The organism is Helicobacter bilis (assembly GCF_900198365.1).
GTDB lineage: Bacteria > Campylobacterota > Campylobacteria > Campylobacterales > Helicobacteraceae > Helicobacter_A > Helicobacter_A bilis_B.
Map to the genome: position 1 here is coordinate 1 of NZ_FZMS01000059.1, position 52,728 is coordinate 52,728.

The following is a 52,728-nucleotide window of genomic DNA, read 5'->3' on the forward strand; positions in this document are numbered from 1 at the left end:
AAAAGGTAGTGGAGAGAGGTTTGTGTGGTGTAGAAAAATTAAAAAAAAATTATAAAATAAATTAAAAAAAAAAAAAAAAAAAATAAAAAAAATAAAAAAAAAAAGAGAATATTGTGGGATTGGTTATTTTTTTTTTTTTAATTAAAAAATGTTAAATAGAAAAGTAAGGAAAAGAGGGGGGGGGGGGGGGGGATAAATATGATAGAGTGTTTATCCACGAGTCTAGCCCATTTAGAAACAATGATTACAAGCGATTAATATGGGGACAAAATCCGTATGTAGATGGTTTTACAGATGCACCACCTACACCACGCAAAGATATTACAGATACTTTTTCTCTTTCATGCAATCTACTAGATAATCTAATGTTGTCCTATGGTCTTGATGATGGCAGACGATTACATGAACCAGAGATCTATTATACTCCAAAATTTAGAGAGGAATACAATAAGGTCATTTTTGATCCAAATTGGATTTCAAATAGTGGGGATACATTTGATTTAGCTGATGTTGTTACCTACTTTCATCATAACAATATTCATATTGATGCTGTAATGGCGGATTTAGGTGGCAAAAGATGCTTTGATAATCGCGTAGATTCAGAGATTATTCGCACAGAAACTATTTGGGATTTTTGCGATCTCATTTATTCAGCTAAAGCAATGTATTGCTTTGCTACTGGGACCGCAACCTTAGCGGCAGCACTCAATAAGCCTATAAATGTTTTTGTAAGTAGTGATGTAAGCTATATATTCATGCACTCTGTGTTGCATTCATATATCCCTTTGCGTGCAAACAAATATATACGCAAGGAATGGAAACGCAAGGTTTTTAATATACCGCTAAGAGTGTCTTTACGCAGAAAAGATATTGATAGAATGGCACGATTTATACCAATAAAATCTATGAAAAAAGGTTTTAAAAATGCATTCATAAGTAAAAACCTACATCATTTAAAACCCTATATACCACATACTTCCACAGAAGAAGTAGATAATATTGTAAATATCGCAAAAGCCATACCTATACATGAAGATTCTGTTAAAAACACAGCTAACAAAAATATGGGGGGGGGGGGGGTAACCCATGTGTTTGAGTTTGGATCGCGATATGGCGAAGACAGCGTGGCGTTTGCAAAAACACTTGCTAAAAATAATTTAAATGCTTGTATATGGAGTTTTGAATGCAATGAAAATACATTGCCTGCTTGTCGCCGCAATGTTTCACTCTATTCAAACATAACATTAACAGAAGCCGCAGTATCACAAAGTGATGATTATATTAGTTTTTATCCCATTAATGCACAGCATACAAATACAACTCACTCTGATGGCAATCAAGGTGCAAGCTCTACACTCAAGGCTTCTGGTAAGTATCCTATAGAAGATTATGTGCAAGATGAAGTGCGTGTAAAATCTGTGCGACTGGATACTTTTATGCAGCAAAATAATATCCCATGTATTGATATTTTATGGATGGATATACAAGGTGGGGAGCTTGAAGCACTAAAGGGGCTAGGTGAAAGAATTCATAATGTAAAACTCATTTACACAGAAGTTGAATTTATGGAGTTATATGAAAATCAACCCTTATTTGATGATATAAAGTGCTATCTTGAAGCAAGAGATTTTATTTTCTTGGGACTTGTTGGTGCAAGCGAATATTTTGCTAATGCCCTTTTCATACAAACGAAATACTATAATGATAATGTAAAAGCAGTATTAGAAAATTACAAAACACAACAATGGCTTGTGTAAAAATGTAAGTAAATTCTGTATCAAGTTTAAATGAGTGGCAAGATGATGGATTTCGTTTTAAATCTATGTATATGGTTTCATCGAATCTTACACCCATTTTATTCCTATTTTATTTGTATAATTCTATATATTCACAGGTGCAAATAGGCTGTAATCACAACATATAGCGTCATGTCCATTCACTCAATCATATCAACAAAAAAATCAATATGCTAATTCAATCCCAGCACAAGCAAATAAAGACAACAACAACTTTACATTTTTATCATACAATGCAATGCTAGAGATAATGGCAACAAAATAGGTAGACAATGACAACAAAACATGGCACAAAACGCAAGGTATATGACTATACACATAGAGTTCAAACGCTAGATTCTATAAATTATCTTAAGCTACATGCGACTTTTTGCCTTATTTTACTACTTGATGTAGCCTTGCTTTGCTTTATGACTAGCCAAACAAGCATATATATTAGAGAAGCATATAACTTTTTTAGTAAAGATTCCCTGCCAAGCTATCTTGCAAATATCGGCGTGTCTTTTATACAATACATTTTTCATAACCCATTATTTAATGACTATGGCATGCGTCTGCCCTTTATATGTTTGCATATACTTAATTGCATACTGATGTATAGTATTTCACTACATATCTTGCATAAAAGTAGCGATTCGATTGCATGTGTGCTACTTTTTATGGCGATACCGGGCGTATCAGCCCAAGCTTTAGTTCTCTCTTACATGGGGATTTTAACACTTTTATGCTTACTTATTGTGTATTTTCAAGTGCGTTACAAACGCATTGCCTATGAGTTATTTATCATTGCTGTATTTTTAGATTCTGGTGCAGCAATCTTGTGTTTAGCTCTCTTTTTTTACGCACTCTTAAAGCGAAAAACCTATACAATGGTTTTTAGTATGATATGTTTTGGTGTTAATATGTATCAATTTGCACCTATACATGGCATCCCAAATTCATATTTTTTCGATACTTTGGGGCTTATGTCGCTGGTTTTTACGCCTGTATTGTTTGTATATTATGTCGCTGCTACTTATAGCTACACTTTTAAAAAGTCCCCATTATTATTGCATCTCATACCATTTGTTGGATTTTTATTTATCATGCTGTTTTCAACACGGCAAAAGATTGAGATTGAGAGTTTTTTGCCGCCATTATGCGTTGGGATTCCATTTTTTATGCAAAAGATTCTCTTTGACTTGCGTTCTCATTTGCCACAATTTAGAATGCGATATAAGATTCGCATTTATGGGCTTATTTTATTTTTACTATTTGGAAATATAGCTCTTTTTGGCAATAAAATTACCTATTATATAAGTAATGTGCAACATAACTTTGCTTATTCGTTTTATGAAGCAAAAGATATAGCAAAGGAATTGTATAAGCGAAATATAACACATGTCAATGTGCCAAATAGTGATTTAGCCCTGCGACTTAACTTTTATGGTATCAATACAGACATAAAAAACAATCCGCCAAAATACACACTCACAGCAAACAATAAAGGCTCTATCATAATAACTTATGGCAACACTAAAGTTGCACAATACGCCCTTATCCCTTATAAAACCACGCATAAAAAGTAGGGATAGATTCTTATGTGATTTTACCTTGTAGTTGCATAGAATCTTTAGAGGTTATGCAAGTGTTATTGTTATGTATCGCAAAGTATCACTAGATCAAGTAATAAAAGATTACAATAAACCTTATAAAAAAGGTAGCTATCAAGTTTTTATATTACTCTACTCAGCAGTATTTCCCAAAAATATCACAACCAAGTCATTTATGAAAGTATTTTTTCATTTTTAATTAAAATTTGCTAGAATCTGTGCTTCATGTTTTAAAGCTTTTTGCTATCCATAGCAAAGCAAATAACGAAGTGTTAGAATCTGGAGGCATTATGGTTGATTATGGCATTAAATTTTGGTCAAATGATGATTTCATTATCGATGATGGTGTGGTAAAGGTGAATTATAAAGTAAAACCCGCTCTCATTGATATTGTAAAAGAAGCAAGAGAAAAAGGCTATAAAGGACCACTGCTTTTAAGATTCCCGCATTTAATAGAAAATCAGATCACAAAGGTTTATGATGCTTTTCATACCGCCATTAAAGAGTATCAGTATCAAGGCTGTTTCAAAGCTGTATTCCCCCTAAAAGTTAATCAAATGCCAAATTTTGTCCTGCCTTTAGTCGAGCTTAGCAAAGGCAAATGCTATGGCTTAGAAGCAGGAAGTAAATCAGAGCTTATTGTAGCTATGGCTTATACAAACAAGGGTAGCCCGATAACTGTGAATGGCTTTAAAGATAAAGAGATGATTTCACTAGGTTTTATCGCAGCAAATATGGGGCATGATATTACGCTCACAATAGAGGGGCTAAATGAGCTAAAAACTATTATTGAGATTGCAAGTGAGATGGCAGAGCCTTATCCTAATATTGGCTTAAGGATACGACTACATAGCGTTGGCACGGGCATTTGGGCAAAAAGCGGGGGTATTACCTCTAAGTTTGGACTAACTTCAACAGAGCTTTTAGAAGCTATGAAAATGCTAGAGCATTCAAAACTTCTGCATAAATTTACCATGATACATTTTCATATCGGCAGTCAAATAAGCGATATTTCACCGCTAAAAAAGGCGATTAGAGAAGTAGGCAATATTTATGCAGAGCTTAGGAAAATGGGAGCAAAGAATCTTACCGCAGTAAATATTGGCGGTGGTTTAGCAGTGGAATACGCACAGCATGAAAGTATGAATTGCAAAAACTACACTTTGACAGAATTTAGCGGCGATGTCGTCTTTAGCTTAAAAGAGATAGCAAAGAATAAAAATGAGTTAGAGCCAGATATTTTTATAGAATCTGGTCGCTTTATATCTGCTTCACATGCGGTTTTGGTAGCCCCTGTGCTAGAGCTTTTCTCACAAGAGTATGAAGAGAGTGCGTTGAAATTAAAAGAAGATTCTAATCCTCCGCTTGTAGAAGAGCTAAATGACTTATATAACTCTATCACAGAGAAAAATGCGATTGAATATTTACATGATAGCCTTGATCACATGGAATCTTTACTTACACTTTTTGACTTAGGCTATATTGACCTAAAGGATAGAAGTAATACCGAAGTGCTAGTGCATTTGATTATCAAAAAAGTGATTAAGCTTTTAAAATATAAAAATCATAATGAGATTCTAAAGATACAAAAAAGCGTGCAAGAGAGATATTTGCTTAATTGTAGCTTTTTTCAAAGTTTGCCAGACTACTGGGGATTGGAGCAGAACTTCCCCGTTATGCCGCTTGATAGGCTAAATCGGCGTCCAACGCGTGCAGCAAGCCTTTGGGATATTACTTGCGATAGCGATGGCGAGATTTCATTCAATCCGCAAATGCCCCTTTTCTTACATGATGTCGATGTGTCAAAGGAAGAGTATTTTCTAGGCTTTTTTCTTGTTGGAGCGTATCAAGAAGTGCTAGGTATGAGACATAATCTCTTTACGCACCCAACAGAATTTAGCGTTATCTTTGATGATGAGTTAAATAAAGGCTATGAAATCGCAAATCTATTAGAAGCCCAAACAATAGTCGATGTGCTAGATGACCTAGATTATGATACAAAAGAGATTGAGAGAATCTTAAAGCAGCATATAGAAGATAGTGATTTAGACATAGAGACAAAAAAGGCGGTGCTAGGCAAACTCTATGTTATGCTAAGTGAGAATGGCTATCTAAGGACAATCAGCACAGACACATTATAGGTTTTTTGGAGGGGATTTCATGCGTTTTGCATATAGATATATATTAGCTTTTATGGTGTGTGCTGGTCTTATGATAGCGGATTCTAAAGTAGATTCTAAAAAGGATTCTATAAACAAAACAGCCACTTATAAAAATACAGAATCTAGCCCAAAAGAACACTGGCTAGAAGCAACCATAAAACGCATAAAACTACTATTCAATCAAAACAACTTTGTAGAAGATGCAAAATGCGATGAGACTTGGCAGAAAAGAGTGTGTGATGGCAGCATTATGTGTTACGCTACAAAGTGCTTTTATCCACAAGCAGATATTGAAATGATGCATAGAATCTTTTTAGAAAATCTAGTCATTTACTTAAAACACCATCACGCAGCAAGGGAGAAAGACCGCATAGCACACCTATCAAATATCTCAAAACTAGGCTTACCACAGGATAATAAAGAACACGACTATACTTTCATAAACTCATACAATGTAAAATGCACCTATACGCTTTGGAAAAAAGATGATAAGACACTTTTTTTTGATCTAAGCGGTTGTTTAAAAAAGAAAAATCAAAGAATGACACGCACACTCATACAAGATGACTTAGGTGTAATAGAACTATACGAGCATATTGCGTATTAGATTCTGGGCTGTAAATGGCGACCGCGAAACTTACGAAGAGGGTGCTGATAGATTAGTTTCTTATTATTTTGAACTTTTAAAAAAAATAAAATATCCCTTGGAAATGCCAATACTTACACACAATAAGAAAAACGCTGGAATCTGTGCTTATAGAATCTAAATCGCTACTTCTAAAAGCTGCCACATGGGTGCTACTATGCTATATGCAAGTCCTGCGATTAGGATTCCCATAGTAATTGTTGCAAAAGGTTGCGAGAGTATTTGCAAAGTTTGCAGGGATTGTGTGAATCTATCTTTATAGAATCTTGCATTCAATTCTAGGGCTTTATCTAGCATTCCGCTTTGTTCTCCACTTTGTAGTAATGCGATATTTGCGATTTTTATATCAATGCTATTTAGGGCTTGACTTAGCGGTATGCCTTTGTCTAACATAAAGCTTAAGTGGGAAATTTTTTGTTGCAATACGCTATTGTGTATCAATTTTTCACACTGCACAATACTATCCATAAATGGCACTTTACTTTTTAAAAAATAATGCAACCCCAAAAAATATATATAAAGCCAATAATCAGTTACTACATGATTAATGAAAGGAATATGCAATAAGATTCTATCTCTAACTAACTTTTTATTCAAAAATATAAAACAAAAAATAATAAAAATTAGAATACAAGCAAGTGTCTCAAATATATAACTTTGTAAAAAGCTAGATATTTTAAGAGTAAGTTCTGTCAAAAAAGGTAAATTCGCACCCAATTCATTATAAAGACTAGCAAACTCTGGAATCACAAAAAAAGCAAGCACAAAAAATACACATAAAAAGCTAAAAATAAGCAGTATTGGATAAATCATAGCATTACGCAAAGCTTGTATATATGAGTTTTTCTGTGATATTTCTTTCGCACATAACTCACAAGTCTCTTGCAAAAATCCACTCTTTTCACCAATGCTAAATAACGCTACCACAAGACTCCCGCAAGTATTTATATGCTTTTGCAAGGCACTAGAAAGCGTATCGCCTTTTTCTAGTGCATGAATCATAGATTGCAATAACGCCGCATTTTCCTTAAAATATAGTTCTTTTTTTATGGATTGTAAAATAGAGATTAAATGCAAACCCGAAGTGTAGCTAAACCCAAGCTGCCAAAAAATCCTTTCAAGTTCTTGTGTTTTATTACCATATCGCATAAAAAGGCTAACTTCGTTTATATTTGTAACAAGGAAATTTTTTTGCAACATTTTTTGCTTTGCTTCCTCTGTGTTTTTAGCAAAGATGTATCGCACACCTTGCGTGTTTATGCTTTGATAATTGCATTTAAAAAGTGGCATAGCTATCCTAGATATAAAGTTATGTATAACTATAACAAAATTACAGCTTTTTATAAAATGTATGTTTCACTCTAATGTAAAATTTTTGTAAAATATTAGTGAAATGATATAATGATAACTTTTTTTATACTAAAATAAAAGCTTTATTTTTTGAGATTTATTACTTTTTCTATGGATAAATTCAATATTTTAGAGTAGCAGATTAAGGCACAACATAAAGGGAGAATGAGTGCAGACAACGCAGGGTTTTCTACGAAAATATATGTATGTGATTGGCTTTTTTTGTGTGTATCACATATCACTTTTTGCACAAACTTTTGAGTTGCAAGATTTTGTAAAAGCCATTGATAAAAATGCAATTTCATTAATCGATAATAAAGCACAATTTGAAAGTATGCTAGCTGAAAGGAAATCAAGTATTGCATGGGAATATCCTACAATAGAGGCAAGTGGAAACACAGCGAAAGACACCAATAAATCTGGGGTAGAATGGGATATGGCAATCGTTGCTAAACCAAAACTCTGGTGGGTAAATGCCCTTTTAAAACAAAGCTTGCAAGCAAAAGGGGAGCAATATCAAAAGACACATAATCTGCTTAGAAATCTTAACTTTATCAATGCAAAACGCATTTATCTTACCTATGTGGCTACAAAAGAGAAATATCGCTATTATCTTAAAAGGGAAGAAAACTTTTTAAAGCTACTTCATATCGCAAAAAAAAGGCTAGAGGGCGGGAGTATCAGTAGAAAAGATTATGTAAGCTTTGAGGTGGCTTATCTAGATTCTACTCTAGCGAGTGTAGCGGTGAGAAATGAGCTTTTAGAGTTACAAAAAAATCTTTTTATGTTTATGGGTTTAGATAAGCAGCATTACGCACATATTTCAACGAATAAAGATAATACAAATATGCTATATGCGATTGAAAAGGAATTACATAGCATAGAAAATATAGAAAATGATGATAGCGATACAAAGCATAATGAGATTATTATAAAAGGTTTAGAGTTTCAATTTATCGACATGCAGCAGAGCTTGCTAGACCAAAAGATTCAGTCTTCACTCTATACTGAAATACTAGATTCTCAAACAAAAGAATATAAATCTCTAGCACAATATGAGGGACAGAATCTATGGGGAAATTTAGAGGTAGGCATAGGGGTGAATCACTCACTCTCAAGCTATAATCCATCTTTGCAGACTACGATTCCCCTGCCTGTTACAAGGAAACAATCGCATTTAAAAGCAAAATATATGGCTTTAGAATCTGGCACACTTGCAAAGACAAATATTACAAAAAAGCAAATTGCCATTAAAGCAAAAGCATATCTGCAAGAATTAGCCCTGCAAAGAAAATACATTGACATTGCAAAGCAAAACACACAAGCAAAGCAGCATTTAGCAGAGCTTAATCGCTTGGGCTATGAGGCACAGCAGGTTACTCTTTTTGAGTATATCACACAAGAAAACGCATTTGTAGATTCACAAATTGCCCTTGTCAATTCACAGATAAAATACATTGATATAGTCGCACTCTTAGAAGAGACTTTAGGCGAGAGTTTCACAAAAATAGATTAAAAAGATGAAAGGAAAAGCCATGATACAAGCAAACTTTTATAAAACTTTACAGAATCTTTTTGTGCTATTTAGCATATTTTTTATACCGCTTTATGCGGATACAGCAAAATATGAGAAAATAGAATTAAAAGATTCTGAAATGAAGGCAATGGGCGTTGGAATCTTTACTATTAAAAACACTTCAAATGAAAGGGGTGTGCCTTTCTCTGCAGTAGTAGATTTTGATGATAAAGATGGTTATACGCAAAATTCAAGCCTTGAAGTTGTCGTGGTGAATCTCTATAAAAGGGCTGGTGAGAGTGTGAAAAAGGGAGAGCCTATTGTAGAGATTAGCTCAAATGCTTTGAGTGAGCTTTACTTCTCACTGCAAAATACTCGCAGTAGATTCCAAATCGCACAAGAAGTAGAAAGGAAAGATAAAGACTTATTACGGCAAGGGGTTATCTCACAAAGAGCGTATCAAACAAGCTATCTTACTATGAATGAGCTTCGCTTGAAAATGAATGAAATCCGATCATCTTTTAATATCTTTGGTATTAATCCAGATAATCCACGCGGGCAATATGGCTTTCTTGTTCGTGCTAGTGGTAGCGGGACACTAAGCGTTGTGCCAACGCAGATTGGACAAAAGATCCCCGCTTTTACGCCTTATATAAGGATTGCAAAGCCTGATAATGACAATGTGCTTTTACGCATAAGAGTGCCGCAAAATAGGCTTAAAAGTGTGCAGCAAGGATTCTCTGTATTTAATGATAAGGGTGATAAAATAGGTATTATTGAAAGCATTTCAAGTGTTATTGATAAGCAAACAAATACCATTAGTGCGGTAGCAAGAGTGGAGGCAAAGGGCTTTAAAGTCGGTGAGATAGTAGAGATTTATGTGGCAGGGTCAGTAGGTGGTAGTGCGGTTGTGATACCTGATGATTGCTGGATTAAATATGATAATGACTATCTTGCATTTATTCAAGTAGAAAATGGATTTAAACCCACTACAATAAACATTTTGGAAGAGAGAGATGGTGCGGCTGTGGTAGAGGGAGATGGATTAAAAGTTGGCACAAAAGTGGCAAAAGGCTCACTTGTTTTGCTAAAAGGTGTTATGGCTGGACTAGGTGAAGATGGGAGTGAAGGTAATGGTCATTAATTGCATAGCAGGATTTGCCAAGATTTTTTTGCTTAATACTTCAGTGTATATATAAGGGAGTGGCTAGATATGCTTACAAAAATCATTGAATTTTCTTTGCGACAAAAGATTATCGTTACAATCCTTGCATGTCTTTTACTTGCCTATGGTGTGTTTAGCTTTGTGAGAATCCCAATCGATGCTTTCCCTGATGTAAGCTCTACGCAAGTAAAAATCATTATGAAAATGCCCGGGGCTTCCCCTGAAGAAGTAGAAAATCGTGTTGTGCGACCTTTAGAGCTTGAGCTATTAGGATTACAAGGGCAGACTTCACTAAGAAGCACAAGTAAATATGCCATTGCAGATATTACTATTAACTTTGAAGATTCTGTAAATATGAATATCGCAAGGCAAATGGTGAGTGAGAGATTAAGCACTGCTATGTCTGAATTACCAGCAGGTGTGAGTGGTGGTTTAGCCCCGATTGTAACGCCTTTGAGTGATATGTATATGTTTACCATTGAAGGCAATATTACAGAAACTGAAAAAAGGCAGCTGCTTGACTTTACTATCCGCCCAGCCTTAAGAAGTATTAAGGGTGTAGCCGATGTGAGTAGCTATGGCGGCTTTGCAAAGGCTTATGTTGTGATTCCAGATTTTCATGATATGGCAAAGCTTGGCATTTCTATATCAGAGTTAGAATCTGTGCTGCGTGAGAATCTAAAAAATGATGGCGCGGGGATAATCAATCGCCCCGGTGAAATGTATCTTGTAAAAATTGAAAGTGCAGCAAAAAACATTAAAGACATTGAAAATATCTCAATGCCTACACAAAATGGCTATGTGCAGATAAAAGACTTCGCTCAAGTGGTAGAAAATCATCGCACAAGACTAGGCTTTGTAACAATAGATGGCGAGAGAGAAACGACTGAAGGAATCGTGCTAGGATTAAGGGGGGCAAACTCTAAAAATACCATTGAAATGGTAGAAAAAAAGCTTGATGAAATTCGGGCTAATCTCCCACCAGATGTGCAAATAAATACTTTCTACAATCGATCTGATTTAACGCAAAAGGCAGTAGATGCCGTGATTAAAGTCCTTGCAGAAGCCATTGTGCTTATTGTTATCGTTTTATTTTTATTCTTAGGGGATTTGCGTGCGGCTGTTGCTGTGAGTGTTATTTTACCCCTTGCTTTATCCGTTGCCTTTGCGTTAATGGAGAAAAATGGCTTAAGTGCGAATTTAATGAGTTTAGGTGGGCTTATAATCGCTGTTGGAATCTTAGTAGATTCTGCAGTTGTTGTGGTGGAGAATGCCTTTGAGAGATTAAGCCATGAGCAAAATCTAACAAAGATTCACACAATCTATCGCGCTTCAAAAGAGATAGCCCCATCTGTTGTAAGTGGGATTATTATTATTATCGTATTTTTTGTGCCTATTCTCACTTTAGAGGGCTTAGAGGGGAAAATGTTTGTGCCTTTGGGAGAGACTATTGTGTATGCTCTTATTGGCTCACTTATACTCTCTATCACGGTTATCCCTGTTATGTGTTCGTTTGTCTTAAAGTCAAAACCACATAAAGAAACGATTTTATTGCGTGGGATTGAGTATTTATATCACCCTATGCTTAAGTTTTGCTTAAATAATGGTCGCATTGTAATGATTGGCTCACTTGTATTCCTTGTGTTTGCTTTCTCGCTTTTTCCCTATATTGGCAAGGCTTTCATGCCGACACTTGATGAGGGCGATATTGTATTATCCATTGAGACAACACCATCAACTTCTATTGATGAATCGCGTGATATTTTACTTAGAATCACAAAAGAAATTAAAGATTCTGTCCCTGAAATTAAAACCATTATTACGCGTGCTGGTGCTGATGAATTAGGACTTGACTTAGCTGGATTCTATCAATCAGATTCATTTATCATCTTAAAGCCAAAAGATGAGTGGGAAGCAAAAAGCAAAAAAGAAGTGATTGATAAGATACATAATGCTGTAAAAGATTTTAAAGGTGTTACATTTATTGTAACCCAACCTATTGACATGCGTATTAGCGAAATGGTAACAGGTGTGCGTGGTGATGTAGCCATTAAGATTTTTGGATCTGATATTGATGAGTTAAATAGCTTAAGCACACAAATCGCTGATATACTAAAGGATATAAGGGGCAGTAAAGAAGTCTATACCGCATTGAATAAAGGTGTAAATTACTTTTATGTAACACCACAGCGAGAGAAAATGGCACGAACAAATATTAGTGTCGAAGAGTTTTCAAAATTTATGAAAAGCTCATTAGAGGGCTTATTTATCGACTATATACCGCAAGGCTTTGCAAGGACACCTGTGCTTATCCGTCAATCAAGCGATATTGCTTATGATGTATCAAAGTTTCAAGGCTTAGAGTTAAGCTCTGAAGATGACTTGGTTGTGCCTATTAACTCTGTGGCAGAGATTAGGGCAGTTGATGGTCCAATCAGCATTATGAGAGAGCAAAGCAGTCGTGTGGGCGTTGTAAGAAGTAATGTTGAAGATAGGGATTTAGGTGGCTTTGTCGAAGAGGCTATGGCAAGGATTAGTGCGGAAGTAAAACTGCCCGATGGTTATAGCCTTACTTATGGTGGGCAGTTTGAAAACCAGCAAAGGGCAAATGCGCGTTTTAGCACCGTTATCCCCCTAAGTATTTTAGTGATATTTTTTATTTTATTCTTTACATTCCGCTCTATTACGCTTTCACTCATGATTCTATTAAACATTCCATTTGCGGTAACAGGCGGCTTAATATCTTTATATCTATCAGGTGAATACATGTCAGTACCAGCGAGTGTAGGCTTTATCGCATTATTTGGTATTGCCGTGCTAAATGGGCTTGTTATGGTAGGCTATTTTGTCCAGCTTATTAAAAAGGGACACAGCATTGATGAGGCAGTAGAAATGGGTGCAAAAAGAAGACTTAGACCGGTTTTAATGACAGCAAGTATTGCAGCACTTGGACTTGTGCCTATGCTTATTGGCGGTGGTGTTGGCAGTGAAGTCCAAAAGCCCTTAGCAGTCGTTGTGCTTGGCGGACTTGCTACCTCAACAGCACTCACACTACTTATCTTACCACCAACATTTAAAATGATTGCAAAACGCTTTAAGATTATTGATGGAGAGCAGTAAGACTAGATTTTGTATAATTAGCCCTTTTGACTTAAAATATCTTAAGCATTATCTTGTAATTTATATGCTATGATTTGACTTTTTGAATATAGCATTAGGTTATGTTTAGTCGCAATATGCTAACAATTAGGAATATAGGAATGACAAAAGATTCTAAAATCTATATAGCTGGACACACAGGACTTATAGGTTCAGCCGTGCTTAAAAAACTACAAAACATGGGATTTAATAATCTAGTTGTAAGAACTCATAAAGAATTAGACTTATTAAATCAAGCTTTAGTTGGTGATTTTTTCGAGCAAGAAAAACCAGAATATGTATTTTTCTGTGCGGCTAAAGTTGGTGGCATGGTGGCACAATTGCAGAATAGAGCGAGTTTTTTATATGAGAATCTTACTATGCAAAATAATGTAATCCATTATGCCGCTAAAAATAATACAAAGAAGCTATTATATCTTGGCAGTATTTGTATCTATCCGGAATTTGTGCCATTACCCATAAAAGAAGAATATATTTTTCAGGGTGATTTGCAATATAATAATGAGCCTTATGCGATAGCAAAGATTAGTGGTTTAAAATTATGTGAATTTTATAGTATTCAATATGGGGTGCAATTTATACCGGTTATGCCTGTAAGTGTGTATGGCTCAAATGATAATTTTGACTTAGAAACTTCTCATGTTCAAGCAGCCATTTTTAGAAAAATATATTTAGCAAAATTGCTTCATGAAAATAGATATGATGAATTATTGAAAGATTTAAATCTAAAAACTATTGAAGAAGCTAGAATCTATCTTTCTAAATTTGGCATTGATGATAAGCAGGTAATGCTTCTTGGAACTGGAAATACGAGTAGAGAATTTTTACATTGTGATGATTTAGCTAGAGCCTGCATTTATCTCATGCAACATAAAGATTTTAAAGACATTGCACAAAATATTGATGGGAAAATAAGAAATTCACATGTTAATATCGGCACTGGCGAAGAGATTAGCATTAAGAATCTAGCGTTCATGTTGCAAGAAATGCTAGATTATAAAGGGCAAGTTTTATTTGAAAGCACAAGTAAAAATGATGGTACATTGGCAAAAAGTATAGATTTAAGCAAGATACACGCATTAGGTTGGCGACATAAAATTACATTAAAAGAGGGTTTAAACATGATGTATAAAGATTATGTAAATGGGATTTACAAGTAAATCACCTATATTTTAAGAAAGGAAAAGCATGACAAAATATCCATTAAAAGGTTATCCATTAGCATCATCTACTTGGGATAGGCAAGAGTTACAGGCAATTCAAGAAGTTATTGATAATGATATATTTACTATGGGCAAAAAGGTAAGCGAATGTGAAAAAGATTTTGCAAAGTTTGTAGGATCTAAATATGCTGTGATGACAAGTTCTGGTTCAACTGCTAATTTAATAGCAACTGCAGCTTTGTTCTACACAAAGCACAATAAATTAAAAAGAGGTGATGAAGTCATTGTCCCTGCTGTATCTTGGAGTACAACATATTATCCTCTTTACCAATATGGTTTAAAATTAAGGTTTGTAGATATTGATTTAGAAACGCTTAATTATGATTTACAATCCTTGCAAGATGCAATCACAGATTCTACAAGAATGATTATGTGCGTTAATCTACTAGGTAATCCAAATGACTTTGATAGAATACGGGCTATTATAGCCGGTAGAGATATTATCTTATTGGAAGATAATTGTGAATCAATGGGTGCAGAATATAAAGGCAAGCAGGCTGGTACTTTTGGTGTTATGGGGACATTTTCTACATTTTTTTCACACCATATAGCGACTATGGAGGGTGGCTTTGTAGTTACTGATAACGAAGAGTTGTACCACATTCTGCTTTGTTTGAGAGCACATGGTTGGACTAGGAATCTACCAAAAGATAATTTAGTGGCACCAAAAAGCGATAGTTGGTTTCATGAATCTTTTCGCTTTGTTTTGCCCGGATATAATGTGCGACCAGTTGAGATGAGTGGGGCTATCGGCATTATGCAGTTAAAAAAGCTTCCCACTTTTTTAGAATATAGAAGAAAAAATGCAGAACTTTTTTGCAAATACTTTCAAAATCACCCCGATTTTATCATTCAAAAGCAAATTGGACTTAGCTCTTGGTTTGGCTTCTCTTTGATTATTCGCCCAGATTCTATGATAAAACGAGAGAATATATTGAAACAATTAGATAAAAACAATATCGAGTATCGACCCATTGTAGCGGGTGATTTTACACAAAATGAAGTGTTAAGCCATTTTGACTATGAGATACATGGTTCTTTAAAAAATGCAAAACACTTGCATAATAATGGCTTTTTTGTGGGGAATCATCAAGTAGATATTACAGATTCCTTGCATTTGTTAAAAGCAGTGATAGACGGGGGGGGGGGGGTAACTAACCCTTTAAATTCCTATATCAAACATTCTTTTGCTAATGATTCTATAAACAATAGGCATTTTAATCCAGCACTTCGCTTTGCAAGGAGTGCATAAAATGGCAATAGAATTTGACATAGCAGAATCTAAACTTTTGCAAGGCGTATATATTATTACACCAAATAAATTTAGAGATTTACGCGGTGAGATTTGGAGTATTTTTACAGAAGAACATATAGGCAAATTAATACCAAATAATATAAGATTCAAACATGATAAGATCATTACTTCATGCCATAATGTTTTGCGTGGCATACATGGGGATGTGAAAACATATAAGCTAGTTACCTGCGTGTATGGCGAAGTGCATCAAGTTGTGGTAGATTGCAGGAAAGATTCACAAACCTATCTTAAGTGGGAAAAGTTTATCATTAATGAAAACAATCAACAAATTATTTTAATACCGCCAAATATGGGAAATTCATATTATGTAAGTTCAAATCATGCAGTTTATTATTATAAACTTGCCTATGATGGGGAATACCTAGATGCACAAGATCAATTTACATACGCATGGAATGATGAGAAAATAGACATTAATTGGCCCACAACAAAACCGATTTTATCAGAGAGAGACATTATTGCAGATAGTCGCAATAGATAGAATAACCCATTCTTTTGTCATAAGTGTATCACTAAGATTCCATATTATTATTATGTATGCAAGAATTCTAAGCAAGTCTGCATTGTGTAAAAAATGTCATGTTATTTTGAAGCCCAAAACAATACTTCTATTTTTCAACCAAATTACACAATTATTGCTTTATTTAATTCTTACATAAAAGCTGCAAAATATTGTATCGTATGTAAATATTCTTGCTATAATGCCAATATTTTTGCAAGAGAAGTTTTTGATTGAGTATTTTTTAGTGTATGGAGTGTGAAGTTTGGATATATTAGCTTTAAATATAGAATCTTTTGCAAAGCAATATGCTACTTTCACTCTCATTGATACAAGAGCGACTACTACTTATAATGTCGCACATTTAAAAGATTCTATAAACTTAGCGACAAAAGATTCTATCTCTATCTTTATTCAAGAAAATTTTAATCTACAAGATTCTAATACAACTAACAATTTTAACTTATCCCCCCCCCCCATTAGTAAGCCGCTTTTATTTCTCTGCTTTTCAGCCAAGAAGGCAAAGGAATTTGCAAAGCTTTCTCTAGCGTTATTAGAGAATACACACTATCCCTTTAAAGAAGTGTATTACTTAGAATCTGGGGTTATGGAGCTATATGACTTTGGGTTTAGCTTTGTTGAGAATACAGCGAATAAACATACAAAAGAAACGCCGCTAAATGATATTATCACACAAACAAAAGATGAGTTAAAAAGGCAGTTTTAAGCACGACTCGTGCGTGGATTATCGCTTTTAGTGGTGGGAAAGATTCCACTTGTATTTTGCAGTTATTTTATGAAATGCTTGTAAGTTTGCCAAAGTATTTACAAAGGCAAAGCTATGCTATCGCCTCAAATACGCTTGTAGAAGCCCCACATATTGATACATTCTTACATAATGTGCTAGATTCTATAAACACTCACGCAAAAAATAATGATATTCCATTTAGCATTTTGCAAGTCTCGCCAAGTTTGCAAGATGACTTTTGGGTAAATCTTATCGGCAAAGGCTATCCAAGTCCCACAAGGACATTTCGCTGGTGCACGGATAGATTAAAAATCACGCCAAGCAGAATAGAAGTAGCGAATATAACAAAACAGGCTGGTTCTGCCCTGCTTGTTTTAGGCACAAGAGAGCAAGAATCTACAAATAGAAAAAAGTCTATGCAAAAGCGGATTCTAAACAATCAAGGCTTCTCAAAACACGATGATTTTCCAAATACAATGACTTATGCACCCCTTAGCAAATGAAATTTATTGTCGTTGATTGCTTCATAATGTTATATTGTAATAATAAATTTTATAGTAGAATATGGGAATTTTTATTAAAGGACACAGATGACCCTGCATTATGTCAATGGTGGCGTGATGAGAAAAAATCTCAATAATCATTTTGATGAGTATTTCACAAAGCCAGAAGTTGCCAAAATGCTTTTTGAAAAGAGCAAAAAAATCATAGCAAAGTATGAAAATTTAGATAAATACACTTGGCTGGAACCAAGCGTTGGTGATGGGTGTTTTTACTCACTTTTGCCTGAAAATAGAATCGGCATTGATATAAATGCAAGTAAATTTGATATTTTACAAGGCGATTATTTGCAATTTGAATTGCCTAAAAAGCCCCTTATTGTGATAGGAAATCCACCTTTTGGACATCGTGGAGTGTTAGCCTTAGAGTTTATTAAGCATTCTAAAAATGCAGATTTTGTGTGTTTTATATTGCCGATGTTTTTTCAAAGTTTGGGTAAAGGCTCAGTGCGTTACCGCATAAAAGATTTTCATTTACTTCACGAAGAAGCTTTGCCACATAATTCTTTTTATCTTGAAAGTGGTAGGGAAAAAGATGTAAAATGTTGCTTTCAAATTTGGAGTAAAGATTATAAAAGTGAGAGGCAGGAATTTAGCTGGTATGCTCAAAAAGAAAAGCAAGAACCTTTTAGTGATATTCTAAAGGTAGTAACCGTGTCTTTAGCAAAAAATAGAGAGTGTGGCAAAGAATGGATTTTTAATAAAAAGGCAGATTTTTATCTCTCAAGCACATTTTTTAAAGAAAATGCAGTGGTAAAAGATTTTTCACAAGTCAAGTATAAAAGTGGAGTGGCGATTATTTATAACGACAATGCACCAAAAGAAAAGCTTAATGAGTTGTTTTTGAACGCAGATTGGATAAGGTATAGCTCACTTGCTACAAATGGTTGTAGGCATATTGGTAAATCACATATTTTTCAACTTTTAGCTGAATCGGGGTTTTAATGGACTTAGAAAAACTTTTATTACAACTTATAGAGCAAAAATATAACGAAGTGCAAAAGAAGCAAAAAAGCGGAATTTTTGAGAAAATTTTGCATTTTGAGGGCAATGCCATAGGGCAGATTGGTGAAAAATTTGTTAAAGAGGTGTTTAAGGCTATGAATCTACCACTTGATGAACTACCACAAGAAATTATCCACGATGAGTTTGACCTGCTTTCTCGTGGTAAAAAAGTGGAGATTAAAACCGCAAGAAAAGGCTTAAATAACAATACTTTTCAATTTAATGGAATCAATCCAAAATACAATTATAACTATATTATTTTACTAGGCATTACAACAGAGAGTGCGCATTATTACATTGTGGATAAGAAACAAGATTATTATTACAATCATACTTTAAGAAAAGAATATATTAAAGTTAATGGCAAAGATAAACAGCTTGTAATGATGAATCCGGGCAATCAGGTCAATCTTAAGCTGACATTGAATATAAAAGAGTTAAAGCCTATTGCTAGTTTTGCTGATGAATTAGAATATATTTTCAGCTAAATTAATAGAATACTCAATACGACTTAGAAGTTACAGAAAAATACATTCATACCTTATCCACTAAGATACAAGAACTACAAGAGAATATAGAACAAGCCCAAACTACACTGCACACACTTATCGCAAATACAGATAGTGAAAGAAAACTTCATATTAGCAATAAAGATAATGCTGAAAATAATCTTGCTAAAACAAAAAATAATCTCAAAGAGAGTTTAAAATATGTTGTAAGCACAGCTAATAGTGAGCTTACACAATCACTTCAGCAATATATGCAAACCTTGCAAGAATCTGTGCGTAATGATGATATAGGTGGTTATAATAGGATTGTGAAAAAAGCACAAGGGGACTTACTAAAAAACATTATCGCACAGCATAAAAAGGTAGGTAGTGATGAGAATAAGATCGAGAGATTATATGATTTTGTCCTTGAAATTTTAGATAAGATTCCACAAACAATAAATGCTGATAATCTCCCAAAATCCTATATCCCATACAATAGAATCCATAACATTGAGACTTCCATCACTTACACAAAACATACTACACTTATAAAAGACATATATGAAGCAAAGGATTTGAAAAAAGAGATAAAAGCTATTGTTGATATATTAAATGAACTAAATATTGATGAAGATAAGAAAATCCAGCAAGAAAGTTTGCAAGAAGAAATTAAGGCATATAAAGAGGAGTTAGCACAGAAAAATAAAGAACTTGCAGAAGAGCAACAAAGAAAGCTAGAGCTTAATAACAAAATAGAATCTTTAGAGAAAGAAAAGTCCCTGCTTTATGCAAGGATAAATACAGAGCGAATTAACAAAAAACTTAAAATCTTAGAATCCTTACAACATATTATCACAGAGTACAAAGAGCAGCTTATAGAAACGCTAAGAGAAGAGCTGTGTCGTGGCATAAAGGAAAGCTATAAGACATTATTGCCAAATGATAATATTGTATCTGTGGAGATGGGGCAGGATTTTGACATTACACTAAAAGATATTGATGGTAATGAGATTAGCGTAGCAAATCAGAGTAGCGGACAAAAGCAGATTCTAGCTATTGCTATCTTTTGGACACTAAGTAAGCTATCCCACTCTACAATACCACTCATTATTGATACGCCACTTGCAAGGATTGATGCTACAAATCGCCAAAGGATTATACAAAACTATTATGCTAAAGGTCATCAAGTGATAGTCCTGCCACATAATGGCGAAATGGGATTAAAAGAATATGAGTATGCAAAGCCCTATATCGCTGGACTTTATAAGATTGATAATAGTGAAGATAGAGGACACGCAAAAATTAAAAGTGTGCAAGATTCTAGTGAATTATTTTAGGAGTGAATATGGCAGATTTTTACACAAATCAAACTGAAGAGAATCTCATCTATCGTGTGATAAAAGAGGGCTTAGGCTTTGAGTCTGAAAATGAGATTCCAAAATATCTTATCCTGCGTTTAGCCATAGCCCTAGCGTTGCGATTAAAACCTTTGCCACTAGATTCTACTCTTTGGCAGGAGAGGCAATTAAATGGAAGCAGGGGGAAAGAATATCATTTAGAACAACTCACAGGAAAAGATAAAGGTGAAAATGAAGATATGGATCTTTTATATCGGGCTTTGCTTACAGAGAAATTTCACGATTATTTAAAGGCTGACTTGTTTAGTGATGATAAGGCTTATATTAACTTGCTTGGCAAAAATATACAAAGGGGACTTTTTGAGATATATCACTCGTGGAAAAATAATGACTGCTTTTATCAATGGTGTAAGGATAATTTAGGCTTTCATTTACAAAAAGAAGACTTTACGCAGTCTGGCACAGATTCTGCAAATACACAAGATTCTACACTTTTTGCAGAGATAGAATCCTATTTTACGAAACATAATATTACCCTTACACATTTAGAAACACTAAATTCTTATAGACATAGAATCTGCAAGGTTGAGGTAAAAGACCCGCTTAAAATACAAAGCTTTGAAACACAGGCAAAATACCTTGATAAAACGACTACATTATCTAATGTGAAAATCACTTCTTGTAAGGGCTTAGCAAGGACTTATCATATTGAAGTAGAAAAAAAGGATTCTGAGTGGAACTATCCTAGCAAAATAGAGATTGAAAATGCTTTCTCTTTATTGCCATCGCAAGGATATAAACTGCCTATTTTTGCGGGATTTGACATAGAGAAAAAGCCCTTTTATTTTGACTTAGTAAAAGAAGCACATTTAATTGTCGCGGGGAAAACAGGTAGCGGAAAAACGATATTATTGCAAAGCATAATACATTCTCTTTTATTGAGTAATAAAGCAGAAATTGTGGTGATAGACCCAAAACTAGGCATTGATTATCAAATCTTTGGCGATAAAATAAGGCTTATTACAGAGAGTGAAGAAGCGTGTGAGTTTTTAGATGATTTGATAGAAGAGATGAAATAGCGAAATGAGCGTATGGTAACAGCAAAAGTAAGTGATATAGAATCGCTTGACTTGACATATAAGATTGTTTTTGTTGAAGAGCTAAATTTTGTGATTAGGGATAATAAAGAGATTGAGAAAAAACTTGCAAAAAATATGTTTATCGTGCGTCAAGCAGGGATTCACATCATACTTGGTATGCAAAATCCAGATTCAAAAAATCTAAGTAGCGATTTACGAAATAGTGCTAGTCGCATAGCTTTATGTGTAGCTAAGGCAGAAAACTCTAGAGTGATACTTGGTGAAAGTGGAGCTGAAAAACTGAGTGGTAAAGGCGATATGTTAATCAAGCTAGATGGTGCAAGCAGCCCAAAACGAGTGTTTGGTGTAAAGATTGATTGATGATTCTATTTTACAATATTCTATGCTTTATGAAAAAATAGAAAAATCTATCGTTTCATTTTTAAAAAGAGATTCTACGCATTGCAATGCTAAGTATTATCTGACTCTAGTTTTAATATAGAATCTGTTTGCACTGCGATTGGAATATGTTCTTTTTCTAGCCACATATCATGGCAGTAATCACACGCTTTAAAAAAATCTTGTGCGTAAAAATCTACAATCCTTTGTCTAAGATTAGAATCTGAAAGATTGATAAAATCCCCTTGAAATTCTCTCAAACCTTTAAGACGAGAAAGAGAACTTGCAATGGGACATATAAACAAAGCACCATCTGGGGCAATGCTTGTTTCAGATTCTATTGTCTCTTTTGTGCTATCACGCCTTATGCCTTCACTACTCATGAGACTAACGCAAGGCATCATACAGGCTTTAAAGTTGCGTATGATATCCTCATTTGTGCGACCTCTCTTATAGATTTTGCCCGGATTCCACCACGATGAGTTCTTATCCGTCCAAATTACATAGTATGGAATCTTATGGGTTTTTAGTTGATCTATAAGGCTTTCTTGCTTCAATGGGACTTTTAGATTCGGTGATCTGCTGTAATCTGATATGCAAACTATCGCATTAGGACAATCCTTTAATGCAGCAAGGGATTTATCGTTAAAGATTCTTGTGCCATTTGTAACAATGTTAAAACTTCTTACTTTCTTTTCTCGTCCAAGATATGTAATCACTTTATCAAGATCTTTAAACAATAGCGGCTCTCCACCGATAATACGAACACTATGTATAGAATCTATGGCAGCAAAAAACTTATCTAGTGATTGCTTGATGCCCTCATAAGTGCAAGTGTATTGATTTTTTGAATCAAAATATTGCATAAGATTATTGCAAGATTCACAACGCAAAGTGCATTTTGTAGTTAATACAAGCTCAATATATGGTATATCTACTTTGCCAAGTTTTACGCGTTTTTTGTAATATGAACGGATAAATTTCATTGCGATATTTTCAAGTTTTTTATCCAGTTTATGCTTTTTCCATGCAACATATTGAGAGAGTGTTGAAAAGAATTGTGATGGATTCTGTTTTATATCTTTTTTAACCTGTTTGAAGCTAATGTATGAGTATTTGCTTGATACTTCACTTCTTCTGCGTGCTTTTCCCACAAGATACATGCAGAGTGCATGTATTATGCGTTTTGGCTCTTTTTTTATTTGTTCTTTTGTTTGCTTGAATTTAAAGTGTTTGCAGTATTCCCCAAAATGATATACATTGTGTCCTATATATCGTGCTTTAAAGGTTTCTTCATCTCTATGGGGGGGGGGGGGGTGATTGTTGTCATATTGTTCCTTAAATAATGATATTGCAATTGTGTTATTATAATAAAGATTTCATTATATTGCAATATTGCATTTTTATAGCAAAACAATAAATACACCTAATTTTGCTTTGCAAACTTTATTAGATTCTGTATTCTTTTAATACTCTCATCTTTATCTAAAATGCAAAGACATGCACCCAAATCAATGCCACCCTTTTGTCCTAAAAGCCCAAGTCTTAAGGCTTGCATAAATATGCTAGGTTTTATTGCGAATGTATTTGCAATATTATTTGCATGTTCTTGTATGAGAGATTTTGTGCTATCTATATTTAGTGTTGCATTTTGTAATTTATCTATAAATTGACTTAAGGCTTGTTCTAAAATCGCCTTAGTATCTTGTGTGAATAGCTTATCATACAAGGCTTTATCATAGCTTGCTTGTTGTGATTTATTCATGTTTTCACTCTCAAGTGTTAAAGGCGTATTAAGGATTTGTGCGATTGCATTTCTCATGCTTATAAGATCATTTACACGCGTTTTTAACTCGTTTAAGAGTATGTTTTTTCTCTCATTGGGTAGGGTTTCTAGAATCTCCACATTAAGCAATTGCATTAACTTTTCATTATCCATTGCCTTAATGTATTCTGCGTTTAGCCAATATAGCTTTGAGAAGTTACAGCCTGAAGGATTGCTATTAATCCTGTGTGGATCAAAACACTCAATCATTTCTTGCAAACTAAAGATTTCCTTATCACCATGCCCATACCCAAGCTTAAATAAGAAGTTCAGCAAAGCCTCTGGCAAGACCCCGCTATCTCTATATTCTAATACAGATAACGCCCCATCTCTTTTGCTTAGTTTTTTACCCTGTTCGTTACAAATCATAGGGATATGATAGAATCTTGGTATATCAAAGCCTAATGCCTTATACACAAGTAGTTGCTTTGGCGTGTTTGAGATATGATCATCACCGCGTATAATATCTGTAATCCCGCTTAGTGCATCATCAATAGCAACGACAAAATTATAAGTCGGCGTGCCATCACTGCGTAAAATCACAAAGTCATCTAACTCACTCGCTTGAAAGCTAATATTCCCTTTCACACCATCTTCAAAGCTAATAACGCCCTCTAGCGGGGCTTTAATACGCACACAAGGAGCTATATCCTTTGGGACTTCACCGATAAAATCCCTGTATTTACGACTGCAATTTGCATGATTTGCCCCCTTATTTTGTGTCCGCATAGCCGCTAACTCATCTTTTGTGAGATAGCAATGATAGGCGTGTTTAGAATCTAAAAGCTTTTGTGCGTATTGCTGATAAATTTGTGTTCGCTCACTTTGAAAAAGCATAGGACTATCATACTCTAACCCCACCCATTTAAATGCCTCTAAGATTCCATCAAGTGCTTCCTTGCTATTTCTCTCTGTGTCTGTATCTTCTATGCGTAATAAAAATTTACCATTTTTTGCTCTTGCGTGTAGATAGCTATATAATGCGGTGCGTAATCCACCGATATGTAAATGCCCTGTTGGCGATGGTGCAAATCTTGTTGTAATCATATTTTCCCTTTTATGTTTGGAATCTTTTACAAATGAATCTAAAATTATAATTTATTTTTGATAAATAGGGGGAGATAAGTGTATTTTGCGTTTCTGAACTTGGGCAGAATATTGAATATTTATAAAATAAAGCTAGTCAATATCTAAAAATTACTTTGCGTTTATAGATAGATTCTATATCCTTGAAAGAACATTAAGGCTAATCTGTATAAGATTCTATATTTAGGTCGCTAGTCTTTATAATCTACACGGCATTAGTAACTATTATGTCAAACAAAATTTATTTATTCACTTTTCAGTGTATTATCCCCAACGATAGGTTTAAACTCGCGTGTGATGAGATTATAGTTTAGAATCTGTCCATTCATAATGTTGTAATACCAACCATAGATTTGCAATTCTCCACGATTAAAACGCTTTTCTACAAATGGATAGCTTAAGAGATTATGAAGCTGTTGTTGGATATTTTGCAATTCTGTGAGCCAAATGCGTTTATGCTCACTCTCTGGTTGCATGGTTTCAACTTTTTCTATTGTTGGGTTTAAAAGCTCAAGCCATTTTTTTACATAAGGCATTTCATTTAGCATATCGTGGTTATAGACCGCCGCACATGCCCCACAATTACTATGCCCACACACAATAATATTTTTCACTTTAAGCTTACAAATAGAGTATTCAATCGATGAAGTGGTAGCAAGATAGCCCTCCATCATCTCGTTATTTTCATCTTTAAATGGCGGTATTAAATTGCCAATATTTCGCACAACATAAAGCTCACCGGGCTTTGAATGCGTGAGTCTGTTTGGATCGATTCTAGAATCTACACAGGTAATAAAAAGCGTGTGTGGTTTATTTTCCTGCAAACTTTTAAAAAAGGCTTTTTCATTATTATAATCTTCTTCATAAAATTTTATTGCACCTTGAAAGAGTTCGTTCATATCCTGCCTTAATTAAGAGTTTTTGCCTATTTGCAATTATACAAAATGTTTCTATATAATGCAATTTTTAGTTTGATTGCACAAAGAGAGATAATGATACATACTATTATACACACCATTCTTGACATTATAGAATCTTTTGGATATTTTGGCATTTTTATTTTCATGGCGATAGAATCAAGTGTGCTGCCCCTGCCTAGTGAAGTGGTGATGATACCTGCTGGTTATCTCGTGTGGGAGGGTAAGATGAATCCTGTATTAGCCATTCTTGCGGGGACTTTTGGTAGCCTTGCTGGTGCATTATGTAATTATTTTATAGCCATAAAAATAGGAAGAATCTTTGTTATAAAATATGGAAAATACTTTTTTATGAAAGAAAAAAGCCTTGTTACAACAGAGAAATTTTTTAATAAGCATGGAGAGATTAGCACTTTTATAGGTCGGCTTATCCCTGTTGTAAGGCATTATATCTCTTTACCTGCAGGACTTGCTAAGATGAATCTAGTGCGTTTTAGCATTTTTACACTCATTGGGGCTGGTATTTGGGTGAGTATTTTGACGGGGTTTGGATATTGGCTTGGCGATACTTTTAGTGGGATTGATATTAATGAAATTGTGGATACATTTGGCAGAGGTGAGCTTGATTCTACACAGCAAGATATTAAGGCGAAAATGCGTCTTATTGTAGTTGTGGTGCTTGGCTTTGTGTGTATATGTGCTTTGATATATATGTGGTTTATGCGTAAGAGAAAACAGAAATAAATCCTTGTCGCTGCGTTTAAATCACTCAATTTAGGCTTTGTAAGCCCTGCTTAAGAAATCTTAATACTGCATTTGAAGCTTTACACAGAATTCATTTGAATCTAAAATAACAAAACATCATTAAATCTCTACAAAATAGCCCTGCCTTATAGAAACATAGCAGTATATTATAATTAATGACTAAAAAAACATTATATCAATATACTAATTAAAGTTAATAATATTGACTAAAGGTTGTATTTATTTATCAAACTTATGTTATAATTGCTAACTCAAAATATGAAATTAGGAGTTTAATATGGCAAAAAAAGCATTTCAAACAGAAATCAAGCAATTACTTGATTTAATGATACATTCTCTTTATTCTAATAAAGAAATATTCTTACGAGAACTTATCTCAAATGCAAGTGATGCTCTCGATAAGCTAAATCATCTCACACTAAGCGATGATGCGTATAAAAGCCTTGTGTTTAATCCAAGAATTACTATTAGCTTTGATAGTGAAAAAAAGATTCTAAAAATCGCTGATAATGGTATCGGTATGAATGAAGATGACCTAAACAATCATCTTGGCACGATAGCAAAAAGTGGCACAAAAAGCTTTTTAGAGAATCTAAGTGGCGATAAAAAGAAAGATTCTAATCTTATTGGGCAGTTTGGTGTGGGCTTTTACTCAAGCTTTATGGTAGCCGAAAAAGTGGTCGTCAATACGAAAAAGGCACTCGATACAAAGGCATACACATGGATAAGTAGTGGCGATGGCGAATATGAGATTCTAGAATCAAGTAAAGAGGACTTCGGCACAGAAATCACGCTTTACCTCAAAGATGATGCAAAAGAGTATTGCAATAAATGGAGTATTGAAGATGTGATTAAGCGATATTCAAATCACATTCAATTCCCTATATTTTTGCAATACACAGAAGAGAAAAAAGAAGAGGGCAAAGAAGAGACTATTAAGGAAGAAAAAGAAGACCAAGTCAATAAAGCAAAAGCCCTTTGGACTATGTCAAAAAGCGAGTTAAAAAAAGAGGATTATGAAGACTTTTTTGGCACACTTGCCTATGATAAGGAAAAGCCTATAAGCTACATACACACTCACGCAGAAGGGAAACTGCAGTATAAAAGCCTATTTTATATCCCCGCAACACCGCCATTTGATATGCAAAGAATGGATTATAAATCACATGTGAAGCTATATGTAAAACGCGTGTTTATAACCGATGATGATAAAGAATTGCTGCCTTCATATTTGCGATTTATACATGGGATAATTGATAGCGATGACTTACCACTCAATGTAAGCAGAGAGATATTGCAAGAAAATAAGATTCTAGAACAAATCAAAAGTGCATCAGTTAAAAAAGTATTAAGCATGATAGAATCTCTCATAAAAGATGAAGCAAAATATAAAGATTTTTATACAAAATATGGCAAGGTGCTAAAAGAGGGGCTATATGGCGATTATGAAAATAAAGAGAAGCTATTGCAACTTATGCGTGCGTATTCGCTGAAAAAGGGCGAGTATATAAGCCTTAAAGCCTATAAAGAAGCAATGCTTGCAGAGCAAAAAGGTATATTCTATGCAATAGGCAAGGATTTAGAAACGCTGAAAAATAATCCTGTGTTAGAGAAATTTAAAGACTATGATGTGCTTTTATTTGCCGATGAGGTGGATAACTTTGTCATTCCTACAATTGGCGAGTTTGATGGCACAAAGCTGCTTGATATTAATAGCAAAGAGGCAAGCGAGGGTATCAAAAGTGAGATTAGTGAAGAGCAAAAGAAAGCTTTTGAAACTCTTATAGAATCTTTTAAAGGGCTAGATGGTGTAAATGAAGTAAATCTTAGCGATAGTCTTACTTCACCTTTAGCACTCACTGATGAGGGCATGCAAAATAGCTATATGGAACAAATCATGCGACAAATGGGGCAAGAAATGCCAGAACCAAAAAAGAATGTAGAGATTAACATAAACCATGAATTGATACAAAAAATTAAAGATATGCCTAAGGATTTACGCGATAAATACTGCCTTATACTCTTTAATGGTGCAAAAATACTTGAGGGGCAAAGCCTAAAAGATTCTAAAAGCTATGTTGATAGCGTGCATGAAATGCTGTTAAAGAGTATTTAGTGTTGTAATTATTGGAGAGGATATTATTTTAATGTGTGTTTAGAATCTAGTAAGATTTTACACACAATCCTACATTATGTAATTTTTGCATTTGCGAAATGATCTATCTATTGATAATATTTATCCATTAAGACTTTACAAAAAAAACTTACTGCTGAAATAAAACTGAAATGATTTTATGATTCATAAAAATTAATAAGAGATTATGCAGACACATGGTGTCAAGGGGGGGACTTGAACCCCCGACCTCCGGCTTATGAGACCAGCGCTCTAAACCAGCTGAGCTACCCTGACATTTAGAGAAAGCGTATTATAGCACAATAATATATACAAAGTCAAGTCCCTTGACTTTGAAGCATTTATGAGATTTATATATTTTGATTATATTTTCTCATATAAGGAATTAATATAGTATTTTGGGTGGGACTATAACATATTTTAAGTTTTTGCACAATGCTGCATAAATTGCTAAAACATGCAACATAGAAATAAGTGAGGGTAACAATATATAAAATTAATTTATGCAATGTTTTTAACAAAATACTAAGGGATTTATCTATGTGTGTATATACCACATGATTCATAAAACTATTTTTAGCTTTTTTATAGATGTATAGGATTTTAAAGCCTTTAAATAATACGCCAATCCATAGGCATTTTACCCATATCTTGCAGAGCTTTATTTGCCTGCAAGAATACACCGCTGCCTACAAAACCCCTAGCAAGTGGGCTAGGATGTGGGGCTGTGATGATTGCGTGTTTTGTGCTATCGATTAGAGAGATTTTCTTTTTAGCAAAATTCCCCCATAGCATAAATACAATACCGCTAAAATGCGTTGAGAGAGCATAAATTACAGAATCTGTGAAAGTTTCCCAGCCAAAATGCTTATGCGAACCTGCCATGCCTTTTTGCACACTAAGGATAGCGTTAAGCAATAGCACACCTTTTGTAGCCCATTGTGTTAAATCACCATGATTTGGCATACAAATGCCTAGACTATTTTCAAGCTCTTTGTAAATATTTTTTAGACTAGGTGGTATTGGCACGACTTTTGGCACACTAAAGCTTAAGCCCATAGCCTGCGGTATTTCTCCATCTTGTGTAAAAATGCTACCATGATAGGGGTCCTGCCCTAAGATTACAATGCGAACAGATTCTGGCGGCGTGAGATTAAATGCGTTGAAAATCAGCTCATTTGGTGGAAATATCGCATTTTTGTGCGTTTGTAAAGCTTGTTTATAATGCTTTATGATTTCTAAAAAATAGGGTTTGCTAAACTCATCTTTAAGTAGATTAACCCATTGTGGTGAAAGTGTTTTGGGTATCAACATGATTAATGATTAGAACTCAAAGAGCCATTATAGATATACTGCACAGGTTTGCGAAACTCCATTCTTGACACGGTGTCATTAATCAAGTTTGTAAAGACATGTAAATCTGTGTATTGTCCGCTATCAACGGCTGCATTCCCTGCTACATACAGCACCCTAGTCTTTTTATACACATCATACCAATCAAATGCTACGCGATAAGCATCACGCACAACTCGCTTTGTGTTTTTCTTTGTAGATTCTCCATTTTTTGTATCAATACTACATGAAGGGACACCATTTATCACATTACAAACACCTGTTGCATTAAATGTATATTGATAGTTACTTGCTGGATCTAACTGCTCCTTAGCAACGCGAATGTAGATCACATTTCTAGCATAGGAAGTATCAATCTGCCCTTGCATATAGATATTATTGAATCCCCTTTTTTTAAAGGCTAGTAGTGCTTGTCCTGCATAGTATTTTGATGAAAGATCCCACGGGTCTGATACGATAATTGTCGGTGCATTTGTATCAAAATCATAGGTTGGCAACACGGTAGAATAATACTCTGCTTTATAGTTACCTTGAGAACAAGCTGCAAATATAAACGCAAGAAAAAGCAGTGATACAAATCTTATTGAAATAAAAAATCTTAACATCAAAATCCCTTAGATACAAAATCCTTATAGAATCTAAAATCATAAAAGCAAAAAAGATTCCAAGCAACCATAGAGAGTATGATAGCACAATAAAGCAAGTTTTATTCTTTGGTTATGAATCTTATCCACTCTAAAGTTCTTGCCATATTGAGACAATCCCTCTCACTTACCTTAAAAATGTCTATTTAAACCCACACTTTCAACATACATGGAAATATGCAAACTATCACACAACAAACATGCACATATTACATACTATACATTATAATCTTTATGCTTCTAACTTATAGCCGACACCACGCACAGAAATGATATATTGCGGATTTTTAGGATTCTCTTCTATCTTTGATCGTAATCTGCCGATAATAACATCAATGCTTTTATTTGAGCTTTCTGGATTAATAGACTCAGATTCAATAGCGATTGCTTCTCTACTGAAAACATGCCCTTTTTTACTGATAAGCAAGGTTAGAATCTCATATTCAGCCCTTGTTAAATCAAGCTTTTTATCTTTGAAAAACACTTCCCTTGTGTCCTTATCAATGGAGAATATCACAGATTTATCTGCTATCTTTTCTTCTGCCATTTTTTGTGAATAGCGACGGAGTAGGGACTGAATGCGCGCTACAAGCTCTTTTGGATCATAAGGCTTTGGGATATAGTCATCTGCACCGCTATCAAGGGCCTTTACCTTATCATTTACATCACTTCTTGCTGATGATATGATTATAGGAATGTTTTTTTGCTTTGCGACTTTTTTGCACACTTCGAGTCCATCAAGATTTGGCAAAGTAAGATCAAGTAATAAAAGATCAAAATGCTTTGTCGCAAGTGCTGACATGCCTGTATATGGCTCATCATAGTTTGTTACATGAATGTCATGTTGCTTCAGATAATCACTCAATACTTCGGCTAATTCAACATCGTCTTCAATCATTAAAATTTCTAACATTATACACCCCTGCTATTACTAGGTTTAAACAGCTTGTATTGTATAGTATATTTCATAAAAACCGCCTTAATTCCACAGAAACAGAATCTAGCATACTACGCTATTTAGGCATTAGCCTTCAATTATTTTGTTGTCCTTATGATATAAGGCACACCTTGCACACCTGCAGCAAGGCTCTCTTCTGAAATGCGTGTCATAAGATCATTATTGCCAACCTTTGGTGCATAGTCAGCACGAAATACCTTTTTTAATAACGCAATCTTTTGGTCTCTACTCTTAGCACTTTGCAATTCCTGATAATATCCAGCGGTTCTATTCTGTGCTTTTTGTCCTAATATACCCACCATTAATACTTCAAGATTTGCTTCTTTTAAATAGTCATCAAGGTGTGCTATTTCTTGCAAACAATAAGGGCAGGTGGTGTCTAAAACCATATATATGGTGTTTTTTGATGGCTTTGTAGATTCTATCTTTAATACTGAATTTGAATGTTTTTTAAATAAAGCTAATATTTTAGAATCTTTCATATCCTTATTATATTTATTCACCCCATCAATGCTAGCACGCAAAGCACTACCACTATTACTTGTCGCAATGCCCTCTGCTAAAGGGATAATGTAGCTACCATCTTTACTTACAAGTAGCGACATTCTCTCTTTATTTGGAGATTCTAAAATGATAACTGAAGCATCTTTTAATGGCTCTTGTGTATTGGAGATAACCTTAAAATCTAGCTTTGTATTTTCTTTTAAAAACTTCTGAACCACCTTGCTAGAATCTTGTGCCATCATGCTATGAGAAGTGAGACTTAAACCAAGCAGACCTAGTGAGATAAAATAAGATATCTTCATAATATTCCTTTTTTGTAATTTACAATGCGTAATTGTATAACGCATTTGTTAATTATCTAAAAAGTTTATATGTTTTAAGTCTGTTTATTTGTGTGTCGTGATTAAGAATTTAAGATTGCAAATCATTGTGCTTCGCACGATAGATAGGCTGGAAAGTTTCCAGCCTATCTAATCTTTAAGGTAATCAGTGCAATCAAGTTTGACAGAATAGCAATAATCCAAAATCGCACGATGATTTTATTCTCCGCCCAGCCTTTTGCTTCAAAATGATGATGGATTGGTGCCATTAAAAAGATTCTCTTCTGACGCAGTTTATAACTACCGATTTGCAAAATTACAGAAATAGTCTCAATCACAAAGATAGACCCCATAAGGATTAATAGAATCTCATTCTTTGACACAATGGCACAATATGCGATAAAGCCACCCAAAGCTAAACTCCCACTATCGCCCATAAAGACTTGTGCGGGATGGCAGTTATACCACAAAAAGCCAAAGAGTGCGCCTATCATCGCAAGGCTTAAAACCATAACTTCACCAGAATCTACAATGTGGGGCCAAAGCAGATATTTTGCCATTTCTACATTGCCGCCGACATACACAAATACGCTTAAAGATGCAAGCGCACAAATGCTAGGAATAGTCGCTAATCCATCGAGTCCATCGGTTACATTCACCGCATTTGTAGTCGCTAGAAATACAATCACCCAAAAAGCAATCATAAAATAAGATTCTAAAGTAATTAAGGGCTTTTTAAGCATGGGAATGTAAAAATCCGTGCTTAAGCCAGACATATACAGCCACACACTTAAAATGAGAGCCACACAGGCTAAAAGCAAAAATTTTGCTCTTGAACTCATACCTGCATTACTCTTTGCTGAAATCTTCATATAATCATCTCTTGCACCAATAAGCATGAAAGTAATAAGGCAGATTAGCCCGATTTGCACATAAGAATTGCTAAGATTTGCACAAAATAGACTTGATATAACCGCAGAAAATACAAACACCAAGCCACCCATAGTCGGCGTGTCTTTCTTATTTGCATGTGCTTTTATGGAAGAAGAAATGGGCTGACTAGCCTTTTTTGCCTTAGCCCATGCGATAAAAAGCGGCATACAATACACACTGAGTAAAAAGGCAATAAAAAAGGCTAAACCAGAACGAAAAGTAATGTATTTTAATAGTGTAATATTTAAGATTCCATGCAATTCATAAAACATAAACTTCCTTAATGTGTCGATAAAAGTTAAAATGGAATTCTACTATATTACTGCATGTTTGTGGTGTTTTCTCTTTATAAAAGATCAAATTGTTGTTCTAAAATTTTTTACATTGTAAATGGGTCGCCAATCTTATTAACAATAAATATACGAAGTTATTACTGACAATAATTTGATATAATACGCCCTATTTCATTCACATTGAGGATTTATTATGAAACTCTCGCTTGTTGTTCCCTGCTATAACGAACAAAAAAGTTTAGAATCTTTTAGCAAAGAGATTTTTAGCATTTTAGATTCTATCTCTAATGACCATAGCAATACTGCTCTTACATTTGAGTGTATTTTTGTAAATGATGGCAGCAAGGATAATACAATAGAATTGCTACTTGCCTTAAAGGCTATGCAGTCTTATTCCCCAAATGACAAAGATTTGGCAGTCCATAATGAAAACATTATAGAATCTAAGCAGCCTGTAACACAAAATTCTAATCCCTATAATCTCACTATGCCACCAAACAATTGTGAAATAAAAGTAATTGATTTTACACGCAATTTTGGCAAAGAAGCGGCTATGTATGCAGGGCTTAAAGAGAGTAGTGGGGATTGCGTTGTGATTATGGACGCTGATTTACAAGACCCACCGCTTTTATTGCCACAAATGTTTAAAAAATGGTTGCAAGATGAAGCAGATATAATCTATGCTAGACGCATTAATCGTGCAGGTGAAGGATTTATAAGATCAAGGCTTTCAGAAGGATTCTATACATTGCATAATCTTATCTCATCAGTGCATTTAGAATCTGGTGTGAGAGATTTTAGACTGCTTGATAGGCAAGTTGTAAATGCCCTGCTTTCCATGAGTGAATATCATAGATTCTCAAAGGCTATGTTTGAATGGGTGGGATTTAGAAAAATTGGCTTAGAATATGAGAATATTCCGCGTCATCAAGGCAGTAGTGGTTGGAGCTTATGGAAGCTTTTTAAATATAGTGTTGAAGGCTTTATTAGCTTTAGCACCATGCCTTTGCGTATTGCTTTTATACTTGGTTTTGTGATGAGTTTATTTAGTCTTGGTTATGGCTTGTATGCTATTATTGGTGCTTTGTGTTTTGGGAATGTTGTGCGTGGTTGGACTTCGCTTGTTGCTTTAATCGTATTTATTGGTGGTATGCAGCTTATCATTCTTGGAATCATTGGTGAATATATCGCTAGGATTTATGAGCAAGTAAAAAGGCGTCCAATTTATATCAAACGACATGATAGAAAAGCATAATCAAAAGATTCTCAATTGAGACACAAAAAGATTTGAAATTAAAGGGGACAAGTAAATGCAAAAATCAGTCGTGAATAAGTCATGGTTACTCATGGGGGGGGGGGTTACTTATCCTTCTTCTTTCACTTGGTATTAGAATCTACTTTTTGGAACAGAAAAAAGATGCACATGTTGATGAGATTCTATCAATCATATTGACTGAATATAACCAGTATGGTTGGGGTAAGCGTTTTGAAGAAGAGAAGGTATTTAGTAGCGATTCTGCAAAGCAGGGGTTGTTATGGAATGACCCTAGCATAAAAGGTGCGTTTCAAGATGTATATAAATTATGGAAAAACAATAGAGATGATCCACATACAAGTCTCTACTACATTATATTTCGTTTATGGCATATAGGCTACACAGATACAAATTTACAACATATATTTTATCGTGGCATAAGTTTAAATCTCGTATTTTTTCTTGTTGGATTTTATTGTGCTTATCGCATTGCTACGAAATTATTACAAAATGAATGGCTTGTTTTACTCTTTTTATCACTTGCATTTCTAAATCCTGCAAGCATAGGCAACACTTTGTTTATGCGACCTTATGCTTTGCAGGAAATGCTATTTCTAGCATTTTGTTTGGGCTTTGTTTGCATAGTTGAGAGATTAAAACTAGATTATCGCAAGTATAATTCATGGCGTTATTATGTTGTATTTGGATTTTTGAGTGCATTGCTGTTATCAAGTGGATATTTTGCTGTGCCGTTTGTATTATTGGTGTTTTTATGTGCTAGTTTATGGGAGCTAAAGTATTTTACAAGGGAGAAAAAATGGCAAATATTTTTTCCACTATCTCTTATTACTGCTGTTATATTTTGTTTTCTTTTATATACAAAATATTCTCGTGGATTCCGTGGTTCTCGCGGAGTGGAGGCAGGTGAAAAGCTAAACTTTACATATTTAAAAGAGAATCTGCTAAACAATACTGAAAATTTTTTCAATATCTTAAGCTTCAATCTTTCATGGATTATTTTAGGGATAATGTTGCTTGGATTATGTTTGGCACTCTTGTATCGCAAAAGATTGTGCTATAAGAAGGATTTATTTGTTATTTTCTTTGGAGTTTGTGCGTTTATTTGGTCGTATGCTGTTATTTATGTTGCCCCTTATAAAACCTTGCGTTATATTATGTCAATTTTTCCTATATTTTTATTATTATTGCCATTTGGGCTTTATATGATAAATACAGGTTTAAAAGTATGCAACATAAATAAATATTTGCGTAACACTCTTATTGGCATACTTGGTATATATTGTGTGTATGCAATAGTGCCAAAAGATAGCAGTAAAATTGAATTTATAAATTACCATATCACAGAATCCCAACCGCCAAGAGATGATAAGCAAATGATAGTCGTTGTATTGCAAGCCATGTATATGTATGCTAATATCCTGCCCTATTTGGATAAAGACATGATATTTTTAGATGACTGCACGAAACTATCTAGCATAATAGAAAAATATGGACACATTGAGCTTATAACAGATGAAGGTCAATGCAAACTAGATCAATATGATTCCAAAGCATATTGGAAGGCAGGAGGGTTGCAAAGCGTGATAGCGAATCAAAAAAGTTCTAACTAGCCCCATTAAAACTTAGCTAAAATCAAGCTTATAGCTTTTTATAAAGGCATTTTATAGAATCTTTTTATGCAATTAATATACTAAATTAATCTTAGATTCTAAAATAAACCATCAAGGACTAACGCACATGCGTTTGCAAGAGTATATTCGGTTCTATTTGTATATATTGTGTGGCAAGGTAGCGTTCAAGCTCTAAATGGCGATTGAGTATGGGGAGTGAGTATTCAGCAATGATTCCTTTCTTGCTTAGATAAGCATAAGTCTCTGTTGTGGCAAACTCGCTCTCATCTTGTAAGATTCGCACTAAAGTATCTGCATTGATAGAATCTCTAAATTCTTTTTCATCTTCAAATATAAGTGTAAAATAATCAATATATTTTTCTTGTAATGCTTTTTGAAGTTTTTTAGGTGTGTCTTTCGTGATATTTGAAGTAGCATTTGAATCTTGTGTAAAATACTCTTTTGTAAAGCTAAGTCGCGTTTGTATTTGCAGTAAAAAGCTAATAAGCATAATCACACACACATGGAAAAAATCATCTTTTTCATACACACGCACACACATGCTATATGGCTTTTTTGTCTCATAGATATTATCAAGACTTGCTGTGCGTGCGATATTCTTTAAAAACTGGCTGTAATTGTGATTAAGATTATAGAGAAACTCAATCTCATCAGCACTCAAAATCTCACTAAAGCAACCAATAATATCCGAATACAAGCTATTATGTAAAATCACACTATTAGGGCTTGTCTGCACGAGTTTGCCAAGTAAGAGTTTGCTACCAAAAGGCTGTAAATAGCCCGGTGAAAATGTGCGTGGTGTGCCTGATACAAGCTTTGATTTATACGCGCCATTAATACAGATAGATACCTTTAGCTTATTTATCGCATAATTCATTTCAGCTTTATTGTAGGTAAAAAGGCTAAAGTTTGAAGTGTCTTCTGGCAGGTTTGCTATTAAATCTGCAAGGCTTGTTTGTGTAACTTGTGAAGGGATAAAAATCTGCTTTGCTACCTCATAGATGTAAGAATCTGTATAGATTAGAATTTGTGCGTGCAGGCTAAATCGCATATACTGCACTTCCTTTGCTGCTTCATGTATGTCATAAAATGAGCTGATAAATATAACACTAACGCCTTTATCCCATACTAAAAAGTTACTTGTTTTCTCACTCGCCTGTAATTTCATAAAATCTTGTTTTGTAATGATTTCATAATCAATAAATTCTTTCTCTCTTACCCTTTTACTCTCCATCACACATAAAAACGGGCAGAAATCAAATATAGGCGTGAAAAGATAATAAAAGATTCTAGCGATTACAGAATCTTCTAGAAATGAGACATTACCCACCATGATATTACTTGCTATTACTGCACCAATCTCATGTATAGCTAACTTTTTTGTATGGATAAAGATATTTCCAAGCGGCATGAGTAAAACAGATTCTGTCTCTTGCAAGAGTTGCTTATATGAATAGGCGTAATACTTAAAGCTATCAAGTAGCATATAGACTTGTTCTTCATAAATGCTTTGTGGTGTGTTTGGATATAGCTCACAAAGTGTCGCAAAAAGGGCTGGTATGCACTCTTTTAATCGCCCGATGATAGAAGTTATGATATTGCTTCTATTTTGCAGAATCTCTTCTTGCATTTTTTGTGCTTTTGCTAATTCTTCTTTTTCTTTCTCTGCATAGAGTGAAAATGTAGCCGGAGCATTATTCATACTTTGCATATTTAGCCTGTGCATATCTTGTGCGTTTAGGTATAAAATATCTTCTAGATTATTTGTATTTGGCATAGATATTTGCAGGTTTTCTAAGTCTTTTAGAAATGAAGATTGTTTGTTTGTATCATTAGAATCTTTGCTAGATTCTGTATTAGAATCTTTATTAGATAAATTTGCTAAAAGCATCATTTGTGATAATACTAAAGGCTTTCTTAGCGTATAGTCAAAGGTTTCAAAGTTATATTGCTGTGTTTGAGTTAAAAGCGTAGAATCTTTTAGGGCATTAAGGCTATATTCTTTTTTAATCTCATCTTTTTTACTCTGGGCTAGACTTTGCAGGAAGGCTTTAGACTTTTTCTCCCATTCTTGTTTATTATAAAGCATTGAGATATAATCAAGTAAGCCATAATTAAGACTTGTATGCACTCCTTTTAATCGCAGGGCAATCATATCTGTGAAATGCGTAGTAAAGTAATTTGTGCTAAATAGCTGTGTTTCTTGCTTAGCTAAGATTCTATATAATGGATAGTGAAGACTTGCTTCTATCTCAAAGCGTATTTGCATATCAAGGCTTTTTGCAAGGGCTATAATAAACATATTTGTGCTTGTTATATGACAGGTTAGAATCTCTTTGTATTGAAAGCATTTTGTAATCAAAGCGATTAGATTACTTCTAGCATTTGCCTTATTTGTAAAATGCGTATTGATAGAGCGCGTATGTGTAGCTTTAAACTCCATAATATCATAGGTATAGTCTAAATCTTTTAGTCTTACACACAGCTTTGCCTTATTTTGACTACACAGCTTTTTGCTTAACTCGGCGATATAATCTAGGGCTTCTAATGACATAAAATGATAGCTAGGCAAACTTAGCGTAATATCAACAGGATAGCTAATGTTTTTCACCGCATTTTCTATACTCGCTAAAAGCACAAAGAGATTCTCGCAGTCATTATCAAGGATAAGCATTTTTGCATTTGAGTTATTTAAGAGTGTCTGCAAATTTGTGCTAAGCTCTGTAATGCGTTGTGCTTGATCTTTAAAATCTATGTTTAAGATAAGATTCAAAGGATTAATAATTAGCCCATTAATTTTATCTTGTGTAAAAAGCTCTAAACAAGTGTTTATAAAAGATTCTATATCGCTTTGTAGGTTTGGAAGTGGTGTAAAAACATAGAGTAAATTCTTTGCTTTTTTATGTGGCTTATATTTTTTTATATTGCTTGTTAGAATCTTATCACAGCCCTTTTTTGCATCCTTTAATAGTGCATGACTTGGCAATATTGAAAAACGATAGCAAATAAGTCTAAGCATCTCAAAGCTTGAAAAAAAGTGCTTAACAAATAGATTGTCAAGTATGAAATTATCTAAAAAAGCGTAAAAATTTTGTGGAATCTTTGAGCCTTTTTCTATGTTTTTAATATGTATCAGCATAAATTGCTCTAAAAAATCCATATCGCTTTTACTTAAAGCCTTAGTGCGATGATAAATCTCCATATCCCTTTTTCTAATATATCTTTTTGCGTTATTGAAATATGTTGTTGCGGTTGTAATTATCGCATTTTCATCATATATAGCCATTAGTTTTTACTCCATGCCTTATGTCTTAAACTCATAATGAATTATAGCAAATTAGATTTTATATTTGTAATTAAAGCATAGAGCTATTAAAAGGTAATGTTTTAGATTCTGTTTTCTTTAAAAACGACAACAACTAAAACTCATCTATATCACTTAAATCTATACCTAGCACAAGATGTACATAGTCATTAAACTGCTCCTCTGATTCCCCAATATAAGAGCTATTACCATTAAATTCCTCTATACCATCATCTCTAAAGATATAGCCTGCATAGAAGATATGTCGATCATACTTTTTCATTACTCGTGGCTTACCATCATAAAAATAAACCTCTTCTTGCATACCCCAAGAAGATTTTTTAACAAGGTTTATATTTGCAGATTTATCATAATAAATTTTAATAGGATCTAGTCGGTCTTCGTACAAACTTGTTGTCTTTTTATTATTTCTATTATAGAATGTTTCCTTATTGCCCCTGATTTCTAGTCTTTCTACGCAATATCCATCAAACACAAAGCAGTTCTTTTCCAAAATCCCAAAACTTAACCCATGCAAATAAACATTTCTAGCACCGCTTATAGTGGTTACAATCCCATGTGGCTTACCATCAATGAAGTTTATTTCATAGCTGTTTTCTTCTGGTTGATTATTATAGTATCTCGTAAAATAAAAGTTTATTTTATCAAGCTTGCCATCTTTATAGTGTCGTACCTCTTTTTGCTCATCTGTCCTATTAAAATCTGTTATATCATAAATAGTTATACTCCCATCACTAATCCTACCTTCTGTAAATGGCACAATAAGTGGCTCTTTATATTGACTTATCCAAACATTACCATGAATCTTATAGTCTTTGAGTGGTATTTCTATATATTTTTCATTGTCCCTATTATTTTTATAGCAACGCAAGATTCCATTGGAAAAATCCTTAGGCACTAATCGTTCAAATGGTGGTATCATAATCCTTGTGGTAAAGTCATCTTTAAGTCCTTTTTTATTTGTCATCATTCTAAAATGAGTTCGAAAATCCCAAATTATATCTTTACCTTCTGCCAACTCACCAAAATATTTATAATCATATCCTAGCACTCCAAGATTTTTTGTCCTGCCATTTTCCTCGATTTGACAGCCAGTAATATGTGTCATTTTTGCATACACGGGCTTTGCAATTATCACACAAAGGATAAGACATAATGCAATGCCTGTTGTTATTGCCCCTTTAGTAAAGCCACCCTCAAAGGTAGGTAATGTGCCAAATCGCTCTGCATCTTTACCTGTAGGCATGAGTGTAAATACAAAAACTATGATATGAAAGCCTAAAATAATAAGTTTTAATAATATTGCTACTTCTTCATTAAAATAATTTACCGAATCAATGAAAACTAGACTTATAAAAACCAAATAACCGATATAGTAGTATTTGGCACTAAATCCCACATCGCGTATTCTCATAGCTACTCTTACCATACTCATAAAACCATATAACAACCCAAACAATATAGCACAGAATTGTATGTGTCCCATATAGTCTTCTAGGCTTTTTGCCAATGTATAAGTGCCAATGTAATCTGCCCATACTAAAAATGACACTACCATCATAATACATATAGCCAACTCAACTAAACCCATAAACCAATATGCTCTTCTTGATATTCTAAACACATTGGGAGTAAATATACTGCTAAGGATTTTAAAATATAACATAAAACACCTTTTATAAACTTATATTGAAAGAGTGAAGTATATCGCATATATGATTATAGGGAGCTTAGATGGGTATTGTTGATGGTTTAAATCTGTATTGGTTTCTCTGTTAAAGAGTCTTTTTGTGTTTGTTATTCTTCTGCTTACTTATTGCCATGAGGGATAGAATCTTGAATTTATATATTGTTATACTTAGTCTTTTAAAAAGGCGAAATATCCTTTTTTAGAATCTTTTGTAGATTCTAGATTTTTAGATATTTGCCTAAAGGATTAGTATGAAAAGCGGGAGAGTGAGTATGATAAAATACATTGTTGTTTTGAGACTCTTTCTTTGTCATTTTGAGCGTTAGTGAAAAATATCTTTTTTTTTTTTTAGAATCTTTTGAGATTTCATATTGATAGATACTTTATCCAAAGGCTTAGTTATGATAATTACTAAGCCTTAGATTCTAATTCCATTTGGTGCATTTTGACAAAACTTTAGAATCTGTTTTTACATATTCACACTTTTTTTGTAGAATAAAAGATTTATCATAGCGTTTTAAATCTTAAATCTCACAGACACAAGGAAATATCATGGTAAAGTTTCATTTAGGCTTTAAGAATCTAGCTATAAATACCGATGAGTCTAAGAGTGAGAGAGATGAAATCTTTACAAAATTAATCAATGAAAAAAAGCAGCAAGAAAGCGGCTACTACAATCTCCCCTATGAGACAAAAGCCCTGCAAGATTCCCTTGCATATATGCAGCATAATAGTGCGGTGCTAAAGGATCTCATACATATTGTAATCATTGGTATAGGTGGGAGCTCACTTGGCTTAAAAGCTATTGATACAATGCTCTATCATCTACCCCATAGAAATAATATTTCAGTAAAATTTTTAGAGCATACAGACCCATTAAAGATACAAAAATCACTGAAAAAAATTCGACTTCACACCACGCTTTTTATCGTGATTTCAAAGTCTGGCATGACGATTGAGACTACTTCTTTGATGAAATATTGCATTTGGCGGTATAATCTTTTGGAATCTTGTGTGAAAAATCGCTTACTCATCATCACAGATACAAACTCGCCACTTGATACATGGGCAAAGCAAAATGGCGTGTATAGTGTTGGCATTGAAAGCAATATTGGCGGGCGTTTTAGTGTGCTTAGTGCGGTTGGAATCTTGCCTTTAATGCTGCTTGGCTATAAGGTAGATTCTATACTTAAAGGGGCAAGAGATTTGCAAGACTCTTTTCTTAAAAGAGAGGAAGAGCATATATTAGAAAAAGCACAATTTATGGCAAAAAATCATAGCACTTTACCGATGAATATCTTGTTTTCATATTCGAGTTCTTTTAGGGATTTTAATCTTTGGTATGTGCAGCTATGGGGGGAGAGCTTAGGCAAAATTGATAGAGATTCTAAAAAGATTGGCTTAACGCCTATTAGCCTTATAGGCAGCATTGACCAGCATTCATTTTTGCAGCTTATTTTAGAGGGTAAGCAGGATAAAACCATTACTTTTTTAGGCATTAAAGAAGAGGGGTATAATGAGCTTGTGATACCTGATATAAAATTGCAAGGATTAGAGCAAACTGATTTTGTAAATACAATCTCTTTTGCTAAACTGCTTGCGACACAAAAAAAGGCTACAATGCGTGTTTTGCAAGATGAGGGTTTGCCTATTGACTGCATTGAGATTGATTTATTAAATGAAGAAAATATCGGCTGTCTTATCATGTATTATGAGCTACTCACTTCTGCTGTTGGCTGCATTTTTGGCATACAAACCTATAATCAACCCGCAGTTGAAAGAGGCAAAAAGCTTTTGTGCGAGATGCTTAAATAGTTGAGTGGTGTTTATTGCAGAGTAAATTATTAAAAACCTTTATGTACTTAATTATAGAATGCTTACACTACGTCTTGTTGCAAACTTTTAGAATCTTTGTGTTTGTTGAGACCACGGCAATTTTACTTTGAAGCACTTTTACTATAAAAATATACATACAAATAGACCATATTACACATAAAATAGCAACCAACATGTAAAAAAATCTCAAAACACTTTAGCTTCTACTCATACAACACAACATAAACATTCTGTGGTCCATGCACGCCAAAGACGGTTTGTAACTCAATATCAGCTGTCCTACTAGGTCCTGCTAGAAATACAATATTTGTAGGTAGTCCAGAATCTTGTCCGCTAGTCTTTAGTATCTTAAATGCAGAAAAAAGATTTGGCACAATAGAATCTTTATGCAACAAAATAATGCAAGTTTTCACCACAAGAGAGGCTAATCTAGGATTACATTCATTTGTCCCAAGCCCTACTATACCCAAATTTGCTACGCCGACTTGAGCGTGCAAAATACTTGCTTCAATGCTAAAAAGCTTATCACGCATAGAATCTACGCTTGTATCATACAGCAGGGTTTGTGTCTCTAAAGACTGCATAAACGAATCTTGCATATTTGCGATATTTTTCGCACAAAGCAATTCTTTAATGTCGCATTCTTTAATAATCTCATTAATGCTATTTGCTAGAGAATCTTTTGTCGTAGTTATGAGGTGTGCCATATTTGCCTTTTGATACTGCGTATAGACAGAGAGTAGATTCTTTCTATCATATATCATTGTGTCAAAATGTGTGGGCCTAACTGATTGTATAGGATTTGTGCGAGTTGCTTCTCTCACTGCTTGTAAAATGCTATCTCTACTCATAGATTACTCCTTTCATTTTCTTTACTTTTGCATGGAGATTCCCGTTTAGTGTTGGTAACTCATGGTTTTGTAGCCATTTACCAAGCATGCTTTTCTGCACGAATGAAAAAGGTGTTACATATCGCAATAGCGGTGAGAAAATGTGCATCATTTTAAAAGCCATACGCCATTTAAAGCCATTGGTAGCCGCTTTGCTAAACTGCTGCATCATTTTTTGTTCTTTAGAATCTCTTTGTGTCTCATGATAGCCCGCTATTTTCATACGCCCTTGTCCTACTCTCTCACTGCGTAAATCGCGTATGAGTTCAGCTAATGGAATCTTAACGGGGCATTTCTCACTGCAACGCCCACAAAGACTGCATAAATTTGTCATATAGCCGCAATTATTTAGCCCAAAAATATGTGGAGAAATGACTTCGCCAATAGGTCCGGGATAGGTTACAAGATAGGAATGCCCCCCGATTTTATCATACACTGGGCAGTGATTAAGACATGTCCCACAGCGGATACAGCTTAGGGCTTTGTGAAAATGCGGCTCGGCTAGCATTTTTGATCGATTGTTATCAAGCATGATAATATGCACTTCTTTTGGTCCATCAAGCTCTTTTTCTTTTCGTGGGCTTGAGATAATATTGTTGTAGCAAGTAATGGGTGCTCCAGTGGCAGAAGGCACAAGCAGAGTATCTAGCACACACGCATCTTCAAAGCTTTCTACAATCTTTTCAATACCACAAATTGCGACATGAATATCACATGCACTAGAACTCATACGCCCATTGCCCTCATTCTCAAGTAGCCAAATAGCCCCTTCATTTGCAATGGCAAAATTCACACCTGTTAAGCCCATTTTAAAACTTTGAAACTGATTTCTCAAATGCACTCTTGCTATGCCATTTAGCTCTTCTGGGATATTTGTAAAGCTTACTTTAAGATTCTTTTCAAAAATTTTTCCAATTTGATTGCGATTTTTATGGATTGCAGGGACTACTATATGCACCGGTGTCTCATCGATAAGCTGGATTATAAGCTCACCTAAGTCCGTTTCTACGGCTTTCACACCCTTTTCTTTTAAAAACGCATTGAGATGGATCTCTTCACTTGCCATAGATTTACCCTTAAGGATAGTATCTACATTTTTCTCTTTTGCAAGATTATAGATAATCTCATTTGCTTCTTTAGAATCTTTCGCCCAATGCACCTTTATGCCTTGCTTTGTAGCATTAGATTCAAACCTTTCTAAAAGCTCTGGCAAATTGCTTAATGCCCTTTGCTTAATCTGCCTACCAAGCTCACGCAAACCCTCCCAATCATAATAGCGACTAGCAATTAGCTTTTTCCTATTTGCCTTTAAAGCGTCCATTGATGACTTGAGATTCGTGCGTAATTGAGAATCACTTAAATGCGTAACGATAGAATCATGATAGTCTGTTGCCGAATGGTATGTATTTGCACTCATCACATAACCTCTCTTTATATTGGAATCTTAAAATTAGAATCGTTTTGTATAAACATTCTAGCGACATTCTATGATTTTTCTTTTTATTTGCATGATTTTATGAATGTGAAATATAAAATAAGGAAAATTAGTAAAGTTTATGCGATTTAATATTTGTAGAAGCTAGATTTCAATTAAGATCACAGATTCTACAATGCAGTTTGCCACATCTTAAATATACATAGACTTCAAGCGTGGATAATCTTAGCGGATTGCTGATAGCTCTTTTGTTATGGTTTGAAGCTCTGTTATTGCTTGTGTTTTGTTTTCTATATCATTTTTAAGCTGTTCTAGCTGTTTATCGTATTCGCTAAAGAGTTCATTGCCTAATTCCACTTTTTTTAATGTCTGTATAATGCTATTTGCATGTTTGTTAATATCTTCCTTTGCTTCATTTTTTAGTGTGAAGATAAAATTCCTTGATTCCTCTATAAAAGATTCTGCTGCCCATCCCTCTAGCGTTCCGCTGCCTTCTGGTAGTTTGTGGTTTGTATAGGATATATCTGGCAGGTTTATAGAATTTACTATGCTTTGTAAGATATATCGCAAACGATTGATATTAATACTTGTTTCATTACCACCATTATCAATAATGGATTTTCTTAATGCGGGGATAATCTCTTTTGGCACTTTCTCTTTAAAGCTTTGCATAGCAGTAAAGTTGCTATCTCTAATCTCTTGCTCTATGTTTTCTATCAAATTACTCAAAGCACTTTTTACTGCACCTGTTCTAATTGTTGTTACAGAATATGTTTGAGTTTCTGTTTTGGTGCTACCCCAACTAAAAGGATTATACCACTTAGATGTGCTAACCTCGTAAGTTTCTGTTTTGGTTTCCACGCTTTCCGCATTATCAACATCACCTGTTGCCTCTCTGTATTTTGCATTGAGTTTATTAATGAGGCTATCTTTTAACTCTCTCTCAAAAAAAACTAAGGCTATTTTGATAAGCGAGATTTACATCCATACTTGCTGATTCTTTTATGTTTTGTATTTGCTTTCTTTGTTCTTCTAACTCTTTTACATCTGTGCTTTCTAACTCATTTTTTAGTTCACCGACATATTTCACTAAATCTTGTAGATATTTATCTACAATTTCGGCTTTTTGTTTGCTAAAATCCTGCACTTTTTGCTGCATGATTTCATTTTTTCGCCCTGATACTTTATCTAGAATCGTTTTTAATTCAGCGATTTTTGCTAACTCATCTAGGTTTGCTTCTGTTGTGCTTCTATTACTATCAAATTCTTTGGGGTAATCTCTTCTTAAATTTTTTAGCGTATGTGCTTCTATCTCATCAAGTTTGCTTTCATCATTTAAATTTTCTTTAATGCTTGTAGAGATACCAGAGGTGCATATCACGCTTTCATCGCCATTTTGTAATAAACTATCATAGGCATCGCCTACTTCTGGGTTACTCTCTTTTAATCCTTCTATTCTTTTTACCATTTCACCCGCTAATACACTTCTAACACGATTTAGTGCCACTTTAAAATTACCATTTGCATCACTTTTTATACTACCCATAAGTTGTGTATCAACTTTTGAGGCTACTGCATAAAGCTCCCTTATACCATTTTTATGCGTGATTCTATCCATTAGATCCAAGTCTTCATTACTCATAAACTGCCCAGCAGGTGATACGATAAATATCACATTTGCCTAGCTCATCTCTTGTTCTCTGCTCTCTTGATACTACGGGATCATTTACTCCGGGTGTGTCTATAATATTTACATCTTTAAAGCTATCAGTTTGAAACTTGATTCTTACATTACGCGTAAATGGCATATATCTACCACTAGAGCCAACATACTCTTCTAATGACTTTTGTAAATCTTCTAAACTATCAAATATAACTTGTTTATGAGAATCTAAGCTATTTATATCAATGCCGGATTTTCTTATCCTATCGTATTGATCCCTGCTTGCAGCCATGCGAGATTTTGAAAGCTCACTTGTCGTTCTTCTTTGTGCGTCTTGCAAGAGTTCTGCTTCACTTGCATTTGCATATCTTTTAACCTTTTTTAAACTCTCTTTTTTCTCTTGTGTGATTCTTTTAAACTCTGTTTCATACAAATCAGAATCTTTTTTAATATTAGCAATATCTTCTTTTGTAAAAAATCCACTTCGATAGCAAACTTTTCCCCATAGCCTATCTCTGTTAATGCCGCAGTCATGGGTGTAGCTGCTTTTGGTAATACATTTTTTCCATTAAAGGCTATCGCATTTAAAAGAGAGCTTTTTCCAGCTTTCACGCGTCCTACAATGCCAATTTTCATCAATCTTTCAGTATCACTTAAATCTTTTAGCGAAGATTTAAGATTCTTATGCATGAATAGTTCTTTGTTGTATAGAATCTATTCATGCTGCACCATAAACTAAAAGCTATTTATGTAACTTCTTCTCAATAATAGTTTTGCTTGGATACATAAAGAATGTGTTGTATTTAATATTAATGCCTTCTTTATTATCAGTCGCATAAGATTTAATCGTAAGTGGCATAATTTTATCTGTATCCACAGAATCATTATAATCGCCCTTTGCACGCAATATAACAACAAGGAATTTCGCATCATTTGCCTCGATCAAAAATTCCTTTTTATCCTTATAATCTGGCATGATGATCTCAAACTTATCTGCCATATCACCATCTACCTCAAACGCAAAAGTATGTGGCTCTCTATCAACATTCTGCACGACAAACTTATATACATTATCAATCGCACCACTATCTCGCACGATATAAAGCTCTGATGCTCTTGTGATATTTAATAGCATGCTCTTATGAGATTTACCCACAAAAATTAGCAATGCAAATATAAGTGTCAATATCACCATATATGCAATAGTTTTAGCTCTTAAAAGTCTTGGCTTTGTCTTTTTCTCCATAGCATTTGGCGAACTCCAAGTAACAAGGCTTGGTAGATTAAACTTCGCCATAACAGCAGAACACGCATCCACGCATTCTAAACAATGGATACATTCAAGCTGTGTGCCTTTTCTAATATCAATATGCGTTGGACACACTTTTACACAGCTTTGACAATTCGTGCATTCATTATGTGGGTCTTGCTTTTTAGGTGCGATGCCTATTGCAGTGCCGTTTGGATTATAAAGCAAACCACCGCGTTTTGTATCATAGATAGACATAAGCGTATCATTATCAAAAAAGACTGACTGCACTCTTGCATAAGGACACATGTAGATACAGAATTTTTCAGCAATAAAGCAGACTTCAATCGTCATAAATGAAGCAACAACAAGCCAAAATCCAAGCAAAACTCTATGTTCTCCAAAATCTCTAGCATATACAAAAAAATCTTCTGGCGGAACAAAAAAGAATAAAAAGTCAGCAGTAGCAACAAGGGCGATACACGCAAAAAGCACAATGCCTAGCACATATTTAAACTTTTTCATCGGTGTATCAAGCTTTAAGACTTCTTGCTTATTTGATATTTTCTTTCTTAATCCAAGCAGTTGAGTTTGAATAATATCACGATATACAGAGCGGAAAATAGTCTGCGGACAGCCCCAACCACACCAGAATCTCCCTGCCATAACGGTCATAAAAAAAATACCAACAAAAAGCATCATAAGCATAAAAGTCATAACATAAAACTCTTGAATGCTATACTCAATACCTAGCACATGCAAAACCTTATGATCAAAAGAGAGTAGGAAAATGTGATTTTGTGCTTCCCCTATACGAATAAAAGGGACAACTAAAAGCACGATTGTGAGTATAATGTAGCCTATGTGTCGCTTTCTGCGAAAGTTTTCAACCTTAGCACCATTTTTTTGTGTATTAGAATCTGAAGCGGCTTGCATAATCAATCCTTTAAATAGTCTTTGATAGCTAGAATCAAAGTTTTGGGTTAATTTGATGATTATATATATTTTAATGTTAAAATTACATTAAAGTGTTAAATTTTGATTAATACTAAGGAATGCTATGTTACAAGCAATAAATGTGAGTATGCGTTATGCGACAAAAACATTATTTGAAAATATAAATATAAAGCTTGATAGTGGAAAGAGATATGGGCTTATTGGGGCAAATGGTGCAGGTAAATCGACTTTTCTTAAGATTCTAAGTGGTGAGATAGAGGCAAGTAGTGGTAATATTGTGCTAAATAGCGGTTTGCGTCTTGGTGTGTTAAGTCAAAATCAATACGCATTTGAAGATTTAAGCCTTAAAGATGCTGTGCTAATTGGCAATGAAAGGTTATATGACGCGGTAAAAGAGAAAGAGAATCTCTATGCAACAGCGGATTTAAGCGATGATAAAATCAATTCTCGTTTAGGTGAGCTTGAGATGATTTGCGTGGAAGAAGATCCTATGTATGAATGTGAAGTTGTGATTGAAAAGATTCTAGAGGACTTAGGATTCCCAGCAAATACACATAATGAGTTAATGAAAACACTCACAGGCGGGGATAAATTTAAGATTCTATTAGCACAAGTTTTATTTCCAAAGCCAGATGTATTACTGCTTGATGAGCCGACAAATAACCTTGATTTAAGCGCTATCGCATGGCTTGAAGAAAATCTTAAAAGACATGAGGGCACACTTGTAGTTATTAGCCATGATAGACACTTTTTAAATGCGGTTTGCACGCATATTTTAGACCTTGACTTTAAAACACTGAGAGAATTTAGCGGTAATTATGATGATTGGTATATCGCAAGCACATTAATCGCAAAGCAACAAGAAATGGAAAGAAACAAAAAGCTAAAAGAAAAAGCAGAGCTAGAAGACTTTATCCGCCGTTTTGGTGCAAATGCAAGTAAGGCAAAACAGGCAACTTCAAGGCAAAAACAGCTTGATAAACTAAATCTTGAAGCCTTGCAAATATCAAGCAGAAGAGACCCAAGCATTGCTTTTAAGATTAAAAGAAATATAGGTAATGAAGTGTTAAATGTTGAGAATCTTAGCCACTCTTATGGCGACTTAGTGATATTTCAGAATCTAGAACTCAATGTCTTGCCCGGTGATAAAATCGCATTAATCGGTGCAAATGGCGTTGGCAAAACCACACTTTGCAAGATTCTAGCAGAGCAATTACAGCAAAATAGCGGCGTGGTAAAATGGGGAGCGACTATTGAAATGGGCTACTTCCCGCAGGATACAAGCGAGATTATAAAAGGCGAAGAAACGCTATATGAATGGCTAAGGGCATTTGATAAGAGTGTAGATTCTAATGAGATTAGGACATCACTTGGGCGAATGCTATTTAATGGCGAAGAGCAAGAAAAAAGTGTGGGAGCATTAAGTGGTGGTGAAAAGCATAGAATCATGCTTTCAAAACTCATGCTTGCTAAAAGCAATTTTTTACTCTTAGATGAGCCGACAAACCACCTTGACCTAGAAGCCATCATTGCATTAGGCGAAGCCCTTTACAACTATGTAGGCGGTGTAATATGTGTAAGTCATGATAGAGAACTCATCGGTGCATATGCAAATAGAATCATAGAGCTTGTTATTGATTCTAAAAATGGCGGCACAAAAATGATTGACTTCCGCGGCAGCTATGAAGAGTATTTGGAAACGAAGAAGTAAAATATTTGTTGATAGAAACTAGTATCTCTTGATAATATATGGGGAAATAGTAGCGTATTATATAGATTCTAGAAAAAGTATGAAGAAAAACTCTGCAAGAGTCTTTGTTAGACAATTTTTGGTGTGTGAAAATTTTTTCATGAGAATTAGCTAATATTGATCAATACGCAATAATTACGCAATAATCAAGCCCCCCAAACTAAAGAAACGACACGGGCACACGAATAGATCTAGGCTTCTTATTTTTATGACAAGCGTTAAGATTATCAGAATTTTTTTAAAGGATAACTTGAAAATCGCCTTAAATGTAAATAGTGATTAAGTTTCACTCCCAAACACTTACAAAACTTTACACTAAGAGTTTTCAGCAAGCTACCCACATGTATCTATATACTGCAATTCAATTTTTTACCATCATTAATAACACTAGCTTACTAATAATTATATAATTTAATTTCAATTTTTCCCTATAAATAAAAATACCAAAGATAAGCCACAAAAATAATATGGAATTTGACTATTTTGAAATACTTGACTTGTTGTTTTTTTGTAGAATCCCGAGATTAATTAAGTTTATTTAAACTATCTTAGTTTTTAGGTTACATCATGTCTCAGAAACTCGACTTAGAATCACTTTTTATTCAGCATGATTTATTGCTTATTGATGGATATTCACTTTCTAAAATATCCTGTGATAATGAGTATGATTTGGTTTTAGAACCAATTTTGAAAAAAACTCAAAAAGAGGATCTATCTACCATATAGCATATTTGAAAAATTACAAGGAGATCCTAGAATCTACAAAAAATATTTTGGAACACAAAAATACATTGTAGTTAGTCAATATAATACTATAAATGAAGCCATACTTGCAAATAAAAACAAAAAGATTTTAGTCATAGTTGGCGATATTATAACGGGTAATCAAGTATTAAAGCGTAAAAAGACGGCGGTATTTTTCAGCAAAAAAGATTTTAGTTTCTTCAATAAAGGCAAAACTAAATCGCAAACACATAGAACACAAACAAAAAATCTAAATACAGACAAAATGAAAATAAAGGGGAACATTCCAGCACTTAATGAAACAATACATTATAAAGACAAGAACAAACCAGTCGCTATAAAGCTTACAAAAGAATTAGCAAAAGGTGGGGAAGGCATTGTATATGAAACAGATTCTAACTATTTAGCAAAGATTTATAAGACAGATGAACATAACAAAGATAGACTAAAAGTCCCAGAATACACACAACAAAAACTAAAAAAA

General features: G+C 34.3%; 42 protein-coding genes, 1 tRNA gene and 1 pseudogene. 25 read left to right on the forward strand and 19 right to left on the reverse strand.

What is annotated here, in order from left to right; all coding sequences use genetic code 11:
* The first annotated feature begins 206 nt into the window (after window positions 1–206).
* The 4 genes from C6H08_RS07910 (at window position 207) to C6H08_RS07925 (ending at window position 6,157) form a co-directional block, all read left to right on the forward strand.
* Window positions 207–1,757 (forward strand): FkbM family methyltransferase, encoded by a 1,551-nt coding sequence (locus tag C6H08_RS07910; protein ID WP_104686163.1) that lies wholly within the window; start codon window positions 207–209, stop codon window positions 1,755–1,757.
* Between the two features lie 311 nt (window positions 1,758–2,068).
* Window positions 2,069–3,364, forward strand: coding sequence for a hypothetical protein (locus C6H08_RS07915; RefSeq protein ID WP_034563050.1), 1,296 nt, complete (start codon window positions 2,069–2,071; stop codon window positions 3,362–3,364).
* A gap of 314 nt (window positions 3,365–3,678) precedes the next feature.
* Window positions 3,679–5,529, forward strand: coding sequence for an arginine decarboxylase (gene speA, locus C6H08_RS07920; RefSeq protein ID WP_004084312.1), 1,851 nt, complete (start codon window positions 3,679–3,681; stop codon window positions 5,527–5,529).
* A 19-nt stretch (window positions 5,530–5,548) separates the two neighbouring features.
* Window positions 5,549–6,157, forward strand: coding sequence for a hypothetical protein (locus C6H08_RS07925; RefSeq protein WP_034563048.1), 609 nt, complete (start codon window positions 5,549–5,551; stop codon window positions 6,155–6,157).
* Window positions 6,158–6,313: 156 nt separating this feature from the next.
* Here the strand turns inward: C6H08_RS07925 and C6H08_RS07930 are convergent, their stop codons facing one another.
* Entirely contained in the window at window positions 6,314–7,486 is a 1,173-nt protein-coding gene (locus C6H08_RS07930; protein ID WP_034579772.1) for a type II secretion system F family protein, read from the reverse strand.
* A gap of 229 nt (window positions 7,487–7,715) precedes the next feature.
* Here C6H08_RS07930 and C6H08_RS07935 point away from each other — a divergent pair, with 229 nt between their 5' ends.
* From C6H08_RS07935 to C6H08_RS12045, 13 genes are all read left to right on the forward strand, one after another.
* A complete protein-coding gene (locus tag C6H08_RS07935) occupies window positions 7,716–9,062 on the forward strand; it encodes a TolC family protein (RefSeq protein WP_034579774.1) in 1,347 nt (448 codons plus the stop codon).
* A 19-nt stretch (window positions 9,063–9,081) separates the two neighbouring features.
* The gene (locus C6H08_RS07940; protein ID WP_052099996.1) at window positions 9,082–10,206 is read left to right on the forward strand and encodes an efflux RND transporter periplasmic adaptor subunit; all 1,125 of its coding nucleotides are present in this window, start codon (window positions 9,082–9,084) and stop codon (window positions 10,204–10,206) included.
* Window positions 10,207–10,275: 69 nt separating this feature from the next.
* Window positions 10,276–13,347, forward strand: a complete 3,072-nt coding sequence (locus C6H08_RS07945) for an efflux RND transporter permease subunit (RefSeq protein ID WP_034563044.1) — start codon at window positions 10,276–10,278, stop codon at window positions 13,345–13,347.
* Window positions 13,348–13,487: 140 nt separating this feature from the next.
* Window positions 13,488–14,546, forward strand: a complete 1,059-nt coding sequence (locus C6H08_RS07950; RefSeq protein WP_034579776.1) for a GDP-L-fucose synthase family protein — start codon at window positions 13,488–13,490, stop codon at window positions 14,544–14,546.
* Window positions 14,547–14,574: 28 nt separating this feature from the next.
* Window positions 14,575–15,861: a DegT/DnrJ/EryC1/StrS family aminotransferase gene (locus tag C6H08_RS07955; RefSeq protein ID WP_104686164.1), complete on the forward strand. Its 1,287-nt coding sequence runs from the start codon at window positions 14,575–14,577 to the stop codon at window positions 15,859–15,861.
* A 1-nt stretch (window position 15,862) separates the two neighbouring features.
* Window positions 15,863–16,408 (forward strand): dTDP-4-dehydrorhamnose 3,5-epimerase family protein, encoded by a 546-nt coding sequence (locus tag C6H08_RS07960; RefSeq protein ID WP_034563162.1) that lies wholly within the window; start codon window positions 15,863–15,865, stop codon window positions 16,406–16,408.
* A 283-nt stretch (window positions 16,409–16,691) separates the two neighbouring features.
* Window positions 16,692–17,153: a rhodanese-like domain-containing protein gene (locus C6H08_RS12035; protein ID WP_034579778.1), complete on the forward strand. Its 462-nt coding sequence runs from the start codon at window positions 16,692–16,694 to the stop codon at window positions 17,151–17,153.
* A 56-nt stretch (window positions 17,154–17,209) separates the two neighbouring features.
* Window positions 17,210–17,677 (forward strand): adenine nucleotide alpha hydrolase family protein, encoded by a 468-nt coding sequence (locus C6H08_RS12040; protein WP_233708537.1) that lies wholly within the window; start codon window positions 17,210–17,212, stop codon window positions 17,675–17,677.
* An 87-nt stretch (window positions 17,678–17,764) separates the two neighbouring features.
* A complete protein-coding gene (locus tag C6H08_RS07970; protein ID WP_034579779.1) occupies window positions 17,765–18,679 on the forward strand; it encodes a restriction endonuclease in 915 nt (304 codons plus the stop codon).
* Complete coding sequence (locus C6H08_RS07975; protein WP_034579780.1) at window positions 18,679–19,227, forward strand: hypothetical protein; 549 nt, start codon at window positions 18,679–18,681, stop codon at window positions 19,225–19,227. The genes C6H08_RS07970 and C6H08_RS07975 overlap by 1 nt, the downstream gene beginning before the upstream one ends.
* Before the next feature lie 272 nt (window positions 19,228–19,499).
* Window positions 19,500–20,567: an AAA family ATPase gene (locus tag C6H08_RS07980; RefSeq protein WP_233708538.1), complete on the forward strand. Its 1,068-nt coding sequence runs from the start codon at window positions 19,500–19,502 to the stop codon at window positions 20,565–20,567.
* 8 nt (window positions 20,568–20,575) lie between these two features.
* The gene (locus tag C6H08_RS07985; protein WP_233708539.1) at window positions 20,576–21,667 is read left to right on the forward strand and encodes an FtsK/SpoIIIE domain-containing protein; all 1,092 of its coding nucleotides are present in this window, start codon (window positions 20,576–20,578) and stop codon (window positions 21,665–21,667) included.
* Between the two features lie 12 nt (window positions 21,668–21,679).
* Window positions 21,680–22,048: a hypothetical protein gene (locus C6H08_RS12045; RefSeq protein ID WP_233708540.1), complete on the forward strand. Its 369-nt coding sequence runs from the start codon at window positions 21,680–21,682 to the stop codon at window positions 22,046–22,048.
* An 89-nt stretch (window positions 22,049–22,137) separates the two neighbouring features.
* Here C6H08_RS12045 and C6H08_RS07990 read toward each other — a convergent pair whose 3' ends face one another.
* From C6H08_RS07990 to C6H08_RS08000, 3 genes are all read right to left on the reverse strand, one after another.
* Entirely contained in the window at window positions 22,138–23,229 is a 1,092-nt protein-coding gene (locus C6H08_RS07990) for a radical SAM protein (RefSeq protein ID WP_104686165.1), read from the reverse strand.
* A 263-nt stretch (window positions 23,230–23,492) separates the two neighbouring features.
* Window positions 23,493–24,938, reverse strand: coding sequence for a glutamate--tRNA ligase (gltX, locus tag C6H08_RS07995; RefSeq protein WP_034564989.1), 1,446 nt, complete (start codon window positions 24,936–24,938; stop codon window positions 23,493–23,495).
* A gap of 284 nt (window positions 24,939–25,222) precedes the next feature.
* Window positions 25,223–25,876 carry a carbonic anhydrase gene (locus tag C6H08_RS08000; protein WP_034564987.1) on the reverse strand — a complete coding sequence of 218 codons (654 nt, stop codon included), beginning with the start codon at window positions 25,874–25,876 and terminating at the stop codon, window positions 25,223–25,225.
* A gap of 93 nt (window positions 25,877–25,969) precedes the next feature.
* Here C6H08_RS08000 and C6H08_RS08005 point away from each other — a divergent pair, with 93 nt between their 5' ends.
* The gene (locus C6H08_RS08005; RefSeq protein ID WP_034579384.1) at window positions 25,970–26,638 is read left to right on the forward strand and encodes a DedA family protein; all 669 of its coding nucleotides are present in this window, start codon (window positions 25,970–25,972) and stop codon (window positions 26,636–26,638) included.
* A 298-nt stretch (window positions 26,639–26,936) separates the two neighbouring features.
* Entirely contained in the window at window positions 26,937–28,775 is a 1,839-nt protein-coding gene (gene htpG, locus C6H08_RS08010; RefSeq protein ID WP_104686166.1) for a molecular chaperone HtpG, read from the forward strand.
* 216 nt (window positions 28,776–28,991) lie between these two features.
* On the opposite strand, the gene C6H08_RS08015 is transcribed toward htpG, so the two are convergent.
* The 6 genes from C6H08_RS08015 to mraY all read right to left on the reverse strand — a co-directional run bounded on the left by C6H08_RS08015 (window position 28,992) and on the right by mraY (window position 33,777).
* Window positions 28,992–29,069, reverse strand: a tRNA-Met gene (locus C6H08_RS08015).
* A gap of 336 nt (window positions 29,070–29,405) precedes the next feature.
* Window positions 29,406–30,107, reverse strand: a complete 702-nt coding sequence (gene ung / locus C6H08_RS08020; protein WP_034564028.1) for a uracil-DNA glycosylase — start codon at window positions 30,105–30,107, stop codon at window positions 29,406–29,408.
* Window positions 30,108–30,109: 2 nt separating this feature from the next.
* Complete coding sequence (locus C6H08_RS08025) at window positions 30,110–30,751, reverse strand: hypothetical protein (protein ID WP_005219346.1); 642 nt, start codon at window positions 30,749–30,751, stop codon at window positions 30,110–30,112.
* A 271-nt stretch (window positions 30,752–31,022) separates the two neighbouring features.
* The gene (gene arsR / locus C6H08_RS08030) at window positions 31,023–31,703 is read right to left on the reverse strand and encodes an acid response regulator transcription factor ArsR (protein WP_005219348.1); all 681 of its coding nucleotides are present in this window, start codon (window positions 31,701–31,703) and stop codon (window positions 31,023–31,025) included.
* 122 nt (window positions 31,704–31,825) lie between these two features.
* Window positions 31,826–32,554 carry a hypothetical protein gene (locus tag C6H08_RS08035; RefSeq protein ID WP_034579381.1) on the reverse strand — a complete coding sequence of 243 codons (729 nt, stop codon included), beginning with the start codon at window positions 32,552–32,554 and terminating at the stop codon, window positions 31,826–31,828.
* A 164-nt stretch (window positions 32,555–32,718) separates the two neighbouring features.
* Window positions 32,719–33,777 carry a phospho-N-acetylmuramoyl-pentapeptide-transferase gene (gene mraY, locus C6H08_RS08040; RefSeq protein WP_034564034.1) on the reverse strand — a complete coding sequence of 353 codons (1,059 nt, stop codon included), beginning with the start codon at window positions 33,775–33,777 and terminating at the stop codon, window positions 32,719–32,721.
* 214 nt (window positions 33,778–33,991) lie between these two features.
* Here mraY and C6H08_RS08045 point away from each other — a divergent pair, with 214 nt between their 5' ends.
* Together C6H08_RS08045 and C6H08_RS08050 are read left to right on the forward strand one after the other, a co-directional pair.
* The gene (locus C6H08_RS08045) at window positions 33,992–35,053 is read left to right on the forward strand and encodes a glycosyltransferase family 2 protein (RefSeq protein WP_034564037.1); all 1,062 of its coding nucleotides are present in this window, start codon (window positions 33,992–33,994) and stop codon (window positions 35,051–35,053) included.
* A 146-nt stretch (window positions 35,054–35,199) separates the two neighbouring features.
* Complete coding sequence (locus C6H08_RS08050) at window positions 35,200–36,684, forward strand: hypothetical protein (RefSeq protein ID WP_034579886.1); 1,485 nt, start codon at window positions 35,200–35,202, stop codon at window positions 36,682–36,684.
* Between the two features lie 118 nt (window positions 36,685–36,802).
* Here C6H08_RS08050 and C6H08_RS08055 read toward each other — a convergent pair whose 3' ends face one another.
* Together C6H08_RS08055 and C6H08_RS08060 are read right to left on the reverse strand one after the other, a co-directional pair.
* Window positions 36,803–39,991 carry a hypothetical protein gene (locus C6H08_RS08055; RefSeq protein WP_034562370.1) on the reverse strand — a complete coding sequence of 1,063 codons (3,189 nt, stop codon included), beginning with the start codon at window positions 39,989–39,991 and terminating at the stop codon, window positions 36,803–36,805.
* A 133-nt stretch (window positions 39,992–40,124) separates the two neighbouring features.
* Complete coding sequence (locus C6H08_RS08060; RefSeq protein ID WP_034579107.1) at window positions 40,125–41,696, reverse strand: DUF805 domain-containing protein; 1,572 nt, start codon at window positions 41,694–41,696, stop codon at window positions 40,125–40,127.
* 576 nt (window positions 41,697–42,272) lie between these two features.
* On the opposite strand from C6H08_RS08060, the gene C6H08_RS08065 reads away from it, so the two are divergent.
* Complete coding sequence (locus C6H08_RS08065; protein ID WP_034579104.1) at window positions 42,273–43,535, forward strand: glucose-6-phosphate isomerase; 1,263 nt, start codon at window positions 42,273–42,275, stop codon at window positions 43,533–43,535.
* A 224-nt stretch (window positions 43,536–43,759) separates the two neighbouring features.
* On the opposite strand, the gene C6H08_RS08070 is transcribed toward C6H08_RS08065, so the two are convergent.
* The 7 genes from C6H08_RS08070 to ccoG form a co-directional block, all read right to left on the reverse strand.
* Window positions 43,760–44,407, reverse strand: a complete 648-nt coding sequence (locus tag C6H08_RS08070) for a LutC/YkgG family protein (RefSeq protein ID WP_034562364.1) — start codon at window positions 44,405–44,407, stop codon at window positions 43,760–43,762.
* The gene (locus tag C6H08_RS08075) at window positions 44,400–45,863 is read right to left on the reverse strand and encodes a LutB/LldF family L-lactate oxidation iron-sulfur protein (RefSeq protein WP_034579884.1); all 1,464 of its coding nucleotides are present in this window, start codon (window positions 45,861–45,863) and stop codon (window positions 44,400–44,402) included. The genes C6H08_RS08070 and C6H08_RS08075 overlap by 8 nt, the downstream gene beginning before the upstream one ends.
* A gap of 243 nt (window positions 45,864–46,106) precedes the next feature.
* Window positions 46,107–46,742, reverse strand: coding sequence for a hypothetical protein (locus C6H08_RS08080; protein ID WP_034562359.1), 636 nt, complete (start codon window positions 46,740–46,742; stop codon window positions 46,107–46,109).
* Between the two features lie 82 nt (window positions 46,743–46,824).
* Window positions 46,825–47,556, reverse strand: a complete 732-nt coding sequence (locus tag C6H08_RS08085; RefSeq protein WP_138196177.1) for a hypothetical protein — start codon at window positions 47,554–47,556, stop codon at window positions 46,825–46,827.
* Entirely contained in the window at window positions 47,516–47,977 is a 462-nt protein-coding gene (locus C6H08_RS08090) for a hypothetical protein (protein WP_034562354.1), read from the reverse strand. The genes C6H08_RS08085 and C6H08_RS08090 overlap by 41 nt, the downstream gene beginning before the upstream one ends.
* Entirely contained in the window at window positions 47,926–48,234 is a 309-nt protein-coding gene (locus C6H08_RS08095) for a dynamin family protein (RefSeq protein WP_034562352.1), read from the reverse strand. The genes C6H08_RS08090 and C6H08_RS08095 overlap by 52 nt, the downstream gene beginning before the upstream one ends.
* A gap of 52 nt (window positions 48,235–48,286) precedes the next feature.
* Window positions 48,287–49,729, reverse strand: coding sequence for a cytochrome c oxidase accessory protein CcoG (gene ccoG, locus C6H08_RS08100; protein WP_034562350.1), 1,443 nt, complete (start codon window positions 49,727–49,729; stop codon window positions 48,287–48,289).
* A 124-nt stretch (window positions 49,730–49,853) separates the two neighbouring features.
* On the opposite strand from ccoG, the gene abc-f reads away from it, so the two are divergent.
* The 3 genes and pseudogenes from abc-f to C6H08_RS08110 form a co-directional block, all read left to right on the forward strand.
* The gene (gene abc-f / locus C6H08_RS08105) at window positions 49,854–51,461 is read left to right on the forward strand and encodes a ribosomal protection-like ABC-F family protein (RefSeq protein WP_034562348.1); all 1,608 of its coding nucleotides are present in this window, start codon (window positions 49,854–49,856) and stop codon (window positions 51,459–51,461) included.
* A 606-nt stretch (window positions 51,462–52,067) separates the two neighbouring features.
* On the forward strand, window positions 52,068–52,226 hold the full coding sequence (locus tag C6H08_RS11325; RefSeq protein WP_158656843.1) for a hypothetical protein: 159 nt from the start codon (window positions 52,068–52,070) through the stop codon (window positions 52,224–52,226).
* Window positions 52,227–52,509: 283 nt separating this feature from the next.
* Window positions 52,510–52,728 (forward strand): annotated as a pseudogene (locus tag C6H08_RS08110) (hypothetical protein); the annotation flags it as partial.

Excerpts from the sequence above, each read along its gene's own strand:
- C6H08_RS07915 (WP_034563050.1), top strand. The coding sequence starts at position 2,069 with ATGACAACAAAACATGGCACAAAACGCAAGGTATATGACTATACACAT.
- speA (WP_004084312.1), top strand. The coding sequence starts at position 3,679 with ATGGTTGATTATGGCATTAAATTTTGGTCAAATGATGATTTCATTATC.
- C6H08_RS07925 (WP_034563048.1), top strand. The coding sequence starts at position 5,549 with ATGCGTTTTGCATATAGATATATATTAGCTTTTATGGTGTGTGCTGGT.
- C6H08_RS07930 (WP_034579772.1), bottom strand. The coding sequence starts at position 7,486 with ATGCCACTTTTTAAATGCAATTATCAAAGCATAAACACGCAAGGTGTG.
- C6H08_RS07940 (WP_052099996.1), top strand. The coding sequence starts at position 9,082 with ATGATACAAGCAAACTTTTATAAAACTTTACAGAATCTTTTTGTGCTA.
- C6H08_RS07945 (WP_034563044.1), top strand. The coding sequence starts at position 10,276 with ATGCTTACAAAAATCATTGAATTTTCTTTGCGACAAAAGATTATCGTT.
- C6H08_RS07950 (WP_034579776.1), top strand. The coding sequence starts at position 13,488 with ATGACAAAAGATTCTAAAATCTATATAGCTGGACACACAGGACTTATA.
- C6H08_RS07955 (WP_104686164.1), top strand. The coding sequence starts at position 14,575 with ATGACAAAATATCCATTAAAAGGTTATCCATTAGCATCATCTACTTGG.
- C6H08_RS07960 (WP_034563162.1), top strand. The coding sequence starts at position 15,863 with ATGGCAATAGAATTTGACATAGCAGAATCTAAACTTTTGCAAGGCGTA.
- C6H08_RS07970 (WP_034579779.1), top strand. The coding sequence starts at position 17,765 with ATGACCCTGCATTATGTCAATGGTGGCGTGATGAGAAAAAATCTCAAT.
- C6H08_RS07975 (WP_034579780.1), top strand. The coding sequence starts at position 18,679 with ATGGACTTAGAAAAACTTTTATTACAACTTATAGAGCAAAAATATAAC.
- C6H08_RS07980 (WP_233708538.1), top strand. The coding sequence starts at position 19,500 with ATGCAAACCTTGCAAGAATCTGTGCGTAATGATGATATAGGTGGTTAT.
- C6H08_RS07985 (WP_233708539.1), top strand. The coding sequence starts at position 20,576 with ATGGCAGATTTTTACACAAATCAAACTGAAGAGAATCTCATCTATCGT.
- C6H08_RS12045 (WP_233708540.1), top strand. The coding sequence starts at position 21,680 with ATGGTAACAGCAAAAGTAAGTGATATAGAATCGCTTGACTTGACATAT.
- C6H08_RS07990 (WP_104686165.1), bottom strand. The coding sequence starts at position 23,229 with ATGTATCTTGTGGGAAAAGCACGCAGAAGAAGTGAAGTATCAAGCAAA.
- gltX (WP_034564989.1), bottom strand. The coding sequence starts at position 24,938 with ATGATTACAACAAGATTTGCACCATCGCCAACAGGGCATTTACATATC.
- C6H08_RS08000 (WP_034564987.1), bottom strand. The coding sequence starts at position 25,876 with ATGAACGAACTCTTTCAAGGTGCAATAAAATTTTATGAAGAAGATTAT.
- C6H08_RS08005 (WP_034579384.1), top strand. The coding sequence starts at position 25,970 with ATGATACATACTATTATACACACCATTCTTGACATTATAGAATCTTTT.
- htpG (WP_104686166.1), top strand. The coding sequence starts at position 26,937 with ATGGCAAAAAAAGCATTTCAAACAGAAATCAAGCAATTACTTGATTTA.
- ung (WP_034564028.1), bottom strand. The coding sequence starts at position 30,107 with ATGTTGATACCCAAAACACTTTCACCACAATGGGTTAATCTACTTAAA.
- C6H08_RS08025 (WP_005219346.1), bottom strand. The coding sequence starts at position 30,751 with ATGTTAAGATTTTTTATTTCAATAAGATTTGTATCACTGCTTTTTCTT.
- arsR (WP_005219348.1), bottom strand. The coding sequence starts at position 31,703 with ATGTTAGAAATTTTAATGATTGAAGACGATGTTGAATTAGCCGAAGTA.
- C6H08_RS08035 (WP_034579381.1), bottom strand. The coding sequence starts at position 32,554 with ATGAAGATATCTTATTTTATCTCACTAGGTCTGCTTGGTTTAAGTCTC.
- mraY (WP_034564034.1), bottom strand. The coding sequence starts at position 33,777 with ATGTTTTATGAATTGCATGGAATCTTAAATATTACACTATTAAAATAC.
- C6H08_RS08045 (WP_034564037.1), top strand. The coding sequence starts at position 33,992 with ATGAAACTCTCGCTTGTTGTTCCCTGCTATAACGAACAAAAAAGTTTA.
- C6H08_RS08055 (WP_034562370.1), bottom strand. The coding sequence starts at position 39,991 with ATGGCTATATATGATGAAAATGCGATAATTACAACCGCAACAACATAT.
- C6H08_RS08060 (WP_034579107.1), bottom strand. The coding sequence starts at position 41,696 with ATGTTATATTTTAAAATCCTTAGCAGTATATTTACTCCCAATGTGTTT.
- C6H08_RS08065 (WP_034579104.1), top strand. The coding sequence starts at position 42,273 with ATGGTAAAGTTTCATTTAGGCTTTAAGAATCTAGCTATAAATACCGAT.
- C6H08_RS08070 (WP_034562364.1), bottom strand. The coding sequence starts at position 44,407 with ATGAGTAGAGATAGCATTTTACAAGCAGTGAGAGAAGCAACTCGCACA.
- C6H08_RS08075 (WP_034579884.1), bottom strand. The coding sequence starts at position 45,863 with ATGAGTGCAAATACATACCATTCGGCAACAGACTATCATGATTCTATC.
- C6H08_RS08095 (WP_034562352.1), bottom strand. The coding sequence starts at position 48,234 with ATGCATAAGAATCTTAAATCTTCGCTAAAAGATTTAAGTGATACTGAA.
- ccoG (WP_034562350.1), bottom strand. The coding sequence starts at position 49,729 with ATGCAAGCCGCTTCAGATTCTAATACACAAAAAAATGGTGCTAAGGTT.
- abc-f (WP_034562348.1), top strand. The coding sequence starts at position 49,854 with ATGTTACAAGCAATAAATGTGAGTATGCGTTATGCGACAAAAACATTA.
- C6H08_RS11325 (WP_158656843.1), top strand. The coding sequence starts at position 52,068 with ATGTCTCAGAAACTCGACTTAGAATCACTTTTTATTCAGCATGATTTA.